At 32.4% G+C, this 57,671-nt stretch carries 51 protein-coding genes and 1 pseudogene (1 of these 52 running past the window's edge); 22 read left to right on the forward strand and 30 right to left on the reverse strand.

Translation table 11 applies throughout. The annotated features are described in order from the left end of the window. Positions 1-91 precede the first annotated feature (91 nt). From istB to istA, 4 genes and pseudogenes are all read right to left on the reverse strand, one after another. Complete coding sequence (gene istB, locus FOF46_RS14605) at positions 92-820, reverse strand: IS21-like element helper ATPase IstB (protein ID WP_143916971.1); 729 nt, start codon at positions 818-820, stop codon at positions 92-94. A 227-nt stretch (positions 821-1,047) separates the two neighbouring features. Beyond that, positions 1,048-1,395, reverse strand: coding sequence for a hypothetical protein (locus FOF46_RS14615; protein WP_143916973.1), 348 nt, complete (start codon positions 1,393-1,395; stop codon positions 1,048-1,050). A 21-nt stretch (positions 1,396-1,416) separates the two neighbouring features. Continuing rightward, a pseudogene (locus tag FOF46_RS33070) lies at positions 1,417-1,566 on the reverse strand (Mu transposase domain-containing protein); the annotation flags it as partial. Positions 1,567-1,576: 10 nt separating this feature from the next. Then, positions 1,577-2,812 carry an IS21 family transposase gene (gene istA / locus FOF46_RS14620; protein WP_244299625.1) on the reverse strand — a complete coding sequence of 412 codons (1,236 nt, stop codon included), beginning with the start codon at positions 2,810-2,812 and terminating at the stop codon, positions 1,577-1,579. Between the two features lie 136 nt (positions 2,813-2,948). Here istA and FOF46_RS14625 point away from each other — a divergent pair, with 136 nt between their 5' ends. The 5 genes from FOF46_RS14625 (at position 2,949) to FOF46_RS14645 (ending at position 8,055) form a co-directional block, all read left to right on the forward strand. Continuing rightward, positions 2,949-4,271, forward strand: coding sequence for a CHAT domain-containing protein (locus tag FOF46_RS14625; protein ID WP_143916974.1), 1,323 nt, complete (start codon positions 2,949-2,951; stop codon positions 4,269-4,271). A 291-nt stretch (positions 4,272-4,562) separates the two neighbouring features. Then, the gene (locus FOF46_RS14630) at positions 4,563-5,243 is read left to right on the forward strand and encodes a glycerophosphodiester phosphodiesterase (protein WP_143916975.1); all 681 of its coding nucleotides are present in this window, start codon (positions 4,563-4,565) and stop codon (positions 5,241-5,243) included. Continuing rightward, positions 5,240-6,454: a BaiN/RdsA family NAD(P)/FAD-dependent oxidoreductase gene (locus FOF46_RS14635; protein WP_143916976.1), complete on the forward strand. Its 1,215-nt coding sequence runs from the start codon at positions 5,240-5,242 to the stop codon at positions 6,452-6,454. The genes FOF46_RS14630 and FOF46_RS14635 overlap by 4 nt, the downstream gene beginning before the upstream one ends. Before the next feature lie 177 nt (positions 6,455-6,631). Beyond that, a complete protein-coding gene (locus tag FOF46_RS14640) occupies positions 6,632-7,189 on the forward strand; it encodes a DUF1697 domain-containing protein (protein WP_143916977.1) in 558 nt (185 codons plus the stop codon). Between the two features lie 77 nt (positions 7,190-7,266). After that, the gene (locus FOF46_RS14645; RefSeq protein ID WP_143916978.1) at positions 7,267-8,055 is read left to right on the forward strand and encodes a hypothetical protein; all 789 of its coding nucleotides are present in this window, start codon (positions 7,267-7,269) and stop codon (positions 8,053-8,055) included. A 189-nt stretch (positions 8,056-8,244) separates the two neighbouring features. Here FOF46_RS14645 and FOF46_RS14650 read toward each other — a convergent pair whose 3' ends face one another. Both FOF46_RS14650 and FOF46_RS14655 read right to left on the reverse strand, forming a co-directional pair. Next, entirely contained in the window at positions 8,245-8,814 is a 570-nt protein-coding gene (locus tag FOF46_RS14650) for a TetR/AcrR family transcriptional regulator (protein WP_109434196.1), read from the reverse strand. A gap of 25 nt (positions 8,815-8,839) precedes the next feature. Further along, on the reverse strand, positions 8,840-9,313 hold the full coding sequence (locus FOF46_RS14655; protein ID WP_109434195.1) for a TspO/MBR family protein: 474 nt from the start codon (positions 9,311-9,313) through the stop codon (positions 8,840-8,842). A 101-nt stretch (positions 9,314-9,414) separates the two neighbouring features. On the opposite strand from FOF46_RS14655, the gene mvaD reads away from it, so the two are divergent. From mvaD to FOF46_RS14670, 3 genes are all read left to right on the forward strand, one after another. After that, positions 9,415-10,500 carry a diphosphomevalonate decarboxylase gene (mvaD, locus tag FOF46_RS14660; protein ID WP_143916979.1) on the forward strand — a complete coding sequence of 362 codons (1,086 nt, stop codon included), beginning with the start codon at positions 9,415-9,417 and terminating at the stop codon, positions 10,498-10,500. 137 nt (positions 10,501-10,637) lie between these two features. Beyond that, the gene (locus FOF46_RS14665; RefSeq protein WP_109434193.1) at positions 10,638-11,573 is read left to right on the forward strand and encodes a mevalonate kinase family protein; all 936 of its coding nucleotides are present in this window, start codon (positions 10,638-10,640) and stop codon (positions 11,571-11,573) included. Between the two features lie 12 nt (positions 11,574-11,585). After that, positions 11,586-12,494: a geranylgeranylglycerol-phosphate geranylgeranyltransferase gene (locus tag FOF46_RS14670; RefSeq protein WP_109434192.1), complete on the forward strand. Its 909-nt coding sequence runs from the start codon at positions 11,586-11,588 to the stop codon at positions 12,492-12,494. Positions 12,495-12,549: 55 nt separating this feature from the next. Here the strand turns inward: FOF46_RS14670 and FOF46_RS14675 are convergent, their stop codons facing one another. Then, positions 12,550-12,894: a hypothetical protein gene (locus FOF46_RS14675; protein WP_109434191.1), complete on the reverse strand. Its 345-nt coding sequence runs from the start codon at positions 12,892-12,894 to the stop codon at positions 12,550-12,552. A 576-nt stretch (positions 12,895-13,470) separates the two neighbouring features. Between FOF46_RS14675 and FOF46_RS14680 the strand changes: the two genes are divergently transcribed. Beyond that, positions 13,471-14,427, forward strand: coding sequence for a carbon-nitrogen hydrolase family protein (locus FOF46_RS14680; RefSeq protein WP_109434190.1), 957 nt, complete (start codon positions 13,471-13,473; stop codon positions 14,425-14,427). 49 nt (positions 14,428-14,476) lie between these two features. Further along, a complete protein-coding gene (locus tag FOF46_RS14685; RefSeq protein ID WP_109434189.1) occupies positions 14,477-15,352 on the forward strand; it encodes a pseudouridine synthase in 876 nt (291 codons plus the stop codon). On the opposite strand, the gene FOF46_RS14690 is transcribed toward FOF46_RS14685, so the two are convergent. From FOF46_RS14690 to FOF46_RS14715, 6 genes are all read right to left on the reverse strand, one after another. Then, positions 15,333-16,730: an MptA/MptB family glycosyltransferase gene (locus FOF46_RS14690; RefSeq protein ID WP_143916980.1), complete on the reverse strand. Its 1,398-nt coding sequence runs from the start codon at positions 16,728-16,730 to the stop codon at positions 15,333-15,335. The two genes, FOF46_RS14685 and FOF46_RS14690, sit on opposite strands and share 20 nt — an antisense overlap. Further along, a complete protein-coding gene (locus FOF46_RS14695; RefSeq protein WP_109434187.1) occupies positions 16,730-18,202 on the reverse strand; it encodes a cellulose synthase family protein in 1,473 nt (490 codons plus the stop codon). The genes FOF46_RS14690 and FOF46_RS14695 overlap by 1 nt, the downstream gene beginning before the upstream one ends. Next, a complete protein-coding gene (locus FOF46_RS14700; RefSeq protein ID WP_109434186.1) occupies positions 18,202-18,894 on the reverse strand; it encodes a glycosyltransferase family 2 protein in 693 nt (230 codons plus the stop codon). Before FOF46_RS14700 ends, FOF46_RS14695 begins: the two co-directional genes overlap by 1 nt. Beyond that, positions 18,895-19,449 carry a toxin-antitoxin system YwqK family antitoxin gene (locus tag FOF46_RS14705; RefSeq protein ID WP_143916981.1) on the reverse strand — a complete coding sequence of 185 codons (555 nt, stop codon included), beginning with the start codon at positions 19,447-19,449 and terminating at the stop codon, positions 18,895-18,897. 155 nt (positions 19,450-19,604) lie between these two features. After that, positions 19,605-21,203, reverse strand: a complete 1,599-nt coding sequence (locus tag FOF46_RS14710) for a 4Fe-4S binding protein (protein WP_109434184.1) — start codon at positions 21,201-21,203, stop codon at positions 19,605-19,607. Between the two features lie 59 nt (positions 21,204-21,262). After that, the gene (locus FOF46_RS14715) at positions 21,263-22,564 is read right to left on the reverse strand and encodes an NAD(P)/FAD-dependent oxidoreductase (protein ID WP_109434183.1); all 1,302 of its coding nucleotides are present in this window, start codon (positions 22,562-22,564) and stop codon (positions 21,263-21,265) included. A 318-nt stretch (positions 22,565-22,882) separates the two neighbouring features. On the opposite strand from FOF46_RS14715, the gene FOF46_RS14720 reads away from it, so the two are divergent. The 7 genes from FOF46_RS14720 to FOF46_RS14750 all read left to right on the forward strand — a co-directional run bounded on the left by FOF46_RS14720 (position 22,883) and on the right by FOF46_RS14750 (position 30,889). Then, positions 22,883-23,593 (forward strand): DUF547 domain-containing protein, encoded by a 711-nt coding sequence (locus FOF46_RS14720; RefSeq protein ID WP_109434182.1) that lies wholly within the window; start codon positions 22,883-22,885, stop codon positions 23,591-23,593. A 108-nt stretch (positions 23,594-23,701) separates the two neighbouring features. Then, positions 23,702-24,577 carry a transporter family protein gene (locus tag FOF46_RS14725; protein WP_109434181.1) on the forward strand — a complete coding sequence of 292 codons (876 nt, stop codon included), beginning with the start codon at positions 23,702-23,704 and terminating at the stop codon, positions 24,575-24,577. A gap of 42 nt (positions 24,578-24,619) precedes the next feature. Next, on the forward strand, positions 24,620-25,615 hold the full coding sequence (locus FOF46_RS14730; RefSeq protein WP_143916982.1) for a glycoside hydrolase family 113: 996 nt from the start codon (positions 24,620-24,622) through the stop codon (positions 25,613-25,615). After that, positions 25,612-26,355 carry a hypothetical protein gene (locus FOF46_RS14735; RefSeq protein ID WP_143916983.1) on the forward strand — a complete coding sequence of 248 codons (744 nt, stop codon included), beginning with the start codon at positions 25,612-25,614 and terminating at the stop codon, positions 26,353-26,355. Before FOF46_RS14730 ends, FOF46_RS14735 begins: the two co-directional genes overlap by 4 nt. A 199-nt stretch (positions 26,356-26,554) precedes the next feature. Beyond that, on the forward strand, positions 26,555-27,814 hold the full coding sequence (locus FOF46_RS14740; RefSeq protein ID WP_143916984.1) for a POTRA domain-containing protein: 1,260 nt from the start codon (positions 26,555-26,557) through the stop codon (positions 27,812-27,814). Between the two features lie 204 nt (positions 27,815-28,018). Then, entirely contained in the window at positions 28,019-29,290 is a 1,272-nt protein-coding gene (locus FOF46_RS14745) for a POTRA domain-containing protein (RefSeq protein WP_109434177.1), read from the forward strand. A 618-nt stretch (positions 29,291-29,908) separates the two neighbouring features. Continuing rightward, entirely contained in the window at positions 29,909-30,889 is a 981-nt protein-coding gene (locus FOF46_RS14750) for an alpha/beta fold hydrolase (protein ID WP_244299626.1), read from the forward strand. 68 nt (positions 30,890-30,957) lie between these two features. On the opposite strand, the gene FOF46_RS14755 is transcribed toward FOF46_RS14750, so the two are convergent. The 16 genes from FOF46_RS14755 to FOF46_RS14830 all read right to left on the reverse strand — a co-directional run bounded on the left by FOF46_RS14755 (position 30,958) and on the right by FOF46_RS14830 (position 45,564). Further along, on the reverse strand, positions 30,958-31,722 hold the full coding sequence (locus FOF46_RS14755) for an outer membrane lipoprotein-sorting protein (RefSeq protein ID WP_143916985.1): 765 nt from the start codon (positions 31,720-31,722) through the stop codon (positions 30,958-30,960). A gap of 5 nt (positions 31,723-31,727) precedes the next feature. Further along, positions 31,728-32,597, reverse strand: a complete 870-nt coding sequence (locus FOF46_RS14760) for an NAD(P)-dependent oxidoreductase (RefSeq protein ID WP_143916986.1) — start codon at positions 32,595-32,597, stop codon at positions 31,728-31,730. 92 nt (positions 32,598-32,689) lie between these two features. After that, a complete protein-coding gene (locus FOF46_RS14765) occupies positions 32,690-33,556 on the reverse strand; it encodes a helix-turn-helix domain-containing protein (RefSeq protein ID WP_109434174.1) in 867 nt (288 codons plus the stop codon). Between the two features lie 124 nt (positions 33,557-33,680). Then, a complete protein-coding gene (locus tag FOF46_RS14770; RefSeq protein WP_143916987.1) occupies positions 33,681-34,391 on the reverse strand; it encodes a TIGR04283 family arsenosugar biosynthesis glycosyltransferase in 711 nt (236 codons plus the stop codon). 285 nt (positions 34,392-34,676) lie between these two features. Beyond that, positions 34,677-35,390, reverse strand: coding sequence for a DUF547 domain-containing protein (locus FOF46_RS14775; protein WP_109434172.1), 714 nt, complete (start codon positions 35,388-35,390; stop codon positions 34,677-34,679). Positions 35,391-35,726: 336 nt separating this feature from the next. After that, positions 35,727-36,629 (reverse strand): DUF547 domain-containing protein, encoded by a 903-nt coding sequence (locus tag FOF46_RS14780; protein WP_143916988.1) that lies wholly within the window; start codon positions 36,627-36,629, stop codon positions 35,727-35,729. A 141-nt stretch (positions 36,630-36,770) separates the two neighbouring features. Beyond that, positions 36,771-37,493, reverse strand: coding sequence for a DUF547 domain-containing protein (locus FOF46_RS14785; protein WP_109434462.1), 723 nt, complete (start codon positions 37,491-37,493; stop codon positions 36,771-36,773). 396 nt (positions 37,494-37,889) lie between these two features. Continuing rightward, complete coding sequence (locus FOF46_RS14790) at positions 37,890-38,642, reverse strand: DUF547 domain-containing protein (protein WP_143916989.1); 753 nt, start codon at positions 38,640-38,642, stop codon at positions 37,890-37,892. 254 nt (positions 38,643-38,896) lie between these two features. Beyond that, positions 38,897-40,015, reverse strand: a complete 1,119-nt coding sequence (locus FOF46_RS14795; protein WP_143916990.1) for a pyridoxal phosphate-dependent aminotransferase — start codon at positions 40,013-40,015, stop codon at positions 38,897-38,899. A 170-nt stretch (positions 40,016-40,185) separates the two neighbouring features. Next, positions 40,186-41,154 (reverse strand): arsenosugar biosynthesis arsenite methyltransferase ArsM, encoded by a 969-nt coding sequence (gene arsM, locus FOF46_RS14800; protein ID WP_109434168.1) that lies wholly within the window; start codon positions 41,152-41,154, stop codon positions 40,186-40,188. Between the two features lie 96 nt (positions 41,155-41,250). Further along, the gene (locus FOF46_RS14805; protein ID WP_109434167.1) at positions 41,251-42,063 is read right to left on the reverse strand and encodes a purine-nucleoside phosphorylase; all 813 of its coding nucleotides are present in this window, start codon (positions 42,061-42,063) and stop codon (positions 41,251-41,253) included. Continuing rightward, a complete protein-coding gene (locus tag FOF46_RS14810) occupies positions 42,063-42,668 on the reverse strand; it encodes a TIGR04282 family arsenosugar biosynthesis glycosyltransferase (protein WP_333968230.1) in 606 nt (201 codons plus the stop codon). Before FOF46_RS14810 ends, FOF46_RS14805 begins: the two co-directional genes overlap by 1 nt. Next, complete coding sequence (locus FOF46_RS14815; RefSeq protein ID WP_235010886.1) at positions 42,665-43,192, reverse strand: rhodanese-like domain-containing protein; 528 nt, start codon at positions 43,190-43,192, stop codon at positions 42,665-42,667. The genes FOF46_RS14810 and FOF46_RS14815 overlap by 4 nt, the downstream gene beginning before the upstream one ends. A 175-nt stretch (positions 43,193-43,367) precedes the next feature. After that, positions 43,368-44,051 (reverse strand): DUF2064 domain-containing protein, encoded by a 684-nt coding sequence (locus FOF46_RS14820; RefSeq protein WP_143916991.1) that lies wholly within the window; start codon positions 44,049-44,051, stop codon positions 43,368-43,370. Positions 44,052-44,064: 13 nt separating this feature from the next. Further along, positions 44,065-45,132, reverse strand: a complete 1,068-nt coding sequence (arsS, locus tag FOF46_RS14825; RefSeq protein WP_109434164.1) for an arsenosugar biosynthesis radical SAM (seleno)protein ArsS — start codon at positions 45,130-45,132, stop codon at positions 44,065-44,067. A 96-nt stretch (positions 45,133-45,228) separates the two neighbouring features. Further along, positions 45,229-45,564, reverse strand: coding sequence for an arsenosugar biosynthesis-associated peroxidase-like protein (locus FOF46_RS14830; protein ID WP_143916992.1), 336 nt, complete (start codon positions 45,562-45,564; stop codon positions 45,229-45,231). A 274-nt stretch (positions 45,565-45,838) separates the two neighbouring features. Between FOF46_RS14830 and FOF46_RS14835 the strand changes: the two genes are divergently transcribed. Next, the gene (locus tag FOF46_RS14835; protein ID WP_109434162.1) at positions 45,839-46,852 is read left to right on the forward strand and encodes a LacI family DNA-binding transcriptional regulator; all 1,014 of its coding nucleotides are present in this window, start codon (positions 45,839-45,841) and stop codon (positions 46,850-46,852) included. Between the two features lie 261 nt (positions 46,853-47,113). Here FOF46_RS14835 and FOF46_RS14840 read toward each other — a convergent pair whose 3' ends face one another. Then, a complete protein-coding gene (locus FOF46_RS14840; RefSeq protein ID WP_109434161.1) occupies positions 47,114-48,145 on the reverse strand; it encodes a LacI family DNA-binding transcriptional regulator in 1,032 nt (343 codons plus the stop codon). Positions 48,146-48,487: 342 nt separating this feature from the next. Between FOF46_RS14840 and FOF46_RS14845 the strand changes: the two genes are divergently transcribed. From FOF46_RS14845 to FOF46_RS14860, 4 genes are all read left to right on the forward strand, one after another. Further along, positions 48,488-50,155 (forward strand): glycoside hydrolase family 13 protein, encoded by a 1,668-nt coding sequence (locus FOF46_RS14845; protein ID WP_143916993.1) that lies wholly within the window; start codon positions 48,488-48,490, stop codon positions 50,153-50,155. A 309-nt stretch (positions 50,156-50,464) separates the two neighbouring features. After that, the gene (locus FOF46_RS14850) at positions 50,465-53,488 is read left to right on the forward strand and encodes a SusC/RagA family TonB-linked outer membrane protein (protein WP_143916994.1); all 3,024 of its coding nucleotides are present in this window, start codon (positions 50,465-50,467) and stop codon (positions 53,486-53,488) included. A gap of 19 nt (positions 53,489-53,507) precedes the next feature. Beyond that, positions 53,508-55,076, forward strand: a complete 1,569-nt coding sequence (locus tag FOF46_RS14855; RefSeq protein WP_167571850.1) for a RagB/SusD family nutrient uptake outer membrane protein — start codon at positions 53,508-53,510, stop codon at positions 55,074-55,076. A 186-nt stretch (positions 55,077-55,262) separates the two neighbouring features. Beyond that, positions 55,263-57,671: the 5' portion of a VCBS repeat-containing protein gene (locus FOF46_RS14860; protein WP_143916996.1), read on the forward strand. It continues 945 nt past the right edge of the window; 2,409 of the gene's 3,354 nt are visible here — the first part of the coding sequence; it begins with the start codon at positions 55,263-55,265; the stop codon falls past the right edge of the window.

Genomic DNA, 57,671 nt, shown 5'->3' on the forward strand with positions numbered 1-57,671 from the left:
TGGAGATTCCTATGAAATTGACCCGGGTATTCCTGTTTAAATAGAGCATAGCAAAACAGTTCCCAAAAGCGTGTTTATTTCAGTGTTAAAATTACGATTTTTTTCTTTTTCTTCTCATCGACTCTCCTTTAAGCTCAACTCTGTGAGCAGAGTGTACCAATCGATCTAAAATTGCATCTGCTATGGTTTGTTCTCCGATAATCTGATGCCAGCTTATTATAGGGAGTTGCGAAGCTATAATTGTTGATTTTTTTCCGTGTCTATCTTCAATAATTTCCATAAATGCTTGTCTTTTATTGTTATCAAGTTCTTGTAGGCCAAAGTCGTCTAAGATGAGTAAATCTTGTTTTTCTATTCGATCGACTTCTTTAAGGTAAGAACCGTCTGCTTTTGCTAGTTTTAGTTTAGCAAAGAGTTTATTGATATTATAATACTTCACTCTATATCCTTGAGAACAGGCTTGATATCCTATTGCAGAAGCGATAAAACTTTTACCAACTCCCGTACTTCCTGTAATCAATATATTTTCTTTATTCTTGATAAATTCACATTCGGTAAATCTGATAAACTGATTTTTATCGATAGCCCTGTTAGGATCATAAATGATCTCTTCTATGGCCGCTTGATATCTAAATTTAGCAGCTTTTGTGAGTCTTTCTATTCTTCTATTATGCTTATCATCCCATTCAGATTGTAATAGATAAGCGATTAATTCATCATTGGTATAATTCCCGTGATTAGCTTCAAGAGTTGTAGAAAAAGCCCTATGCATCCCATAAAGCCTTAACTGTTTCATTTGTAATAATGTTTGTGCATTCATATCTGCTTATTAATTTTAATTATTTGTAATAGTTTCCTCCTCTAATGTTAGTATGCTTAGGGATATTAGATTCTGTATTGGTATCTTCTTGTATAGCATCCAGTCCTTTTTCCAGTATACTTTTAACACTTTGGTAATTGATGCGTTCATAATCTNGCATCCCATAAAGCCTTAACTGTTTCATTTGTAATAATGTTTGTGCATTCATATCTGCTTATTAATTTTAATTATTTGTAATAGTTTCCTCCTCTAATGTTAGTATGCTTAGGGATATTAGATTCTGTATTGGTATCTTCTTGTATAGCATCCAGTCCTTTTTCCAGTATACTTTTAACACTTTGGTAATTGATGCGTTCATAATCTAGGGCTCTTTTACAAGCATTATCTAAACGATCTTTACCTACTTTTTTGGCTAATCCCAGTACGCCAGCACAAGATTTATAAGATTGTTCTGGATGTTGTCTTTTAGCAAGCAACAGAGTGATAAAAGTTTTACAATGGTCGCCTATGGCATCTGCCCAGTTTAAAAATTTCTCTGGATTCCAGTCTGCTACATACCGATGAGTTGAAGGCATATGGGAAGGATCTGTAGTATATCCATATCTTTTTAATCCTCTTTTATGCAGGGCTATCCGTTTTTGTTTTAAGTAAATCTCAACAGTATCCTTAGTGTAAATAATACGTACCTTTTTACCAATATAGTTGTAAGGAACACTGTAATGATGTTTATCTTTACTGATATAGATATGAGAAGTTTTATAAANAGTCTGCTACATACCGATGAGTTGAAGGCATATGGGAAGGATCTGTAGTATATCCATATCTTTTTAATCCTCTTTTATGCAGGGCTATCCGTTTTTGTTTTAAGTAAATCTCAACAGTATCCTTAGTGTAAATAATACGTACCTTTTTACCAATATAGTTGTAAGGAACACTGTAATGATGTTTATCTTTACTGATATAGATATGAGAAGTTTTATAAACAGTACCCATTACATATTGTCGTAATCTGTATGATTCTACTGGTAAGGCTGTTAATTCTTGTTTCTCTATAGATTCAAACAACTCTAAACGAGAATAATTTCTAGATTGAAAGTTAGTTTTGTTATGTACCACGGTATGTTCTAATATAGCAGTATTTAAAGCTCCTAATGTATAAAAATCAGTAGCCCCTAAAGGAGCAAATACCCGTGTGTAAACAATTTTTACAGCATTCTCTACTAATGCCTTATCTCTTGGTCGATAAGCTCTTGTAGGCAGAACTGTAGTGTTATAATGAGTAGCCATTGCTAATAAACTCTCATTAAGAATAGGCTCATATTTACTACTCTTAGTAACTGCTGACTTTAAATTATCCGTTACAATTGCCTTAGGAACACCTCCATAAAAATTTAAAGCATTGACCATACAGCCTATAAAATCTTCTCGTTTTTGTGAAGGACAGGCTTCTACATAAGTGTAACCACTAGCTCCTAAAACAGCAACAAAAACTTCTAGCTCTTTTACTTCTCCTGTCCCAGGATCGATAATTGAGAGTTTCTTACCCGTAAAGTCAACGAACATTTTATCTCCTGCCTTGTGATTAAATCGCATTACAGGGCTTTGATTACGACTCCAAGCTTTATAAAGATGACAAAATCTGGAATATGACACAAGATCAGGATACTTTTGAAGATAGCTCTCCCATACCAGATAACGAGTGACGCCAACTTTCTTAAGCTCTTTGTTTACTATTGGAAATAAATCAAATAGATAAGAATGACGTGTAGTAACATGAGTATGGTCGATATCCAAAAGAATACGGAGTTCCTCAAAGGTCAGTGCATCTACCTCTTCACTGGTCAGTTTACTCTTAATCAATAAATCAAGGTACTTGCGAACTGTATTACGGGAGATCCCTAACCGCTTACTGATTTTTCGCTTACTAACCCCTTGGGTATAGAAACGATATAACTGCTTTATTTTTCGCATATCTAAGTGTGTGTTTGCCATGGTTATTGTGATTACGTATAACCATACAAGTTATTTAATACACACACTTTTGGGGGTGGGTCAATTTAAACAAGAATAGGTGGGTCAGTTTAAATAGGATTTACTGGGTCAATATAATAGGAATAGGTGGGTCAGTTTGGCAAGAATTTCCACTACCTATGAAAACAATTTATTCGAGATCAATAGGCGGCAAGATTCACTAGCTACAGTCTTAGAAAAAAACTATCCCAAGTATTACCAACTTAAACATGATAATAGTATTGTATCGGTCGCTGATATTCAAAAGAAGTTAAATGAACGTACAACAGTAGTAGAGTTTTTTACTGCTGATAGTAGTACGTATGTGTTTACGGTTTCTAAAAATAAGATGGCGGTGCAGGAAGTATCCACTCCAGATCTTACAGGTCAGATAGAAAAATTAAGAGAGGCCATTACTTCGCGAGAGTTATCTCATTATAAAACAATAGCCCATGAATTGTATACTACACTTGTTCATCCGATCAAAGGTCAATTTATAGGGGATGAACTTATTGTCGTTCCCGATGGCCCACTATGGCATTGTAATTTTGAGTTGCTACTTACTCAAAAAGATGTTTCTAATAACCCTACAGCCCTATCGTATTTGCTTAAAGATTATGCGATCACCTATGCCAATGCTGCAAACCTGTTATTCGCCAAATCCAGAAGTGAAGACCCTATAGAAAAGAGGCAAGAATGCCTGGCATTTTCATTTTCAGAAGGAGATCAAGTAACATCAACAAACACCATGAGTATGGCAACGCTTAGAGATGCAGGTGGTGACTTACCGGGCACTCGTAAAGAGATCAAAGCCATCTCAGATATTATCGATGGGCAGTATTATTTTGGATCACAAGCCATAGAAGCTAATTTTAAGCAAAATGCAGGACAGTACACTATTCTTCACCTGGCTTTGCATGGTGAGGTAGACAATGAACGGCCAGAGAACTCTAAACTCTATTTTACCAAAAGCAAAGATACTATAGAAGATAATTTACTCTATAGCCATGAGCTTTTTGCCTTGGATATTCCTGCAGAGCTTACAGTTTTAAGTGCTTGTAATACAGGAACTGGTAAAATTGCCAAAGGCGAAGGGATTATGAGTTTGGGCAGTGCTTTTCAGTATGCAGGGACCAAAAGCCTGCTATTGACCCGTTGGGAGGTATCAGATCAAACCACTCCGAAGGTGATGAAATATTTTTATACCAATCTTAAACAAGGCATGAATAAAGCCAAGGCCTTGCAACAAGCCAAATTACAATATCTTGCTACAGCAGATATCAATCGTACACAGCCTTTTTATTGGGGAGCATTTTACCTGGTAGGAGATGCAGCACCCATGCATTTTGAGAGTACATCATTATGGTATTGGATTTTGGGATTAGGGATTGTGGGAGTATTGTTATGGATAGGATTTTGGTATAAAAGGAGAAGGATTTGAATTATAGACCTCACAGGTTTTTAAAACCTGTGAGGTCTGCTCATATCTAAATATTAAGAGTAGATCCCAGCCTATGCTGGGATGACAAGAAAAAAGAATAATATAGGAAATCGTAAAGAGAGAGACTGTCATTCCAGCGTAGGCTGGATTCCATAATAATATATTCAAAATTGGATTCCAGATCAAATCTGGAATGACAAATAGGATACGATAGGTTTGAGATGTATATTTCTGTATTTTTATGCCTTAAGCTTCGGTCATCAGACTTCTGGCATAAAAAAACAAGAACTCATGAAAATATTTGGGCATCGTGGTGCGGCTGGCTTAGTTGCCGAAAATACATTAGAATCTATCAAAGAAGCCTTAAAGCATAAAGTAGATGGTATTGAGATTGATGTACATCGTTGTAAAAGTGGGGAGCTAGTTGTAATACATGATGAAACCTTGCATAGAACCACTACCGGAAAAGGAAACGTATCTGACTATACTTTGCTAGAATTAGAACAATTTACTACCGAAGAAGGATTTATGATCCCTACACTAAGTCAGGTGTTAGATCTGATTGATGGACAATGCACGCTCAACGTAGAGTTAAAGGGAAAAAATACCGGAGTCATAGCGGTTACTTTGTTAGAAGCACATATCAGAACTTCAAAATGGGAATATGACGATTTTATCATTTCGAGTTTTGATCATACACAGTTATTTGAATTGAAAACGGTAACCTCAAAATTTAAACTAGGGGTACTTACCGAAGATACTATAACCAAAGCTTTGCCCGTTGCAAAAAAACTGAAAGCTTTTTCTGTACATCCTCCTATTTATTCACTAACTCAAGATGAGGTAAATATGGCTAAGGCAGAAGGATATATGGTGTATGTGTGGACTGTGAATACTACAGAACTTATCCAGCAATCAAAATCATGGAAAGTTGATGGTATCATCACAGATTTTCCGAATTTTGCGTCATGAACTATGATGTAATAATTGTTGGTGGAGGTGCGGCTGGTTTTTTTACAGCGATTAATCTGGCAGAACATACTCCAGAATTAAGAATTGCCATTTTAGAACGAGGCAAAGATGTCCTTTCTAAAGTACGCGTATCTGGTGGAGGGCGATGTAATGTGACCCATGCAGAATTTATTCCTAACGAACTTACCAAAAATTATCCCAGAGGTGAAAAGGAGCTCAAAGGGCCTTTTCATACATTTATGACTGGTGATACTATGGATTGGTTTGATCGTCGCGGAGTAGCCCTTAAAATAGAAGAAGATGGTAGGGTATTTCCAGTTTCAGATTCTTCAGAGACTATAATTAATTGCTTTTTATCAGAAACAAAACGATTAGGGATAAAAATTTTAACCGGTCATGCCGTTAAGCATTTTGATCAAATAGAAGAAGAGTGGACCATTGAAACGAGTCAGGGAACATTTACTGCTACTAAACTTATGATTGCAACAGGTAGTAATCCCAAAATATGGAAGATACTACAGGATTTAGGACATAAAACAATAGCAGCAGTTCCTTCATTATTTACCTTTAATATCAAAGATTCTAGAATTAAAGCCTTACCAGGAGTAGTGACAAATGCATCAGTGCAGGTTAAGAATTCAAAATTATCCAGTGAGGGGCCTTTACTGATTACTCATTGGGGGATGAGTGGCCCTGCAATTTTAAAACTTTCGGCATGGGGAGCAATCGAACTCAATAAAAATGAGTATAATTTTGAGATTATTGTCAATTGGCTTCAGCATTATACTCAGGAAGAAGTTTTAGAAATGCTTAAGGAATTAAAGAATCAATATCCAAAACAACAACTATATACTTATGCCCAATTTGATCTGCCAAAGAGGTTATGGCAGAGCCTGGTGTTAGCTTCAGGAATACAAAGTGACACTCGTTGGGCAGATGCAAATAAAGTACAGTTTAGAACACTTTCTGAACAATTGACCAGAGGAATTTTTAAAGTAAACGGAAAAAGTACATTTAAAGAAGAATTTGTAACCGCTGGTGGAATTGATCTTAAAGAAGTGAATTTTAAAACCTATGAAAGTAAGAAATATCAGAATTTGTATTTTGCAGGAGAAGTACTCAATATAGATGCGATAACAGGAGGGTTTAATTTTCAGAATGCATGGACCGGAGCTTTTATTGCTGCAAAAGCAATAGCTTCTAAAGAATAATTTCAATATTCTTTTCACTCTGAGGCTCTCGACAGAATCACACATGCTAATGGTTCATTGTTGATAATGAGATATAAACGCATGTCATCCTGAGCCCTTCGACAAGGCCCTCCTGAGCTTGTCGAAAGACTCAGTGTAAAACCTGTCGAAGGATAGAATTAAATATAAATAAGAACAATGAAAACATATATAGCATTACTTAGAGGAATAAATGTTAGCGGCCAGAAAAAAATTATAATGGCAGATCTTAAAATAATGTTTGAAGAATTAGGATGCACTTCGGTTAGTACCTATATTCAAAGTGGAAATATTGTTTTTCAACATAAAAAAGATATGTTGACATTGACCGATATCATCAAAAAAGAAATTTTAACTCAATTTGGTTTTGATGTCCCAGTATTAGTATTAACTCGGGAAATGTTAACCACTATTTATGATAATAACCCATTTTTGAAGCGACTTGAAGCTAAGGAAATTGAGGAAAAAAAAATGTATTTTACTTTGCTTTCCAGAATGCCGGATCATAAAGATATAGAAGATGTAGAATCTACCACTGCACGTTCAGGAAATGAAGAGTTTGTCATAGCAAAAGATGTGGTGTATTTTTATGCGGCTAATGGATATGGAAAAACCAAATTGAACAATAATTTCTTTGAGAAAAAACTGCAATCTACAGCGACTACCAGAAACCTGAAAACAGTAATCAAACTACTGGAATTAAGTAAATTAGATTAAAAAATTAAGTTATTTTGACTTGCGATTTTCCGTAATTTTTTGTAAATTAATAGGGTTTAACTAACACCTTGTTAACTATGAAAAAAATTACACTTACCCTTACCTTCATATTTTTATTCTGTGGTATTGACCACGGATATGCATTCAGCGAAAAAGATCCTATTAAAAAGCTATTGGTGGATTATATCAATAAGATGAATGCTTTAACGCAGGGAACTCAAAAAGAAGATGTTCTAAATTTATTCGATGATAAATATAGTGGAAATACAGTCTATGTAAATTTATCCGGAGCCTTAGTGAGAAAAAATTATGAAAAAGAAGATATCGCTTCTCAGTTAGATGATATTATTAATGATGATAATTATAGGTTTAAATTAACGGTAGAGAAAATTGTGTTTCAAAGCCAAAAAGAAAGAGCTGGCACTATCTCTGCGGTGATTAATTTTGAATCCTATATCGAAAAAAAAATTGCAGAAAAAGGAACCATGTTAATGGATGTAGTTGGTATACGAGTTAATGGCGGTTGGAAAATTGTTCAAAACAATATGGTTAGAGTTTCTGAAGCAAAAGATATTGGTGAATGTATTTGCTATGTATATGAAAAAGGGACTACAAAATTTGTTACAGAGGTCTATTTTCCATCCGGATTAGAATACAGCCAGGCTCTTGGAGCTTTTCAGGTCACGACCAAAAACAATAAACGGATTATCAAATCGGATAACAAAGAATTTTATTGGAACAAAGACACGGGAAAATTAACACTCAAAGGAGGACAAATTGGAAAAGCAAACAATCCCAGAAAAGCAGTAGAATTTGTACTAAAAGATTTATACAAAGAATCCTGTGTAAATATTGTATTTAACTAAGAAGTGAGACCTGTTTTGAAAATCCACCTTGGTGGGCTTTCAAAATGAGTGAGACAAGATAATCCCGCTCTTTGGCGGGATTATTATTGTAGTAGATATCATAATTCATTTGTGCCCTTCAACTTGTTTTAGTACGAAACATACCCATCAATAGTGCCAAAAAGTAGATATTCATATATTTTTAGCCTTCTAAATAATGGTCTGATCTTTTAGAAAACCTCTCCAGGAAATTTCGATAGCCTGATTAATGTGTTTTTCCTGAAGATTGACCTGCTCATTTTCATGGATTTTTACAAGAGATACAACATTACCAAAGAATAACTCTTCCATGACCAGAGTATTATACGATTTAAAAACCTTACGTTTTATACCCATTTTAAAATAACTTTCTATTTCATTATAATATTGTCTAGCTTTATCCTTCAAGGATTGAGGGATTTCTGGCGAACGTGCGATTTGTTCAGAAAATATAAAAGCAAGTGGATTATTGACAAAATAATAAAACAGATTAAGCCACATTACTGTAAATTGTTTTTTAATGTCATCCTCTGGGATATTTCTCATAACCACTGTGCCAAAATCTTGGGTAAGCATCAAATAAAGTTCTGTAATGATTTCTTCTTTATTCTTAAAATGATGATATACGGTTCCATTAGCCACGCCTGATTCTTTAATAATTTGAGAAAGAGAAGTGGCATTTATGCCTTGTTTAGTTATTAATTCTAGAGTAGTCTGTAGGACTATTGCTTTTTTACTCATAAAATGATATTCCTTATTCCTTAGTTTAATTTAGTTGCCATATGCCGAAATTTAATGCGGTCGCAAAAGCAACCCAAACAACGTAAGGGATAAGTAGGTAAGCGGCGGTAGAGTTTACTACTGTAAACCATTTAATGGTGAACAGCAATAGGATAAATAGGGCTATAATATCCAATAGTGCAATTAATGGGTTTTGTAGTCCAAAGAAAAAAATGGACCATGCAGCATTAAGTAACAATTGAAACCCAAAATGGTATAACGCAATTTTTACCCATTTATGATAAAAACCTTTGCTCCAAACAATTCCTGCTGAAATACCCATCATTATATAGAGTACAATCCACACGGGTCCAAAAATCCAATTTGGAGGAGTGAAAGAAGGTTTGTTTAATGCTGTATACCAAGTGTCAATTGAAGTTTGCGTAGCAATACTACTCAAAAATCCAATAAAAACACACAATAATACAGAAATACCAATACGAAATAACTTTTTTTTCATTGAAATAAGTTAGTGCAGTACTAAAATAGCAATTTATTTTCACTAGCAATACGGTTTAAATATACTATAGCACTTATCTTTGCTAAAATTTATTACATATCATGACAGATTATCCCGAGTTTGCGTCATCCAAAATTTCAGAATTACCAGAAGAAGGAACCATAAGTTGCACCTCACCCAGTAATATTGCTTTGGTAAAATATTGGGGTAAGCGTCCAGTTCAACTGCCAGAAAATGCATCCATTAGCTTTACATTGGATCATTGTAAAACAACGACAACCTTAAGATATAAGAAGCTAGATAGTGCTTCAGAATATTTTGATTTTGATTTATTTTTTGAAGGAAAACCAAAACCAGACTTTAAACCTAAAATTCAAAACTTTTTTGATAGAATTCAGAAATACCTTCTTTTTTTGAAAGAATATAAGTTTACGATAGAAACCAGTAATACATTTCCGCATAGTAGTGGTATTGCTTCTTCTGCTAGCGGAATGAGTGCTTTAGCATATTGCCTGATGCAATTAGAAAAAAAAATAAACCCAGATATTTCTGAAGCAGAACTTCTTCAAAAAGCTTCATTCTTGTCTCGTTTAGGTTCTGGTAGTGCTTGTCGAAGCATAGAAGGGCCAGTAACGGTTTGGGGAAAACACAATGATATTGAGGGAAGTAGCGATGCATTTGCAGTCCCTTTTCCTTATACTGTTCATCAAAACTTCGATACATATCAGGATACAATTTTATTAATAGATAAAGGAGAGAAACAAGTAAGTAGTACTGTTGGTCATGATTTGATGCACGGCCACCCTTTTGCTACAAAAAGATTCGAACAAGCTTCGGGTAATATTTCAAAGTTGAAGGAGATATTAATTTCTGGTGATATCGATACTTTTATTGAAGTTGTAGAAAGCGAAGCCTTTACATTACATGCAATGATGATGACTTCTCTGCCTTATTTTATATTAATGAAACCTAATACGTTATCTGTAATTCAGAAAATTTGGGAATATCGAAAAACAACAGGGTCTAAGGTTTGTTTTACATTGGATGCCGGTGCAAATGTTCATGTTTTATATCCAAATTCTGAGAAAAATGAAGTTTTAGATTTCATAACCAGCGAGTTAGTTGCTTATTGTCAGAATGGTCAGTATATTTGTGACAAAATAGGATGGGGAGCAAAAATAGTGTAACTTTATCCTAATAGGGGAGACAAATTTAGATAGAACTCATATACAAATCATCTATTGAGTCAGTATTGTTGAGTAAATCTCAACAAAACGTAGTAATGATAGAATTTATGAGAAATGATAAACAATAAAAAGAACAGATGAAAGGACCATTATTTTATTCTAAAATACTTTTGTTTGGAGAGTATGGTATTATTAAGGATTCCAAAGGTCTTTCTATACCATATAATTTCTTTAAAGGAGCACTAAAAGTATCCGATACACCAGATCAGGAAGCTATCGAATCCAATGCTCATCTTAAAAATTTTGCTACCTATCTTGAAGGAGTTCAAGATCAAGGGGTAGTAAAGTTTGATTTTGAAAAACTATATACAGATATTAATTCTGGGATGTATTTTGATAGCAGTATTCCGCAAGGATACGGTGTGGGAAGTAGTGGAGCATTAGTGGCTGCGATTTATGATAAGTATGCAGAAGATAAAATAACAGTTTTAGAGAATCTTACTCGTGATAAATTATTAAAGCTTAAGGCTGTTTTTGGACTTATGGAGTCTTTCTTTCATGGTAAAAGCTCTGGTTTAGATCCGCTTAATAGTTATTTAAGTTTACCAATCCTTATTCATTCTAAGGATGATATAGAACCAGCAGGAATTCCTTCGCAAAGTACTGTAGATAAAAAGGGAGCGGTTTTCTTGTTAGATAGTGGTATTGTAGGAGAAACAGCTCCTATGGTAAGCATCTTTATGGAGAGTATGAAACAAGAAGGTTTTCGCAATATGCTAAAAACTCAGTTTGTTAAGTATACAGATGCTTGTGTAGACGATTTCCTTAAAGGAGATGTTAAGTCTTTATTCTCGAATATAAAAGAACTTTCACATGTGGTTTTGCATAATTTTAAACCAATGATTCCTAAGCAATTCCATAAGTTATGGCAGCATGGGATAGAAACTAATGATTATTACCTCAAATTATGCGGTTCAGGAGGAGGAGGTTATATTTTAGGCTTTACCCAGGATTTTGATAAAGCACAAGCTTCACTTAAGGATTATAAACTAGAGGTAGTTTACAATTTTTAATAAGCATTACCTATGCTTACCAGAAAAAACAAACTCATTCTTCTTAAATTATTGAGTTTATTTTCTATTGTTAGAGGGTACAATATCCTTATCATTGTTCTTGCACAATATCTTACTTCAATTTTTATTCTGGCTCCACATATTAGAATTCGGGATGTTATTCTGGATCCAAATCTATTTGTTATTGTTTTAGCTTCTGCAGGAGTAATTGCAGCTGGATATATTATTAATAATTTTTATGATAAAGAAAAAGATCTCATCAATAGACCACAAAAAACGATGTTAGACAGGTTGGTGAGTCAGCGTACAAGACTCACAGGGTATTTTGTACTTAATTTTCTCTCTGTGGTTTGTGCTAGCTATGTTTCGTTTCGAGCTGTAATCTTTTTTTCGTTGTATATTTTTGGAATCTGGTTTTACTCTCATAAGCTCAAGAAATTTCCTATCATAGGTAATATTATAGCATCTTTATTGGCGATAACTCCATTTTTTGCAGTATTTATCTATTATAAAAACTTTGATGAAGTTATTTTTGTTCATGCCACGTTTTTATTTCTAATGTTAATCATGAGAGAAATGATCAAAGATCTGGGGAATTTAAGAGGAGATTTTGCGAATAATTATAAAACAATACCCATTGTATATGGAGAATTAATCTCTAAAAGGATATTAAGTGTTTTAATTTTGGCTTCCTGGCTTCCTATTTATTTACTACTCACTCGATATGAAGTTGGATACATGTATCTTTATTTTTATGCATGTATAATACTCCTTTTTGCTTTTCTTTTAGGACTGTGGAGATCAAAAGGGAGAACACATTATGTTTGGCTACATAATATCTTAAAGCTAATTATTGTCTCGGGAACATTCAGCATTATATTAATTGATGTGAATATAATTTTAGATAAGATTTTATGGTAAAAAAAAAGCAGCTGCAATAAATACAACTGCTTTGCATGATCATAAGAGGTTAAATTTATGCTCGGGGCTTTAAGATTTTTAAAGAAATTCTAAATATTTTACTACCGATATTTGCAATTTCTGAATCTATTTTTTTGTAATTCAATCTTGATTTTACGTAGTTTTTTACCGTACTTTCTTTTGTATCTACAGATAATACTACGATCTCACCTTCACCATTTAAAGTGAATTCGATTTTAGCGTTAAGTGTATCATTTTCTACAAGAATCTCTGGACTTTCTAAAAGGACAGCGATTTGATTTCTTAACTGTTGCTCAGAGTTGATAGGATTATCATTAGAAGCAAAAATTTGCGTCGACCCTAATACGAATACTGCGAATAAAATTGTTAACTTTTTCATTTTTGTTGTTTTTTAGATTTGAGTATTTAAATATGTTTTTTTCTAATTTTATATGACAAATGTAGTATCGAATATTCATGTGTTTGAGCATTTTACTTTACCATAACGTATTCCAATCATTACGATTAGGTAAAAAAGAGTATGTTTTAACGTAAATTAAACTTTGAGGAATAAATAGTTTTTATATGTTTACTTTTTAGGAATGGATATGAAACTTAAGATTGGATATGACATCCTTAATATTTACAGTAGAATACTATCAATATCTTGTTTTTTGGAGGTGTTCTAATGTTAGGTTAATGTTAAGTTGAGGTTTTGCAGTAATGCTAATGAATTGAATTAATGCGTTGTAAATCAGTTTTTTACATATTAATAATTTGTTAACCTTAGACGAGATTTCCTGAGAAATTTGAAATAAATAACTTAGAAATATATAGGAATGCTATATAATTCTTGGAAATAATAAATTTTAACTAATGAAACCGACACGATTAAAATAATCTTTAAGAATTACAAAAATGATTATTTTTAATCGTCAAAGATTCCATCTGACCTCTAAAACAATAAAATAAACTGATGAAAGACCAATTATTAACGGTTGCACTTGCTCAAATCTCCCCTGTCTGGTTAGATAAGGGAGCTACAATTAAAAAGATTGAAAACTCAATAGTAGAAGCTGCTTCTAAAAAAGCAGAACTAGTCATTTTTGGTGAATCTTTGCTACCGGGATATCCATTTTGGGTATCACTAACGGATGGAGCGCAATTTAATAGTACAGTTCAAAAAGAAATTCATGCACATTATGCTCAGAATTCTATTGTGATAGAAAATGGAGATTTAGACTCTATTTGTGATCTTGCAGAGGAGCATAATATTGCTATTTATTTAGGAATTATAGAACGACCTTTGGATAGAGGAGGCCATAGTTTGTATGCTTCTTTGGTATATATTGACCAAAAGGGGGAAATTAAATCGGTACATCGCAAATTACAACCGACTTATGAAGAGCGTTTGACCTGGTCTCCGGGCGATGGTAACGGACTTTTGGTACATCCATTAAAGGAATTTACTGTGGGAGGATTAAATTGTTGGGAAAATTGGATGCCCTTACCTAGAGTAGCATTATATGGTCAAGGAGAAAATCTGCATATTGCCGTATGGCCAGGTAGTGATTATAATACAAAAGATATTACCCGTTTTATAGCAAGAGAATCACGTTCATATGTGATTTCTGTTTCTAGTCTGATGCGAAAAGAAGATTTCCCATCAACAACACCACATTTGGATGAAATATTAAAGAAAGCTCCCGAAATTTTGGGTAATGGAGGTTCGTGTATAGCTGGGCCAGATGGAGAGTGGGTGTTAGAACCCGTTATCAATAAGGAAGGTCTTTTGATTGAAACCTTGGATTTTAACAGAGTATTACAGGAGCGTCAGAATTTTGATCCAGTAGGTCATTATTCTAGACCCGATGTTACTCAATTACACGTGAATAGAGAACGACAAAGTACAGTTCGTTTCAACAAGGAATAATTGTTAAACCTATGCTTTAAAGAATTATCTTTGCACAAAATTTTAAGATATGAGTGGCGAAGGTAATTCTCGAGGAAGGAAGAGTAGTGGAAAAAGAGATGGGAAAGCAAGAAAAGATGCAAGTGAACGATCTACATCTAATTTTAAGAATAAATCATTCTCAAAAGGTAAGGCATTTGTAAAGAAAGATAATACAGGGCCTAAAAAGATTAATGATTCTGATGAAATAAGACTGAATAGATTTGTAGCGAATTCTGGTGTTTGTTCTAGAAGAGAAGCTGATTTATACATTCAGACAGGAAGTGTATGGGTTAATGGAAAACCTATTACCGAAATGGGATATAAAGTAAAGCTTACCGATGAGGTTAAGTTTGATGGACGTTTAATTACTCCGCACAAGAAAGAATATGTACTACTTAATAAACCCAAAGGTTTTGTAACCAGTACTAATCCAGAAAAAACCAGAACGGTTATGGATTTGGTATCTAATGCGTCTAAGTCTGTATTAAAACCAGTGGGTAGATTAGAAAGAAATACAACAGGGTTGCTTTTGTTTACCAATGATGTGGATTTAGAAAAGAAATTAACGCATCATAAAAGCGGTACACGTAAAATATTTCATGTAGAATTAGAACGTAATCTTAAATTTGAAGATCTTCAAAAAATAGAGAAGGGAATTAAATTAGAAGAAGGTTTCATTAATGTAGATGAAATCTCATACATAGAAGGGGCTCCTAAAAATGAAATAGGAATTCAATTACAATCTTCAAAGAACGGAATCATTCATAAACTTTTTGAACACCTTAATTATAGTGTAGTAAAATTGGATAGAGTGATTTTTGCGGGATTAACCAAAAAAGATTTACCTCGAGGTCATTGGAGAATACTTACTGAACAAGAAGTAATTAATTTGAAGATGTCATAACGTCTAACTTAGGAGATTTAAATCTTTGATAGATTTCCCAAATTAAAACAGAAAATACTAAAAAGTATTCTAGCCCGACCATCCATAGATTTTCTTTAAAATCAGGATGGATATAAGCAGTATAGCTAAAAATAATTGCAAAAGACCAAACTATAGCAAATCGATAGTTAGTAAATACGCAAAGTGATAGTGGAACAGCAATATACCAGGGGTGTACTGTGGTGGATAAAAAATAATAAGAACAAATACCTAGTAGCATTGCTGTGATAAGCTGTGGGGTATTTCTATTGGTTCTAATGAATGTAATTGCCAAAAGAACAATAACGGCTACCAGTGGTAAGATCTTACCAGCAGTCTCTATGACATTCCATCCTACGATTTGATATCCTATCCAGCGAATGATAAAATAAATACTGGCATTAAATTCGAAATTCTGAAACCATAAACTAATTGTTTTACTAAAATTGGCCAGGAATTCTCCAGATAAGAACGGTGCAAAAGTTAGAAAGACTACGGTAATAACAATACTGTAAAACCCTATCAATTTTGGTAATCCTGATATCAGGCTGAGCTTGTTGAAGCTTTTCTGTTCTCCTAAAACAAATTTCTGAAAAAATACAGGCAAGAAAAGTAGTGGAATTAGTTTTACCGAAACAGATAATGCCAGGATTATTGCAGCCCAATACCAATACCCTTTGTGCAAAAGGTATAAAGACCAGATAATAAAAAAGACCATTACCGCTTCAAAATGAAGATTTCCTGTAAGTTCGATAATGATAAAAGGATTAAGAATATACCAAAAAATCCTTTTTTCAGGGAGATGTAAAGATTGTAGTAGTTTTTTTCCGAAAAAGAATGTACCTATATCTGCTAGAATAATAAGTAGTCTCAATATAATTGCAGAGCCCCAAATACTTTTGCTGGCAAATAAAGCTGCAATAAAATAACAAAACTGACTTACGGGAGGATAGTTTGTATAATGACTGCCATTAAGTTCTCCCATCCCATTATATAATTCCTGTGCTTGAGCAATAGGAGCATTACCTTGCGCTACCAAGACTTCGGGTAAAGATAAGTATGGATTAAATCCTTCTAAAAGCATTCTTCCATCCCAAATGAACCGATAAAAATCCTGTGATAAATTGGGGATAGCTAGTATAAATACAACTCTAAATAACAGTCCTGCGGTAGCTAGTAATTTCCAATTGTTTGGGTTGAGCTGAATAAGTTTATATGAAATGATGAATACTCCTACCCAAAGGCTAATCATTTTGGTAAAATCGGTTCGAATAAGTTGATAAGCAAAACTCCAATAAAAGAGAATGCCAATAAGAATAAGAAGTAAGGAAAATCTATGATATTTCCATTGTTGCAGCATTACAACTTAGAGGTTACAGATTTAAAAAATACAAACCCAAAGCCAAGGAATAACATAATATGAAATAGAAACAATCCAAAATCCTGAAGTTCGAAAGCACTATATAAGGCAAATCCAAAATATCCCATTAATAAGGCTTCTATGATAGTATTTCCTGAAATGTTTTTACTTACATATTTATTTCCTTTCCATGAATCCTTCAAAGTATTGATATTGAATTTTGGAGTACGAACAAATTCACTTTTCTTCCCAAAATGTCCTTCTAAAACAGCCATAGAGTTATGTACTGAGAATCCCATAGCGATCGAGAAAAAAGTGAAGAACATTTTTATGTATTCCATAAAATTCCAGAACCCTTTACCATGTATTTTTTTAAATGTATGCCAATAACAAAAGAAAAATATAACTGTACTTAAGGCAAAAAATGCAATTACATTAAAATACCAGCTAAATAATGGATTATTGTTTTTGATGTACATAACAGGTACACTAAGAATAGCAACTAGCAATACTAGTAAAAACATACTACTATTTAACAAGTGAAAGAAACTATGAAATTTTGTTTTAAGAGGTACGGTTTTATCTTTAAGCATTTTCCAGTATAATTTCTGAAAATTTTCTGCGGCACCTTTATTCCATCTAAATTGTTGTGAACGAGCAGCACTTATTACAACGGGTAATTCTGCTGGTGTCTCTACCTCTTCAAGATATTTAAACTTCCATTTTTTTAACTGTGCTCTATAACTTAAATCCAGATCTTCTGTTAGTGTATCTCCTTGCCAGTTTCCGGCATCTTCGATACAAGTTTTTCGCCAAACTCCAGCAGTACCATTAAAATTAATGAAATGATTCTTATAATTACGGCCAACCTGTTCCATTGTGAAATGAAAATCCAATGCAAAAGCCTGAATTTTGGTAAGCATAGAATAATCTCTATTAATATGTCCCCATCGAGTTTGCACAACACCAATGTTTTGATCTTTAAAATATGGGATGGTTTGTAATAACCATTTTTTTCCAGGAAGAAAATCAGCATCAAAAATGGCAATAAATTCTCCTTTGGCGATCTTAAGTCCTTCTTTTAAAGCCCCGGCTTTAAATCCGGTTCTGTCTTCACGGCATATATGCTTAATGTCTAAGCCAGTCTCTTGTAATTTCTTAATTCTATTTGCGGTAGTAACTACAGACTCATCTGTTGAGTCATCTAAGACTTGTATCTCTAATTTATCTTTAGGATAGTCAAGTTCAGCAATATTGTCCAATAGACGGTCCATAACATATAATTCATTGAATACAGGTAATTGAACAGTAACATTTGGAATCTCCTTATCCTTAGAGAAGTCAAAAGTAGGAGAGTTATCAGATTGCTTTCGGGATTTAAGATAATTAAAAAGCAAATTTAGCTGTGCCAGACTATACATAAATATGATTAGCAAAGCAATTGTGTAGGTTATGATGATAGCAATATCCATTACGCAAAGCTATATTTAAAAATCCAACTTAAAATCTTAACGCCTGCAAATATAGCACCTTTTATGGTTCCAGAAACTTTTGAGACACCAATTCTCTTTTTGTAATGCACAGGCACTTCGGTATAGGTATAACGTTTTTTTAATACTTTTAGTTGCATCTCTACAGTCCATCCATAGGTTTTATCTATCATTTCTAATGCTAGAAGCGTGTCATATTTTATAGCTCTAAATGGACCAAGATCTGTAAATTTTGCTCCAAAAAAAAGTTTCATTAACCCTGTAGCCAGCCAATTTCCAAATATTTGAGGAAATGTCATAGAACCAGATTCCCTAAGTTGTTTTACTCGAGATCCAATAACCATATCAATATCTTGCTCCAAAATTGGAGCAATAATTTTAGTGAGTTCTGCTGGGTAATCACTATAATCACCGTCTAAAAAAACAATGATATCAGGTTTGCTTTCTTTTGATGCGATATATTCCATACCTTTTAAACAGGCATATCCATATCCTTTTTGTTCTTCTTTTACTACAGTAGCGCCAGCATTTTTTGCAACACTTTCTGTACGGTCTGTAGAATTATTACTCACAACAATGACCTCGGATACTACATCGGGAATCTCTTTGATTACATGTCCGATAGAATCTTCTTCATTAAAAGCGGGTATGATAACGTTTATGATGGGAGTCATTTATAGAGAAGCGTTTGGATTGTCCCTTTTAAAACTAAAAATATCGGTCCATTCACCAGTCTTGTTGTTATCGATATAACGCTCAGCTTTAAAAAGTTTGTTGTTTTTATACAATAGACAGTATCCTTCTTTTTTATTATTCTTATATTGGTACTTTCTGGTTATTCCGGCTGCAATATCGTAAATAATCCACCATTTCTCAGCTTTATCATCTACAAAATGCCCTTCTTTAAGTAATTTGTTAGTTTCAGAATAAAAATACCAGTATCCGGTTTTTTTATCATTTTTATAATGTCCTTCTCTTAGCCTTTTTCCAATTTTTGAGTAAAAATACCAGAATCCTTCTCTTTTGTTTTTCTTAAAATGTCCTTCATGAGAAACTTTTCCGTTAGGGTAATAGAAATACCAAAAATCGACTTTAATATCTCCAGATTTCCACCCTTCAGCTTTTATACTACCATTACTGTAATATTCGTAATGATATTCTTTCTTGTTCGTTGTTGCATTTCCTAAAAAGGAAACCAAAAATAAAAGAATGAAAAGCTTTTGAAACATAATTATTGGCTTGTTAGATGCTTTAGACGAGAACCAATAGTAATACTAACATTTTTTAAAAACTATTTTTAGTAAAAATGCCATATCCAAAATTTTAGTTTAGATATGGCATTTATCATGAGGTATGATATTCCAATTTTTACCTAATCAAAGGTTTATTTTTTATTTACATAATCCATTAAGTCAACATCATTACCTAATAAGATTTCATTAGAGTTAATACGACCATCAAGTTTGTCATTTTCTAACTTAAGCACTCCTCGAGGGCATACTGCAGAACAAACTCCACAACCTACACAACTGGATCGTACTATGTTTTCACCTTTTTGTGCATAAGAGCGTACATCAATCCCCATTTCACAATAGGTAGAGCAGTTTCCACATGAAATGCACTGTCCACCATTGGTTGTAATTCTAAACTTAGAGAATAATCGTTGTTGAAACCCTAGAATCGCAGCCATCGGACAACCAAATCTACACCATGCTCGGTTACCTAAAATTGGATAAAATCCTGTACCAATAACTCCAGAGAATATCGAACCAATATATAACCCATATGCAGATCTTAAACCTCCTGCTTTTAAAAAGAAGACTTCAGAAGTTGTTCCTGTATAATGCATACCAATTAAGGCTACAATGACAACAAAGAAACCAATCGCTCCATATTTAGCATCTTTTCCAAGTTCTTTACCCTTGAAAAATAGAACTCCGGCAAAAACAAGAGTTAGAAACCCAGCTACGCTTAACAGGAATACATCTTTTGTTAACCAATATTTGTTTGGATCATATCCTAAATATGTATGTATAACGGCAGTAGTCATTACTACAGAAAATACCAAAACCGCATGAATTAACCAACGCTCAAGTTTCCATGCACTCATCTTTTTACTAGATAATTGTCTAAAAGAATCTCCTGCTGTCTCTGCTAATCCACCACAACCACAAACCCAGGAGCAGTACCACCTTTTTCCAAATTTATAGGTAAGAAAAGGAGAGATTACGAATATAGATACAATCCCAAAAATTAATAAACCTAATCCAATAGTTTCGGCTTTAATAAATGAATCGATTCGATACTGATCAAAATTATAATAGTTTAACGGCCACATGTTTTTAAGATCATAATAGGGTAAACTAAATGACTCTGAATTTAATCTGGCCATAAATTCTGGAATCAAGAATGCAAATCCTAATTGGAAAAACATTACAGAAACTGTACGAATTTGCTGGTAGCGATTATGTCTATATTTTAAAATGAATTTATATCCGAAGGCAATAATTGCAATAGTATATAGAGTTCCGTAAACAAACCATTGACTAGCAGGATTACCGCTTAATATTCTACTTAAAGGATCAAATAAGCCTATTAATCCAGTATTGGCGGCACCATCAGTACCCATTCCTAGAAGGTCGGGGTAAAAATAGAGGACAATATAGAATGCAGTTAATCCAACACCGGTGAGCCAACCAAGCACCCCTCTAGAAGAAATAGATTTAAACCAGACACCATCATTTTTAATTCCTTCTAATTTGGTTAAATAGGCTTCATTAGCAAATAAAATTGTTCCTGCTGTAATTAGTCCAAGTGACAGTGTTAGAAATACTCCCTGATTAGGGAAGTTTGTATTTAAAAGGGCAAGAGCCAAAATTAAAAGCCCTATTAAGCCAATAGCTAAAGCTATTTTTTGTTTTGTGGAAATCCCTTTTGTATCAGGATTTGCAAGCGACATGCTATGATCTAATTTATTACTCATCGTATGTTTTTTTAATCAAACCTCTCAAGTTTTAATATGAGTAAGGTCTATATTTTGTTTTATGCAGTTTGAAGTTGTGATTTTTTATATGCTGAAAGTATCTCTGACTCGTATGTAGAATAGAATTCTGGATCAAAATTAGCCTCAGGAAGATGTTGCATAACATAGTCAACATCTCTTTTTTCTGTTAGCCATTGATCAAAAACTTCATGACGCATTCTAATACCAAATGTATTAATGCCTAAGAATTCTGAGGTTTCTTTATGGTATGATACAGTAATACACTTTGTGTCATCTTCATGTATCCAATGAAATTGTTGTTCATATTCTTTTGGATTACCAAATACCCAACCATAGGTTTGATATTCAATATCTAGAAATTTGGCACTATTAAACCAATGTCCAGGTTTATATTCTGTTTTGTTACCACATATGGTCTGCGCCAGGGTTTCTCCCATCATTCGTCCAGTATACCAAACCGCTTCAATTGGTCTACGATTTCCTATGGCTTCGTGTTGTTCTGCACAATCCCCGATAGCATATATATTAGGGATATTGGTCTCTAGAAATCGATTTACTTTTATACCACGCCCTAATTCAATTCCAGAATCTTTTAAGAAATCTATATTTGGAGATACTCCAGGAGTAAGCCCTACAACATTACAATCAATTACTTCTCCGGTTTCCTGAACAACAACACCTTTTACTTTTCCGTTCTCATCTGCTATAATTTCTTTAAGGTTTGTTCCTAATCTAAGATCTATATGATGATTTTGGATATGTCGATTAATCATCCCACTTTCACCAGCAGGTAGTACTGCATCCCAAAAGCTTTTTTCCCGAACTAAGAAAGTAACGGGAATATTACGAGAATTCAACATTTCTGCTAATTCTATACCTATTAATCCACCTCCAACAATCACAGCTCGTTTACAGACCTGATTATTTGGAGCATGTTTTTCGAGATTTTCAAGGTCTTGTTTGTGATACATACCCATTACACCATCAAGATCCTGACCAGGCCATCCAAATTTGTTAGGCTTGGAACCTACTGCAAGAATAAGCTTATCATACCCAAGGGTTTCTCCATTTGAAAATATAAGTTCGTTTGCCTGATGATCTATCTTAGAAACAAAGCCATTTTTAAGTTCAATCCTGTTTTTTTTCCAAAACCAATTTTCATAAGGTTGTGTATGTTCAAATTTCATATGCCCCATATAAATATACATAAGTGCAGTACGAGAAAAGAAATAATCTGTTTCGGCAGAAACTATAGTGATCCTTTTGTCAGACATTTTACGTATATGTCTTGCAGCAGTAACCCCTGAAATTCCATTTCCGATAATCACAATGTGTTCCATAAAGAATAGTTATTGGTTGTCAATATTTAACTAAGAAGTGAAGACTTCGATCAATCAGTCGAATATAAATATAAGAACTTATGTTGTTGAATTAATTTAGAATCAGTCTAAAAACCACTTTGATTGTAAGGAATTTTTGAATTCGGCGTACGGATTAATTTTTAAAAAATTCAAAAAGAAATAATGAAGAAAATTCTATTTTGTTTGTAAGTTGCTGTTTGACCGTTCGACTGAATGCCCATTACCGAGGTAAATTTTAACATTTTATAATATAATAAATTCAATTTTTTAAATATAGGACTGATAAAAAGGTAAAAGATGAAAAAGATAACAATTCTAATATTCCTTCTCTCTATTCAATTTGGGTTTTCTCAAAGTACAGCAGATTTTTTTGCTAAAGCAGATTCTTTTTTTAAGACTCATGTAACCAATGGGAGAGTGAATTATAAAAATATTAAAAAAGACCCGGCATTACTCAATGAGTTGTTAGATATGGCATCAGGAATTAGTGTTTCTAAAAGCAAACCTAAGACCTATCAGGCCTTTTATATTAATGCTTATAATTTGGCGGTAATAAAAGGAATAGTTGCGAAGTATCCAGTAAAATCACCAACGAGTATCAGAGGATTTTTTGATAAGACTACTTATACTTTAGGAGGGAAGAAAACAACACTTAATGATTTAGAGAATAAGATTTTGCGTAAAAATTTCCCTAATGAAGCACGTTTTCACTTTGTGTTAGTTTGTGCAGGTTTGGGTTGTCCTCCTATTATTTCTTCGGCTTATAAGCCATCAAGTTTAGAATCTCAATTACAACGACAAGCAGTAAAAGCATTGAATAACCCAAGTTTTATTAAAGTTAAAGGAAAAAAAGTACAATTATCTCAAATTTTTGAATGGTATAAAGGAGACTTTACCCGTAATGGATCAGAAATCGATTATGTAAATAAATTCAGAAAAGAAAAAATTCCTTCGGATGCTAAAATATCTTATTACCCATATAACTGGAGTTTAAATCATATTAAATAATCTCAAATTTTATAATAATAATTAACAATCAAAGTAAGAATTTTTATCAAAGTTTTATAACACAAAACAAACTTTGATAGAGGGCTTCTACACGTAAAAATCACAAAAATGAAAACGAAAAAAATAGTATTAACAGCAATTAGTTTTTTTGTTCTGGCCATTGGTTTAGCTCAAGATGAAGAAGAACAACAAGGATCTGTAATCCAAACATTAACGCCTTCTAAATTAATAGGAAAAGGTCAGTTTGATATTAAATGGTTTAATAATTTGTATACACAAACAGAAAGTACTTTTAGTGATGGAGATGAACCCAGACAAACCTTTTTTACTTCTACGATAGAAGCATATACTGGAGTTGGAAATAATAAACGATGGAATGTTGGATTAATACTAGAATTTAGATCAAATGTTGTTGGTGATCGAGATGCTCTTGACGTTTTTAAATTTGATGGAAATAGTAGTACGGCAAGATCAGGATTTACATCTATCGCACCTTCTGTAAAATTTGTTCCTTTTGAGAATGTAAATAATTTCTCCATACAAAGTTCATTCTTTATTCCATTGGTAGATAACGAAACCGAAAATGGAGTTTTTCTAGATCAAAATGGATTCATTTGGCAGAACAGATTCTTTTATGATTATACATTTCCTGGAAATAAATTTCAAATTTTTGGAGAATTGAATTCTGAATTAAATTTTGGAGAAGAAGAAGATAGTTTTGCAAACAACAGTCTTAGACTAACACCAGGAGTATTTTTTAGTTATTTCCCAAGTTCTAAATTTACGGTTTTAGCATTGGCGCAACATTCAGAACTTATTGATCTTGGTAATGATTTTGATCAAAGTTTTACAGCCTTAGGTGGAGGTGCAAAATATCAGTTGACAAAACAATTAAATATAGAAGCATTATATACCAACTTTGTAGATGGTAGTAATACTGGGTTAGGAGAAACTTTTAATTTAGGATTAAGAGCTGTATTCTAGGCGAGATTATAAATAAATTGTATTTTCAGCAGTAAAAAAAGAATGAGAACTATTTTTTTACTGCTGTTATGTTTTGGTTTCTGTACCTGTTCTGGGCAAAAACCAAAGATTAACGGAGTAAGCTTTGTTGGATCTCCTGATGAGATAACTTCAAAAGCTGTTGATCCCATTATAAAAGTTAATGCAGATTGGGCAGCCGTAATGCCTTTTGGTTTTGTAAAAAGCCTAACAACTCCATCTGTAGTTTTTAATATAGAAAGACAATGGTGGGGAGAACGAAGAGATGGAGCCAAAGGAACAATAGAATTGCTTAATGATCAAGGAATCAAAGTAATGCTAAAACCTCAGATTTGGGTTTGGAGAGGAGAATTTACCGGTAATATCAATATGCAATCTGAAGAAGATTGGAAGGCCTTCGAAAAATCATATGAAAGTTTTATAATGCTTTATGCAGAATTAGCTGAAGAAATGAAAGTGCCTATACTATGCATTGGAACAGAACTACATACATTTGTCCAAAAAAGACCAGGGTTTTGGAATAGATTAATTACTAAAACCAGAACTGTATATCAAGGAGAATTAACGTATGCAGAAAATTGGGATCAATTTGATAAGGCTCCGTTTTGGGATCAAGTTGACTACATAGGGATTGATGCTTATTTTCCAATTTCTAAAAGCCAAACTCCAAATGTAGAAGAATTGAAGCAAGGATGGCAAAAACATAAGAACAATATTACAGCGTTGCAATCCAGGTTTAATAAACCAGTTCTATTCACCGAATATGGATATCGTAGTGTTCATTATACCGGTAAAGAACCTTGGGATTCTAGCAGATCAAATGGAAATGTTGATTTTATAGCCCAGAATAATGCATTAACTGCTTTATATGAAGAGTTTTGGCAAGAACCTTGGTTTGCAGGTGGATTTCTTTGGAAATGGTACCATAACCATGAGGAATCAGGGGGGAAAGATAATAATAGATTCACTATACAAAATAAACCTGCAGAAGATGTGGTAAGATCGTTTTATAAAAAGTGATTAAAAGAATACAACATATCAATATTATAACTGGATTGTTTTTAGGGATTTTGTCTTGTAAAAATGATGATAATTTGGCAATAGCTGATGATTCTCTGGCTTCTTTGATAAAAGATAATACCTTTAATGTGGATAATGTAATTGCATGCGCATCAGGATCTGCTAACGCTACTGAAATTATTGCATATGTTTATCCAAGACCTGGTGCTACAGATATTAGATATTATGAAACAGTAAGTGTTGACGATGATAAAAATGACTACCAAAAATATAGTCAGGTATCCATAGAATCTACTGATTTTTTTAATGGGTATCTTAAGAAATTCACAAGAACTACTGCCGAAGAAAAATGGGTAATTATTACCTTTTTTGAAAATAATGAATTGCATTTATCTAATCCGATTCGATTAAAACACCTCACTAAACCAACTGAATTTTCTAATAATGTTATGGTAAATTCTATGGAAGAAGGAATGCCTGTTTTCACCTGGGGAAATGGTGTTTTTGAAGATAATAAAATTTATTTTCAAATCATTTCAGATATCAGTAACGAATTGCTTTCGGGAACATATACATTCGAAAAACAATTTCAATATTATAAACTAGATAATGTTGTTCTTAATATTACACAAGAACCTCCTCCAGAATTAGACGCAATGAATCAATATGATTTTACTCTTATGGGAGTTAGCGAAGATAACTGGGTAAATCTCTTCATTGAAAAAAGCTTTACACCTTAGTCTTAATAAAATATTAAATTATGTGTAAGAAGAGTTTTGTTTTCTCGTCTACACCAACGTATTGTCTCGTACAACGAAATTGTTATGAAATAAGCTACTATAATAAGGTTTATATTCCAACCAAAAATCAGTATTGTCGATTCTATACTTATGCTTTACAGAGTTGAAGTATCACCTTTAAAAACAAAATTATAAACAGATGAAAAACATCCTGCTATCTTTAATTTTTCTGGGATGTTGTAGTGTGTTTTCGCAAGAATCCAGAATATCAGAATTACAGATTGAAGGGTTAAAAAGAACTAAGGAATCTTTTATACGAAGATTGATAAAAGTAAAGCCTCAATCTATTTATGATTCTTTACGTATAGTAACAGATATTGAGCGCCTTAAACGACTACCTGGTATAGCAAATGCTGAAGCAATTATTACAAATAATACTAATCAAGATTATAATATAACCTATAAAATTGAAGAGAATTTTACAATTATTCCTGGATTTAGCATAGCTACAGATAATAATGATGAATTTGCATATAGAGTTTCACTTTTTGAATTTAACTTGCTAGGTAGGAATCAAATACTAGGTGGGTTTTATCAAAGAGATGTTTTTGATTCTTATGGAGGATATTGGGAAGCTCCTTATCTTTTTACTAACAAGTTGGGTTTTGGGATTAATTATAAAAATCTAGTTTCACAAGAGCCAATCTTTTTTGAAGATAATACTGTAAATTATAAATTTGATAGTAAAGCGTTTGAAATCAATTTATTGTACGAATTTAATTTTCATAATAGAGCAGAAATTGGTTTAAATATTGCTAAGGAATCTTATAATTTTATTGATGGAGATTTACCTATAGGAATTCCCTCTAGGCTTGATGCAGATAAATTAATATATAGAGGAGAATATGAGTATAATACGATAGATCTCGAGTATCAGTACGTATCTGGGTTTAGGAGTTTATTAGATGTTAGATTTGTTACGGGAGGTGAAGGATTATTAAATGATTTTTTTATTGGTAGAAATGATTTTGAATACTTTAGAAGAATCGGTAAAAATGGAAATTGGGCAAACCGATTGAGATTTGGATATGCATCTAATGATAGTACTCCTTTTGCTCCTTTTGCGGTGGATAATCAATTAAATATTCGTGGTACTGGAAATACAATAGACAGAGGTACGGCTTCGTTAGTGCTTAATACAGAATATAGACATACCTGGTATGAAAAAGGATGGTTTGTGATCCAGAGTAATGTTTTTGTAGATACTGGAACGTGGAGAAACCCAGGAGGTGATTTAGAAGAATTGGTGGATGGAAGTACTTTAAGATTTTATCCTGGTGCTGGAATTAGATTTATCCATAAACGAATTTTTAATGCGGTGTTTAGATTAGATTACGGATATGGAGTAGGAAATGATGCTACTAATGGGATAACCTTTGGGATTGGTCAGTTTTTCTAAAATGATTATGAGAAGGCTGATACATATAGATTTTGTCGTAATCAGGGTATTTTAGTTTTATAAAAAATAAAAACGTTAATCTGGTACTCAATAAAAATAGGGTTGATTTGGATTTGGTTGTTATATATAAAAAGAAATCGAAAAATATTTAACAATGATAAATTCTGTCATAAAATTAACCGTAATTTTGATATTTTAACATAGATGAAACAACTACTTCAAAAAGAGATACTCTCTGTTCTTCTATTACTATTTTTCTTTTATGGGCGTGCTCAAGAAGGAAAAGTTTTAGATATCATAATACAAGGAAATAATAAAACTAAGACTTCAGCAATATTAAAACATATTTATACAGAACAAGGAAATGTATTAGATTCATTAGCATTAGAACGAGATGTTAAAAGACTTAAAAGATTACCAGCCATTGCACATGCTTATTACCAAGTTCATAATAAAGAAGGAGGCTATGAAATCGTTTATGGAGTCGAAGAGAATTTTACGATAATACCTTCAGCTAACATTTATACTACTAATGATGATGAATTTGCTTTTAGGGTTGGATTGTATGAGTTTAATTTATTGGGTCAAAACATAACATTTGGTGGTATATATCAGAATGATATTTATAGCTCTTTCGGAGCAAATCTAAGAGCTCCATATTTATTTGGTAAGCGATTAGGGTTAGCACTTAATTATAGTAACCTGACTACAGAAGAACCTGTGTTTTTAGAAAACGGTATTGCAGATTATAAATATAATAATACATCATATGAGATTTTAGGGTTATACCAGTTTAATTTTCAAAATAGAATCGAATTAGGAGTTAATTATTTTAATGAGGATTATGAATATAAACGAGGTGTTACCGCTGAAGGAATTCCGCAAGATTTTGATGTGAATAAACTGTTGTTTAAGCTTATTTATGAATATGATAATCTAAATTATGATTATCAATATGTTTCTGGTTTTAAAAGTACATTTAACTTGCAATATGTAATTAGTACAGAAAATGTTTTACCCGATTTTGTTATAGGGTGGAATGATTTTCTATATTATCATAGAATTGGAAAAAAAGGGAATTGGGCTTCGAGATTACGCATGGGACTAGCAACCAATGATGACTCTCCTTTTGCTCCATTCGCAGTTGACAATAATCTAAATATTCGCGGAGTTGGAAATACAATCGACAGAGGTACCGGAGTTATAGTACTTAATACAGAATACAGACAAACCTTGTATGAAAAAGATTGGTTTGTGTTGCAAAGTAACGTTTTTGTCGATGGAGGAAGTTGGCGTAATCCAGGAGGAGATTTTGATGACTTTGGAGATTCTCAAAATTTCAGAATATACCCAGGTATAGGTTTACGTTTTATGCACAAAAAGATTTTTAATGCTATTTTTCGTATTGACTATGGATATGGTGTCACAGATGATGCGACCAATGGATTTGTTTTCGGAATCGGACAGTATTTTTAGACACGGATTTAAGTTATACGAAGAGATATAGAAATAGGTTCTACTTAGCTAAGTAGAACCTATTTCTCTTCTCATCTAAAGACTATTTAAACACAAATGCGTGTTTACCGACCCCATACAGCATCCGTTGGGTCGAGGACCACCACCACAAAATAAGCAATCTTCTGGGGGATAGGTTGGGCAATTAGATGTTCTACCCTCATGAATTGATTTTTGTTGGCTTTTACTCAAAGTCTGAGCATTTCTTAAATTCAAAATGTTTTTTAACATAACTAAAGTTTTAAAAGTATAGTTTGCCCGAACATTTATAGAAACTCAGGATTATGTTTTTAAATATCTTGTGAGTTTATTTGTTTGATGATTTTAAAAATAAGTAATTATTTCTAATTGTCTTTCTGTACCCAGTCGTACAAGGTTGTGAAGAATTAATGTGTTAAAGATTAGTTAATTAATTACCGAACGTTTGGTAAAAAACTATAATCAGTTATATTTGTACCATAATAAGAGCTCAAAAGTAATAGAGTAGTCATTAATACAAGATCTGATTGATATTTTTTAAAATCAAAATTTACCGAACGTTTGGTAATTAAAATAAATACACAAATAAATTTAAAAATTATGAGAACACTAAAAACCACATTAAGCCTTATATTGCTTACAATGATGATAGGAATAAACTATTCCTTTACAAGAATAACAGAGAAGATAGACGGTCATCCTACAAAATCAGTGTATGGATCAACAACCTATAAAACCATAGAAGTAAATGGATTAGATATATTTTATAGAGAAGCAGGATCAAAAAATAAACCGACTATTTTACTATTACATGGATATCCAACATCGTCACATATGTTTAGAAATCTAATAGTACAATTATCTAATGATTATCATGTTTTAGCTCCAGATTATCCTGGTTATGGAAGATCAGAACAGCCATTGATGTCAGAGTTTGACTATACTTTTGATAATATGGCGATTATTGTTGAAGGCTTTTTGGAAGCACTAAAAGTTAAAAAATTTAGTGTATACCTTATGGATTATGGAGCTCCGGTTGGGTTTAGAATTGCATCAAAATATCCTGATAGAATAGAGTCATTACTTATTCAAAATGGTAATGCGTATGAAGAAGGAATTACTGATTTTTGGAACCCACTTAAAAAATATTGGAATGATTACTCTGTAGAGAACGGAAAAGCTTTGGAAGGGTTTCATAATATTGATGGCTTAAAATGGCAATATACTAATGGAGTTAAAGACGTTAGCAAGATTAGTCCTGATAATTGGCAAATAGATCTACAACACCTAACTCGTAAAGAGAATAACGAGATTCAATTAGCGATGTTTTATGATTATAGGACCAATATACAGTTATATCCAAAATGGCAAAAATATCTAAGAGATCATCAACCTCCTACACTAATTGTTTGGGGTAAAAATGATAATATTTTTCCTGCAGAAGGGGCGCATCCTTATAAAAGAGATTTAAAAAACATAGAGTTTCATTTGTTAGATACAGGTCACTTTGCTTTAGAGGACAAAGGAGATGAAATTGCTAACTATATTCTTAACTTTTTGAAAAAGAATAATATAAAATAATACAGGATTTAATTCAACAAAAAACTCTGAGTAGTATATTGCTCAGAGTTTTTTGTTGAATATTTACGTTATTGTTTCATGAAAATTGATGTATCAATATCGGTTTTAAACTTAATATTCGTCCAATTTGTAGTTGTGTATTGTTTTCCAATAATTTCACCATTCCAATTTGCTTCGATATATTTTCTTTTTGTAGCAATCTTGATTCCGTCTATAGTTTCATATTCAAAAGTCATAAGACTAGGTTCTTTTATACCAAAGCCTTCTACCGTAAATAAAAATTGATCTACTAATTTGGTGGCTTTGTTTATATAAAGTACGTATGTATCCTTTACATCTCCTATATTATTTCCAAAGGTCATTTTAATGAGATGATAATCCTGTCCATTTACTTTTTTACTTCCCATCAATTCATGATGTACTCCTTCATCTAAAAGTTTAAAAAACATAGCAAACCAATAGTAGTTGGTTTTACGCAGAAATCTTGCTATACCATTGGCTTTCTCATCAGTGGATAGTATACCATTAATACTGACCCATGCGTTTTGTCCATCAAATCCTTCGATTACTTTACCGGCATCTCCTAAAAGACTATGTTCTGAATATTTGGCATAGGATAACTCTTTATCAAAAACATATGTCTCCTTACTTTTAAGATGAATTTTGGCAGTCTGATTTATGTATTCATAATCATAAGAAACATTTCCTTTTGCATAGAAATTTTGTTTTCCTCCTAAAGTGTTCATCATTTCTGTGATAAGTTGCTTTGCATCCTGACCATAGTTTAAAACAGTAAAGATCAATGCAAAAATTGTTATTACATTTTTTTTCATAGTTTTTAGTTTTTAAGATTTAAATATTGATATACAGCAGTAAAATCGAGATCTCCTAATCCATACTGTTTTGCCTGAGCAAAAATTTCTTTGGTGGTATTGAGACTCGGAGATGCTATGTCGTTTTCATAAGCAGAAATACTGGAAAGGTGCAAATCCTTTAGTATTAATTTTAAAGGGAAATTAGTTTCATAATCTTCATTTTCTAGTTTGGGACGAATAGAAGATATTACTGGAGAAACTACTGGAGTGTTTAACAGGATATTAAAAAGAGTTTCTTTTTCTAACCCCATTGCTTCTCCCATGACCAAAGCTTCTGCAAATGCAACTATAGATTGACCCAAAAGCTGATTGATAAGTATTTTTATGGCAGCTGCTTTACCCACTTCACCCAGATATATTGTCTTTTTGCCCATGATATCAAAAAGAGGAGAACTTTCTTCTATGTCTTTTTTATCGCCACCTACAAGAAATAATAATTCTCCTTTTTCTGCTGGACCAGTTGTGCCTGCTACGGGAGCATCTATATAACGAATCTTATATTTTTTTGATTGTTGGGCCATGTCTCTGGTGAAAGATGGATGTACAGTGCTACAATTAATCCAAATACTGTTTTTTGCCATACCATTAAATAAACCGTTTTTTTCTGTAGCAATTTCTTTTACAACTTCAGGAGTAGAAAGCATAGTGATAACAAAGTGAGATTTTTCTCCTACTTCTTTTGCAGAATTGGCCCAAACTGCTCCATTTTTAATTAAAGTATCAGCTTTTTCTTTTGTTCTATTATAAACGATAAGTTCATAACCTTCTTTTTGTAAGTTAGTCGCCATACGACTTCCCATAATTCCTAAGCCGATAAAACCTATTTTTTTCATTTTTGTATATTTTAAATTATATACAAATGTCCTTAGTAATGAATAAAATAAGTTTTCAGAAAAGCAAAAACTAGTGTTTTTCGGTCAAAACATTAGATCAACATATCTTTTCTATGATTGATCTGAAATTGCTTGGGAGAGATATGAAATTCTTTATGGAAAGCTTTGATAAAATGTGAAGTATTTTCGTAGCCCACTTGTAAAGCAATGCTGGTTACAGAATCACTTTTTTCTTTAAGAAGAAAAGAAGCTTTTTTTAACCTTTTTTTGATCAACCATTTCTTAGGTGAGATATCGAATTTAGATTTAAAATCTCTCCTAAATGTTGAAATACTTCTACCTGTAAGATAAGCATAATCTTCTATGTCAAGGGGCTTATCAAAATTCTCTTCCATAAAGAGTTTGATATTTTTTTTACCTCTTTTTTTTAAACACTGTAGTTTGCCTATAAATTGATCCCCTTTCTCAGAAAGACTAATAAGATGTAGTAATTCTAGTAGTTTTGGTTTTGTAAACTGATATAGACTTTTACCTCTATATAAGGTAATCAAAGTGTCAGTAAATAACCTTAAGTTTTGATCATAATTAAAAATTAGTGTTTTAGGAAGGTTTTCTAACGCATATAAATCAAAACCAGCTAAAAATTCATCGCATATTTCTTTATCAAAAAAGAAGACCACAGCTTCAAAAGATTCGTTTTTTGGGATAATGTCAGAAATCATATATAACCCTTTAGGTAATAAAATGATTTGATTTTTATTAATAATACTAATTTCTCCTTCAGGAGTTTCTATTTGTAGAGCTCCATTAAGAACAATGGTTAATGCGTGAGCAGCAACATAACGTTGGTTCTGTAGATCGCTATGCTCTACTTTTTTAAGTATAACACAAGAAAGTCCATCGACAAGGATGTTTTCTATTTTGGGATGTTGATAAAATGCTTGTGGTACAACTTTCATGATATACAAAAATCAATAAAATAGCTAGGACTAAATATCGTTTTTTGTTAAAAGTAGTGTTTTTCGGTCAAAATATATTGGATTAAAAGAGGTATACATAGCCGCTTTAAAAACCTTTTAGATGTTAACTAACTACTTTTTCTTTATAATAACGATATAGGTCTTCAGAAGAAGCACCCATCCATCGTCTCATATGAATATTCAAGAAATGATATTGTAATCGCCAGACTCCAACTTCACGATATCGTCTGGCTGATGTTACTACATATTTAGGAATAATTACAAATTGATCAATAGCAAAAAGACGATCAACGAGATCATTATCTTCATAAACAATAAATGACTCATCATACCCTTTAATTTGTTGAAAAAGTAATGCAGTAATGAATTGACTTTGATCCCCTCCTCGACAACGTTTACTCTCAAATTGGGTTAACCAGCCCAAAAAACGTAACCACCAGTGATTAGAATCAAATTTCATACGAAAACATCCGGCTTTGTTTCCTTTTTTGACTTCTTCTATAATGCTATGATCATAATGTTTAGGAGGAAAAGAATCTGCATGAAGAAAATATAAGATTTCACCTTTGGCATTTGCAGCTCCCATATTTAGTTGTCTTGCTCTACCTTTTTTTGATGGAACAAGCTTAACCATGACTTTTTCATTTTTTGAAATCGTATTAACAATTTCCTGTGACCCATCTGTACTTCCTCCATCAACAACGATAATTTCCTCTATGTTTCCTTTATTTCTAATGGATCTAATGAGATGAGAAACTAAAACCTGAATAGTTTCGGCTTCATTAAGAATGGGAATAACAATAGATATTTTCAACTTTAGCGCTTATTTAATATTTAGTACGTTTTACTAATAATAACATTACACAACTAAAAATTAATAAATTTCTGACAATTCTGTTTTTAAAATAGACTTTTTCTTTGTTTTCGAAGGGTGTGCCTAGTTATTTTTATACAATTAATCTCATTGTAAAATAATTTATTAGTAATAAAAGACATCAATTTAAGAATGCTATTGTATTAATCAACAAAAACTATATCATGATATTTAAACGATACTAATTTTAAACCAAAGGTACGTATAAATGTCAAAAATGTTTAATTACTCATTAAGACTCCAATCATAATCTTTATATCCCTTTTTAGGTTGTTTTCCTATTTTTACCGAAGCATATCTATTGATAAAATCTTTTACATCACCTCCGTTAACTTTAAAATCCTTTTTGTACCAGGTAAATATTTTTGATACATTAACTTCTTCATCGGTGATAGTATTTCGGGTAGGGTCATTTATAAATTTCTTGGTTTGTTGATCCAAAGCTTCATTAACATTCTCTGCGGTATATGCTCTATTCCAAACAATTGGACAAGAAAAAGAAGCGCAATTAATTGCAAAATGAATTCTGGGGTCTCCAAACTTTCTAAGGATTTTATGTTCTAATTCCCCTAAGCTATACCATTCACCATTAATTTTAAAGAATTTTTTACCCCATGGATTATCCAAATCTTTAATGCTTTTAAGCGGATAGCTATCAATGATAAGTTTTATGGTATACGCATTATAAGCATTAATCCAATAGGCTAACTTTTCTTCTCTAGTCCAATCTTCTTTTGGTGGATTCGCTGATAGCTGCGAAAAATATTGATAAAGTTGAGAGCTATCTCTCATAAAACCATTATAATTTACTTTTCCTTCTTCGCTTACATTTAATAATAATGCTTGGTCCCAGATACTATGATCAAAAGTATTTTGGGCTTGTGTTTGATTTATAAATATTACAGTTAGCAGAGCTAATATAAATTTTGGAGCTTTCATTTTTTTACTTTTTTTGAAGGGTTAATCGATATTCATATGGATTTTTCATTTACGTTCGCGATAACATTTTTATCCATAATATGAAACATTAGTAGAAAATTAAGAAATGAACTTACAGGAAGAATTTAATTTCTTATAATTTTGAAATTATTGAGACAATACAGGAAGTGAAGAATTATGGAGTGTTTTGCAGATCCTAAAATAAAGATAAACATTTGATTATTAAGAACTTGTGTTGTTTTTGTTTAGCCGGAATAGATGAGTGATTTCCTATAGTATTACTTTAGAAAAGAAAAAATATTGATTTTAAATAGTTAAAATAAGTATACTGTTATTTTAGGATTCGTTCAAATTCCAGTCATAAACTCTATAACTTTTTTTGGCCTTCTCATTGATTTTAGTTTTAGAATAGACATTCAAAAACTGAATCAAAGTTCCCTTTGTTTTAAAATCTTTACCAAACCACAGAAATATTTTCGAAAGTTTAATAGTGTTTGCACTTATTGTATTGTGTTTGGTGTCATTAATAAAAGAAGTTGTGAGTTTTTCTAGTTCTTGATCAACATTTTGTGCTGTAAATGATTTATTTGATAAACGAGGACATGATAATGATGCACAATTAATACCAAAATGAATTCTGGGATCTTTCATTTTTCTTAGAATTCTATGTTCTATGTCATTAAGTGTATACCATTTTGCTCCTAGTTTGATGAATCTAAGTTCCCAGGGGTTTTCAATGTCTTTGATACTTTTTAAAGGATAATTATCGATAATTAATTTCACCGTAAATGCATTATAAGCATTTATCCAGTATGCTAATTTATCTGATTTATTCCAGTTCTCCTTAGGCATGTTTTCACTTAATATATTGAGATATGTCCTAAGCTTTGACTTATCTTGTTTAAATCCCTTGTAGTCTACTATTCCCTTGGCAGAAACATGCTTTTGTAGTAAATAATTCCATATTTTATGATCAAAAGCTTCGTTACTTTTTTTTGATTCTATAGTAACTACGGGTGTTTTTTGTAGAGGTTTTTCAGTTTCTGGAGCTTTTTCTTCTATTGGGGTAATGATTTTTGGAAGATTTACTTTTTTCTCATCTTCTAATATAGAATCGTCTTGTACTACTTTTTCCTCTGGTTCCTGTATTTTGGTTGGAGTTGTATTTTGTGCTATAGTTTTACTTCCACTACAGGAAAAAAATAAACATATTGATAAAGTAAAAAGTATATTCTTCATTCTAGACATAGCTTTTTTGTTTAAACAGTTTCTATTTTATTAGATGAAATCTCTAATAAAAAGTAAATCATCTATGATGTTTAATGTGAAAACAAAATTCACGCCATACTCTTTATCAGAATATAACCTGTGTTCATGTTACTATTGCTCATTTAGTGCCCAATCATATTCTTTATATCCGTTTTTAGGTATTTTTTGAATTTTTACGTCAGAATAAAGGTTGATAAATTCGGTAACATTGCCATTATTAAAGTCATCCTTGTACCACTCAAATATTTGGGATAAACTAACTTGATCTTCTGTAATTATATTTTTTGTAGGATCATTAATAAAATCTTTAGTACATTTTTCTAAGGCTTCATTGATATTTTTGGCAGTGTATGCCATGTTCATTAGTTTGGGAGAAGAACTAGAAGCGCAATTGATTATAAAATGAATTCTGGGTTCATTAAACTTTCTCAAGATCTTATGTTCTATATCATCTAGACTATAACGTTTATCTTTTATTCTAAAGAACTTTTGATTCCATGGATCATGAAGCTCATTGATATTTTTTACAGGATAATTATCTATAATCATTTTTACGGCAATAGAATTATATGCATTAACCCAATAGGCTAGTTTTTCTTCTCTGGTCCATTCTTCTGTTGGAGGATTGTTTGATAATGACCTAAAATATTGATAGAATAGAGGGCTGTCTTTCATAACTCCTTCATAATTTACTTTTCCATCTTCTGAGACATTAAGAATAAGAATTTGATCCCAGACCGAATGGTCTGCCTTGTCTTGAGCTTTAGCTTTAAAACAAAATAGAACAACGACAAGGGCTAGCAGTGTTATACTATGTTTTTTACTTGTTTTCATTTGAAGTTTAAAATTATAAGGTTCTAACAATTAGTTTAAGAGTCTTATTCTCCATAAAAGTACTGAAATAATCGATAAAATGCAATTTTAGGAGTTTTATTGTATTCTTTGAGTTAATTTTGTCTTAAAATATTTACTTGTTTATTTTTAGACATCCATATGACATTTAATTACAGTTTTGATAAAGAGAATACAATTGCGATATTACTTTTTGATTACCAAAAAGCAACTTTAGATTTCTCTTTTGCAGAATTAAAAACTACAACATGATCATTGTAGAGGACTTTTCTATGGAGACCTATAAAATCTAGTATTTGTTGATAATATATAGTACGTAAAACCTCGAATTCGAGGTCTTCAAATTCGAGGCTTTTAAATTTTAAAAAGCTATAAAGTTTAGTTGTTATTTGTACTTGTTATAGGAGTAACTTTATCTTTTTTATTTAAACTCCAGTCATATGTAATATAACTATCTTTTGATATTTTATTAATTTTTACTGTTGAATATTGATTTATAAAATCAATTACATCGATATTATTATTATCAAAATCTTCTTTATACCATTCAAATACTTGTGAAATTTTAACAGTACTTGAGGTGATTTGATTTCTCTGAGGATCATTAATAAATTCTCTAGTTCGTTCATCAAGAGCTTCACTTATATTAGCACTTGTATAAGCTCTGTTCCATAATCTGGGAGATGACATAGATCCACAGTTAAGTAAAAAATGAATCCTGGGATCACCAAATTTTCTTAAAATATCATGCTCTATATCATCCAGGCTATATCGGACACCTTCTGATTTAAAAGTTTTTCGTTTCCAAGGGTTTTCAAGGTCATTTATTGATTCTACCGGATAATCGTCGATTATCATTTTCATTGCTGTAGCATTATAAACATTGAGCCAGTAGGCCAATTTCTCTTGGTTGCTCCAACTTTCTTTTGGAGAAATCTTGCAGAGGTATCTAAAATAGTCATAAAACACAGCAACATCTTTGGTCACTCCATTATAGTCTACCATTCCGTCAGCTTGTACATTGAGAATTAAAATTCGATCCCAGGCAGAATGATCAACTTTTTCTTGAGCATAAATATTATTAAATAGTAAGAGTAATAAAATAAAGTAGGTGGTTTTAAGAGGCTTCATTTTGTTAGTTTTTATTGAGGTTAGTATTTATTTCAGGGGTAGATAACCTGTAAGGTACAAAAAAAATGGATATAATACATGTTTCCAGTGGTTTAAGTAGGAAAATACTTCGTAAAAAAGATGTAATTAGGTTATGTTAACCACTATTTGATGGGAATAATAAAGTAGAATGTTTTGCTTAAGGGTTTACTGTATTTTATTTGTATTTATGATCGATAATTGTATGAATTCATAAAAACTATTGTTAAGAAACTCTATTGATAAATATTAGATAAGACTTTTGTAAATAAAGTAACCTCTTCTGTAGTTCCTGTACTAATTCTACACCAATTAAAAAAGGGAGGAAAAGGTCGACCGATTAATACTCCTTTATCCATCATCTCTTTATGTAGTGTTCTTATATCTTTGCCTGTTTTAAAGAAAATGAAGTTTGTATTTGATTTTACATATGGTAACTCAAAAGTATCTAGTGTTTTGTATATCATTTCTTTTGCTTCACGAGTTTTTTGCAAACTAAATTCATAAAACTCCTTGTCATTTAAAGCGGTTTTGGCTGCGGCGATCGCAGGAACATTACTATAAGCAACCATGTTTTTTCTAAGTTTTTGAGTCAGAGCTGGTTTGGCGATAAGATAACCAATGCGCATACCTGCCATGCCATACACTTTTGAGAATGTTCTGGAGACGATTACATTCTTGTCTTTTTTCACTAACTCAACCATCGATGGATAATTAGGTTCGTCTATATAATCATAATAGGCTTCATCGCTAAAAAGAATAGTTTTATTACTTATTGTATCACAAAAATCCATCAGTTTTTGGGATGGAAGAATCGTAGAAGTTGGATTATTGGGATTACATAAAAAAACTAGTTTTGTTTTTGAAGAAATCCTCTTTTCGATTTCACTCATGTCGTACCCTTTATCTTCTCCAACTGGCGCCCAATTAATAGTAGCACCCCATTGTTTTGCATACGTCATCATTGCCAAAAATGTAGGTTTTCCTGCAATAATTTCTCCTCCGTTAGATGCAAAAGTAAGGCCAGTAATTTTTAACCCTTCTGTAGAACCTCCGCATATGATGATATGATCTTTGGTTACTCCTTCTTTTTTAGCAAGAATTTCTGCTAATTCATCGGCATAAGCGTATGGATATCGACAGCTATGATCAAAAGATGATATAATAGCTTCTCTTACTTTTTTTGATGGGCCATATGGATTTTCATTAGAACTTAATCGAATCAGCTTTGAAAATGATCTTGGGTTAAATTTTATTGTTTCTTCTAATGTTAATGCGTTAGCGATATGCATTCCTCCAAATAATGCTAGGCTACCTCCTAACGAAGTAGATTTCAGCCATTGTCTTCTGTTCATGATATTCTATCTTTAAAATGATTTGCCTTCTAAAGATAGTAATTTATTGATTTTGAAAAGATAAGAGTTAAGTAAATAATGGTTAGAAGATATGTGAAAAGATAAAAAAAGAAGCCGAAAATACATACATTATTTCCGACTTCCACATTATAGTTAGTTAGCCATCGCTTTTAACAGCATCCACCACCATCATAATGATAAGTAGATTCGCTAATAAATATATCATCTCTGCCGAGATCAGCTAAAGCTCCAGCAGTTTTGTCGCATATAGCAATAGGTTGATTTTTTAGGAGTACGTGACCTTTCTTGTCATCAAAATAATCTTCATCTCCATAATAAATTGCAGCCTTTCCAGTAAAAATACAAGGTCCATCTTCTGGCATTGGATCTTTAATTGCAGCCACTTCAATTGATTCGATGTAAATTAACTCATCGGTATCATAGTTTTTTGGATCTAGAATCCTATAAGGTTTACGAGCTCTAATTTCTATAGTTCCAAAGCCAACATCTGTTAATGCTTTTACATATTCTGCAATGGGTAAACTTCCGCTCAAACATAAAGCTCTTAACCGCTCATCATTACGAAGATTATCATTCATGGGTTGTTCACAAGTTGGATCACTCATTACTAATCTTCCATGAGGTTTTAATACTCTATACATTTCTTCAATAGCTTTTTTTAAATCATCTGCTTTAAAAATGTTAAACAGACAATTTTGTGCAGCTACGTCTATACTATTGTCTTCAACAGGTAAATTTAATGCATCACCATATCTAAGATCAACAAATTCGCTTTTAAACCAATCGTTTTGGGCTTCAGCTTCTTTAAAATTTTTGCGAGAAGCCTCTAGCATTTCTTCAACAACATCGACACCAATAACACCACTTTTTTGACGAGAAAAATAAGAGAATTGTAATAATTCCATTCCACCACCAACACCTACATATAAGGTTTTTGGATTATTCGTTAAGTCACGTGCATTTACTGTACTACCACATCCGTAATTCATTTCTTGCATGATTTTCGGAATTTTAAGGCCTGGTAGTTCCCAAATAGGGTTTGTAGTACAACATAAACCTACATCTGGTGTTAATGCCGCTTCTTTATATACATCGTGTGTGGTTTCTAAATAGCTCATAAACTGATTTTTGTTTTCCTTTGAGGTTATCTCAGGTTATAAATAATTTTGTCGAAAAGGATAGATATACCTTTCTGAAATTATAGAATTTTTAATTTATAAAGATTTGATTAATTCTTTGAACAACAGTATCATTTCTGGTTCTGCTTTACCTGCCATTGCAATGATTTCATCTATATTAATGGGTTTAAGATTGTCTGGATCACATTCATCTGTTAAAACAGATACCGCTGCAACCGGAAGATCCAAGTGATTAGCCACAATAACCTCGGGAACGGTGCTCATTCCTACAGCATCTGCACCGATAATTTTTAAGTAACGATATTCTGCTCTGGTTTCTAATTGAGGTCCCATAACAGACACATATACTCCTTTATGGAGATTGATATTGTTATCTTTGGCAATGGTTTCTAATTTTGAATTTATACTAAGGTCGTAAGGAGCACTCATATCTGTAAAGCGACTTCCTAATTGCTCAACTCCTTTAAATGCTAAGGGAGAACCTCCTTGTAAATTAATATGATCATCAATAAGCATTAATTCCCCCTTTTTGAAGTTTAAATTAATTGCTCCAGAAGCGTTAGATACTAATAGTGTTTTTATTCCTAATTTATGCATGACTCTAACAGGGTAGGTTACGTCCTGGAGCGAATAGCCCTCATAGAGATGAAAACGACCTTGCATAACTACAACAGTCTTACCTTCAATTTTTCCATAAATTAATTTTCCTTTATGAAATTCTACAGTAGCTGTAGGGAAATTTGGGATATGATTATAACTTATCTCCTGAATGATTTCTATTTCATTAATCAATTGTCCTAATCCAGTACCTAGTATAATACCTATTTCTGGATTTTCGAAACCCCTTCCTTGAAGGAATTCTGTTGTTTCTTCAATGTATTTTGTCATTAGTCTATAAATTTTTGAAAAGCCGAAATGTCTTTGATATCATCATAATAGTCAATGTCGTTACGAACTTCTAATAGTTTTATATTATTTTCTTTTAAATCTTCTAGTGTATCCTGAAGAACAGTATCTGTACCCCAGTTTTTATTTTTAAAAACCTGTGAATTTAAGGATTTCATTCCAAATAAATAATATCCTCCATCTTCTGCAGGTCCTAGGACATAATCATGTGTTTCTAGTTCCAGAAAAGCAAGTTCCAGATCTTTTTGACTTAAATCATACATATCACTTCCTATGATAACAACACGCTCAAAACCTTCTCCAAAGCATTCTGCAAAAGCATGTTCCATACGAATACCTAAATCGTAACCTGTTTGTTGTTTTTTATTGTAAACCGAATCATCCCAGAGATCATTTTCTCTAACTTTTACAGAATAATGAACTTCTTTGGTAACATCAAGATTTTTGGTGATATTAACCGTATGTTGTAATAAAAAAGTATAAATATCCAGGGCAGCTTGATCGCCAATAGTTGCTGCAAGTCGTGTTTTACATTTACCCAATTCTGGATTTCGGGTAAAAATCAATAATGCGTTTTTTTCTTTCAATTTGAATATATTTTTTCCCCTTTAGTTAACCATTTTCCCCATTCTTCAGAAAAGGCATGCACTTCTTCAGTAGTTTCTTCATTGGAGTTCATAACAGGAAAGTTTTTGTTTTTCCATTCAAAAATTCCTCCATAAAGATTATAAACATTTGTGTATCCTGCTTTTTTTAGTTTTTCTGATATGTCTTCAGAACGCACTCCCAAACTACAATACACTACAATTTTTGTGTCTTTTGGAATATCTTGTACTGTGACTGTATTCATTTTAAAATGCGTATAACCCACAAATTTTGCATGTTTGATGTGACTTACTTCATATTCTTTTTTCTCGCGAGCGTCTAACAATAGTACTTGATCCTGGATATCTTTTAATGCTTCAACAGAGATATACGGGACACTCTCGTTGTTGTATTGATCTAACAATTCTTCTAATGAATTTTGAGCACTCATTTTGGGTAAAAACAAGATCATTAATACCCCTATGATATAAGCAACGTTATGTGCCAGAATATTTTTTTTATTCATTTTTTGTTGGAAATGAGATTTTAGAATGTTTTGAAAAATGATTACAATGATCAATATAATTTTGTATACCATGTCTTACTAATTAAAATGATCCATCACTTAGTGGACTTAATTTTAAATATTTGACATTATATGTTTTTTAATGGATGAAACACAAAAAAACAAACAAAGTAGTTTAAGAGAATAAAGTAGAAGGAGATCCTTTATTAAAAAAACGATAGGTGTATATAGTAGTAATACCTGGTACTATAAAATCTGCTATATCTATTTTATATAGAAGTAAGCTTTGTATAATCTTTTTAAGTTTTCCAGAAAGCTTTTTGAAAAAACGAGATATTGATTTAATGTCGTTAATATCGTCAATATCTATCAAAACTTCTAGAGTTACCATTTTGATTTTGGTAGTTTCTATAAGTCTAGAGATACATGTGGATAGTTTTTTGGATTGCCAGGGTAGTTTTAAAAATAAATCAACATTAAATTGAGATTTGTGTAATCCCATAAGATAAAACCCTCCATCCAATGATGGCCCTAAAACAAATGTGTTATTTTCAAGTTGTTTGGCACTTTCAATTAAATGATATTTACTAAGGTGTGGAGTATCATTGCCAATAGTAATAAGATTGTCATAATCCTTATTATAAACATCTTGTATGGCATTGACAAAACGCTCTCCAAAAGTAACTCCTCGCTGTTCTTTTTCTGTATAGATAAAAAACGGGAGTCCGGTCTGTTTTACAGTAGTAATTGTTTTTCGGGTAAGCTCGGAAAATAAAATTTTACCACCAGTGATATATTTATTTCGCAATTCTTCATGAATCGAATTTGCAAAGATTAATATGGCGGTTTTTTGATTCATTTTGATTTTAGAGTTATGCTACAGTTCCTTGACAACTACTTCCTGCTCCAGCAGTACATCCATAACAGTGTTGTGAGATAATAATATTTCTATTCTGAAGTAATTCCTCGTTGTATTCACTAATATGTTTTACTTTACTCGCTACTTTAAGATCGAGCATCTGATTAAAATCGCAATCATATAACCAACCATCCCAACTTATAGAAATAGTATTAGTACACATCACATTAGCCACAGCCGATGGATTATAGGCTTCTACTAATGCATACATATAATCTTCATAGTTTTCTGAAGCAATCAGATAATCTAAGAATCTACTAATTGGTAAATTAGTAATAGCGAATAAATTATGAAAATGAATACCAAAATCTTCTAATAATGCCTTTTTAAAATCCTTTTCCATGGCTTCTTGATCACCAGGCAAAAACGCTCCAGAAGGATTATATACCAAATCCAATCTTAAACTACTATCAGGCATACCATATCCTCTTTCATTGAGTTCTTGCAAAGCTTTGATAGATTTGTCAAAAACACCATCTCCACGCTGCTTATCAGTTTTTCCTCTGGTCCAATGTGGCATTGAAGAAACTACATGTACATTATGTTTTTTGAAAAAATCAGGAAGATCATAATACTTTTTGTTGGCTCTAATGATGGTGAGATTACTTCTAACAATAAAATCTTTAATTCCAGCTTTACTTGCTTCCTCTACAAACCATCTAAAATTTGGATTCATTTCAGGCGCTCCACCTGTCAAATCCAAAGTGTGGGCTCCTGTCTTTTTAATGACTTCGAGACACTGCTGCATCGTTTCTTTGGTCATGATCTCTTTACGATCAGGTCCCGCGTCTACATGGCAATGTTCACAAACCTGATTGCACATATACCCTACATTGATCTGGAGGATCTCAAGTTTATTAGGACGTAAAGGGAAACGATCAATTTCTGCAATTTTATCTGCAAATTTTGGTAATTCACCATTGGCAAAAATACCGTTATTTAAAATCTCTAGTTGTCTATTAGAATTGGCTAACTGATCATTACGTTTGTGTAGAGATTGTTTTTTTTTGACTTCTGACATCTTCTGTTCTTAAATTATATTTTTAATCGACGAAATCCTTGCCAATATATAGTATAAATGGTTTATGAGCATATAAGGGTAAAACTGATGCTTGTTTTACATAGATAACTTCTCATACTTATTCATCATTTGTACTCCATGCACTAAAGTTGCACCACTTTCTATAGCTGCTCCGGTATGCACTGCTTCCATCATTTCTTCTTTTGTAATTCCTTTCTGCAAGCCATCTTTTGTATAAGCATCAATACAATAAGGGCATTTTACTACATGAGAAACCGCAAGTGCAATAAGAGATTTTTCTCGTGCACTCAAAGCGCCTTCTTCAAAAACTTTGCCGTAGTAATCAAAAAATTTAGTACCTAATTCTTCACTCCATTCTGTGATTTTTCCAAATTTTCTTAAGTCAGAAGGATCATAATATGTTTTAGACATGCTGTATTATTTTTTTAGTTACAGACATAATTTAGTATATGTCGAGGATATAGTATCATTACTTACAATAAAATTTGATAAAATTAAAAAGTAGGTAAGTGTTTAAAAGTTTAGTAAGATAAAAAACACAAATTAATAAACTGACAATTTTTTTACTGAAAATATATAAATAACAATACAAAGTACCGGTCTTATTAATACTACATTAAGAAAAAAGCTTAATTTAGGCTCGAAATCCTTGCTATAAGGACAAAAAATTCCAAAATCGGAGGTCATGAGGAAAAAAGTTACGCTCAAACAACTTGCTAAAGAATTAAATCTGTCTATTTCTACGGTTTCAAAGTCATTGAAAAATGATCCTGAGATTAGTGAAAAAACAATTAACAGAGTGCATGAACTGGCGAACTTTTATAATTACAAACCAAATGCTCTGGCAGTTAGTTTAAAAAGTAATAAGACCAAAACTATAGGGGTTATATTGCCAGAGATTCTTAATCATTTTTATGCTAAAGCATTGTTTGGAATAGAACAGGCAGCCTCAAAGAATGGGTATAAGATTGTGACCTGTATTACTAATGAATCTCATAAAAAAGAGATAGAATATGTAGAAATGCTAAACTATAGTAGTGTTGATGGGTTTATCGTGGCTTTGAGTCAGGAAACACAAATGGTTAATGAACTTGATCATTTTAAGGTTTTAAAGAGAGATAATGTTCCAATCGTAATGTTTGATAGGGTAAGTGATGAAATAGAATGTGATAAAGTAATTGTAGATGATAAGATTGCTTCTAAAAATGCTATTCAATATCTAATTAATACAGGTTGCACAAAAATTGCTGTAATAACAACAATAAGTAGTGATTTAAGTGTTGCAAAATTAAGATTAGAAGGGGCAAGAGAAATTACAGATAAAAATGATAATGTGTCATTAATAGAGTTACCTGTAAAGGATAATAATAATGTTGAAGATGAAATAGAGAAATTTCTTAAAGATAATAATCTTGATGCTGTTCTTGGTTTAGATGAGACTGCCGCGGCTGTAACTATAAATATGTCGCTAAAATTAGGATATAAAATTCCAAAAGATATTTCGGTAATAGGATTTACTGATGGGTTGTTATCCAGACATTCTTACCCAAAACTTACTACAGTTTCTCAACATGCTGAAGATTTAGGAGCAAAAGCAGCACAGATATTAGTAAATCAATTAGATAATTTTTCTGAAAATTATAAAGTAAAGACAGAAGTTGTAAAAACGTCTTTAATTCTTAGAAATTCTACAAATTAAAGCTATTTAATTATATATGTTTTTTGTTGGAAGCCAACTCTAATTATGGTAAGTCTTTTTCCAAAGTTTTTGTGATAGGATAGTAAATCATTCTAAGGAATAAGCAGATTAAAAATTACTAACCGTTCGTTTTCGATCTGAAAGTTGTTAAAATCTTGAGTAGAATAATGTACAATGATTGAAGCAAACCTATACTGTTCTCCTATCTTTACCTTTTTATCAAAGGATAATCATTGATCATTTTCAAACACCTTTTATGTATTAAGTGCTATCCCTTAAAATCAACTCGGTTTTGAGTTTCAATACTTTTTTACGATGATTTACATCATTGGGTTCATTAAATTGGTTAATCAATAATTCTGCAGCTTTTTCTCCCATTTCAAAACTGGGTTGTGCAATACATGTCATAGAAGGCACAAAAATTTCTCCTAGTCCAAGATCTCCAAATCCAATGACAGAGATTTGCTCTGGGATTTTATATCCCATTTTAAGTAATGTCTTCATGGTGAGTAAACCATAGTTATCTGTGCATGTAAAAACAGCATCGGGAATTGCGCTTATGTTATTAAAAAAATCCTGGATTTCAGTGTCTTCATTTTCCCTATCAAGGGATTCACAATGAAGTATTAATTCTTCATAGATAGGAATGTTATGCTTGGTCATAGCTTTTTTATAACCATCATAACGATCCTGAAAGACCTTTTTTTCTTTAATCCCTCCAATAAATGCAATTCGTTTCCTTCCTTTTTTAATTAGAAATTCGACCGCAGAAAATGAAGCTTTATCATCTTCTATTAATACATGGTCAGCACCCGAAACCTCTTCCCTTATATTATCAAATAATACAACAGGAATACCTTTATTGATTATACTTTTAATATGCACAAATGTTTCTGTCTCATGAGTTGGTGACAAAATAATTCCATCAACAAGTCCTCTTTCAAATGAAATGAGATTTTCACGCTCAAACTCAAATGAATTTCTAGAAGAGCTAATCAGGATTTTATAATTATGTTTTCTAACATATCGATCAATACCTCTACACACTTCTATAAAAAAAGATTCATCATATCTGGGGATAATAACTCCAATAAGATTGGTCTTACCAGAACTAAGACTTTTTGCAATTTGATTTGGCATATAGCCCATCATTTTTGCAGTTTTAAAAACTTTTTCGCGGGTACTAAGCTTTACTCGAGGGTTTTCATCCAAAGCTCTGGAAACTGTAGCTATAGAAATGTTTAATTTTCTAGCAATATCTTCAAGTTTAACCCTCTTTTTTTTCAAAGTCATCAAAAAATCGTTAAAAAATTATTATTAAAACATCATTTTCACTAGAAATATAATAATACAAACGTTTGCATTTTTTTAAACTAAAAGATTGCTTTACAATTCTGTGAATAGTTCAGTAATTTGTAATAGTCATAAAGGATTTTTGAACATCTAATAAAAAGTTTGTTAAAAAAATCTTACAAAAATGTCCTCCCCAAAAGACATCTCTATTCAAGAGACACAATGACTACGCTAAGTTAGGATAAATAATGTGTACTAAAAATACAAACATTATTTAAAATGCGGTAAGGAGATTAAATAAGTAGAAGATATCAATTTTTTAAAATTTTAAAACCGAATTGCATGGAGCTTTCTTGGTTCAAAAAAGGAACTATTTATCAAATATACCCACGTAGCTTCAACGATAGTAATGATGATGGTATTGGTGATTTGAGAGGGATTATAGACAAACTGGATTATTTACAGAGTCTACATGTAGATATATTATGGTTAAGTCCCATTTTTAGTTCACCAAATGATGATAATGGATATGATATTAGCGATTACTGCTCTATTATGCCAGAATTTGGAAGTATGGAAGATTTTGACGAATTGCTTCAGAAAACCCATGATAAAGGAATGAGGTTAATTCTTGATTTGGTTGCTAATCATTGTTCTGATGAACATAATTGGTTTAAAGAGGCGAAGAAATCAAAGGATAATCCATATAGAGATTATTTTCATTGGAAAAAACCTGAAGATGATGGTGGCCCGCCAAATAATTGGAAATCTTTTTTTGGAGGAAGTGCTTGGGAATATGATACCAAATCAGAGGAATATTATCTACACCTTTTTACTAAGAAACAACCTGATTTGAATTGGGAAAACCCCAAAGTGAGGGAAGAAATTTATAATGCAATGAGGTTTTGGCTAGATAAAGGAGTTGATGGATTTAGAATGGATGTTATTCCCTTGATTTCTAAACGAGAAGGGTATCCTGATGCTCCAGATGTAGGGTTTAGAAAAATCATCGAAGATGTATATGCAAATGGGCCTAGATTACATGAGTATCTTAAAGAAATGAATGAGAAAGTAGTTCGTCATTATGATGCATTTTCTTTGGCAGAAGGAGTCGGGATTAATCATGAAAATGCCGGTTTGTATATTGATTATGATCGTAGAGAACTTGATATGCTGTATCACTTTGATATTCTTGAATGTACTATTGTTAATGGTAAATTCGAAGAAACATCACCCTTCGATTTAGTAAACATGAAAAGTATTTTTAAGAAATGGAGAGATGCGGTTCATGAAAAAGGATGGCTCGCTAATGCAATGGGAAATCATGACTTTGCACGAATGACATCAAGATTTGGAGATGACAAGCAATATTGGGCAGAATCAGCAAAAATGTTGTTTATAATGCAATCTACACAAAATGGAACTTTGAATATTTATCAAGGTGATGAGATAGGGATGACAAACATTGTCCTAGAATCTGTAGATGAAGTTAGAGATGTACAATCTTTAAATTTTTATAATGAAAATTCAAAGACTAAGAAATTATCACAAGAGTCAGCATTAGAAATGATTAATAGAGAAGGACGGGATAATGCAAGAACTCCTGTACAATGGAATGATGAAATTAATGGTGGATTTTCTTTGGGAGAACCATGGTTAAAAACGAATCCGAATTATGTAAATATTAATGTTAGAAAACAAAACAATGATCCTGATTCGATCTTAAACTTTTATAGGAACTTATTGCAAATAAGAAAAGAAAATGATGTGTTTGTATATGGTGATTTTAAAGAGTTAGGGTTTAATAACTCGAGTATATATGTATATAAAAAAGTGTTGAAAAAAGAACAGATCATAGTGATTTTAAATTTTGAAGGCACCGAAGGTTATTTCGAGATAAAAGAAAATTTAACAGAAGCCATTGTCTTAATAAATAATTATAACAAGTATAAAATAGAGGGTGATATCATTCATCTCGAACCCTATCAAGGACTGATTTTTAAAGTTTAATAAAGTAGTTCGTAAAATTTAAGAAACAAATGTAATTAGAGTAGAAAGCGAAATTAATTTTTGTTTGTTAGCAGAGAAGTTTATGTGATGAAACTTCTCGTAGATGTAACAGATGGGGCATCCATTTTTTTTGTAACTTATTGTGTTTAAAGTAGGAATATTATTTTATATAGTTGCAGAATTAGTCAGATATAGTAGAAAAGACTTGGATGTCCCATTGTTACTAAGGTTATAATTACTTTTTATTTATAAGACAAGGGTAAAATTTAAAACAAAGAAACAATTCAAATTTAAATCAAACGCTATATTATGAAAAGTAGGATACTTAAAAAACTCATTTTCCTTCTGGTATTTTTATCAGGGAGTATGATGTTTGCACAAATCACAGTTTCAGGTGTGATTTCAGACACTGGGGGACCGATTCCCGGAGTGAATGTTCTTGTACGAGGAACAACTAACGGGGCAGTTTCTGATTTTGATGGAAACTATACGTTGGATAACGTTGCAGAGGACGCTATATTAGTCTTTAGTTTTGTTGGGTTTAAATCCCAGGAAATTAATGTCAACGGACAGTCAACAATAAATATTACTATGCAAGAAGATGCTGCTGAATTAGAGCAAGTTGTTGTTGTAGGGTATGGTACAGTAAGAAAGAAAGATTTAACAGGATCTGTAGCCTCAGTAAAACCTGAAGATTTTAATCAAGGAGTGCAGACTTCTCCAGATCAATTAATTCAAGGTCGAGTGGCAGGAGTGCAAGTTACAGCCGCAAGTGGTGAGCCGGGAGCGAGTAACAATATTCGTATTCGAGGTACATCTTCTATTCGAGGAGGTAATAATCCTTTGATCGTTGTAGACGGAGTTCCTTTAGATGGAGGCGATACTAGTGCAGGATCTGATGTAGGAGCAGGTAGATCATCTGCTAGAAATCCGTTAAACTTTATCAACCCAAACGATATTGCAAGTATTGATGTGCTTAAAGATGCTTCTGCTACTGCAATTTATGGATCAAGAGGATCTAATGGTGTGGTTATTATTACTACCAAAAAAGGGAAATCAGGGAAACCTCAGTTAGATTTTTCATCTTCAGTAAGTATTTCCAGTATTGCCAATGAGTATGATTTATTAGGTGCTTCAGAATTTGCTAGCGCTGCTAATGCAATAGGAAATCCAGGGCTGGATTTTGGGCAAAATGTAGATGCTTTAGATGAAATACTAAGAACAGCAATAACTCAAAACTATAACGTTAGTTATGGTGGTGGATCAGATACTGGACGATATAGGTTTTCTTTGTCATTACAAGATCAGGAAGGAATTATAAAGAATACAGGTCAGGAAAAATATACAGGAAGCCTTAACTTAACCGAAAAGTTTTTTAACGAGAAGTTACAGATAGATACCAAATTAATTACATCTTTTATAAAAGATGAGGCAACTGCATTATCAGATAACGTTGGAGCTGAAGGGGATTTGATTATTTCAGCTTTACGTTGGAATCCTACGAGATCTTTATTTAATGATGATGGAACTTTTCTTCAGTTTAATGACAATCCTCGTAATCCATTAGCATTTTTAGAATATTATACAGATTTGGCAGAGTCAACCAATATTTTAGGGAATCTTTCTGCAACATATAGTTTTACAGATGAATTAAAATATAAATTTAATTTTGGTGTTGGGCGTACAGAATCTACAAGAAGAGTAGGAGTTTCGAGATTAATGCAAGCTAATTTTGTAAATAATGGTATAGCAGATATTCAAAGTATCTTTACCTCTAATTTATTATTCGAGCATACCCTTAGCTACAATAAACAATTAAGCGATGCTGTATATTTAAGTGCAGTAGGAGGATATTCATATCAGCAATTCGAACGTAAAGGGGATAATATTAGAGTGCAGAACTTTTCAATAGATGATCAGAATTTATATATTAATAATATCAACTTTGGGTCAGATAGACCTGCACCTACACTTAATCCAGATAATACACTTACCGGAGGTAATACATCATTTTTTAATCCTACCACAGAGTTACAATCTTATTTTGGAAGAGCTAACGTAACTTTATATGATAAGTATCTAATCACTGCAACTTTAAGGGCAGATGGATCCAGTCGTTTTGGAGAAGATAATCAATATGGATACTTTCCATCGGCAGCATTGGCATGGAGATTATCTGAAGAAGATTTTGTGCCAGAGACTTTTAGTGATCTTAAGCTAAGACTTGGATATGGTATAACAGGTAATCAAGAATTTCCTTCGGGTTCTTCTCAAACTCAGTTTACACCTGATGGATCTGGAGGTATTGTGCAATCTACAGTTGGAAACCCAGAACTACAATGGGAGAGTACAAAGCAGATTAATGCAGGGATAGATTTTGGCTTTTTTGACAATCGCTTATCAGGATCGATAGATTACTATAGTAGAAAGACCGAAGATCTTTTGTTTAGAACTCGTGTAGCTCAACAAGCACCAAACATTTTTGTATGGAGGAATTTGGATGGAGTTGAAGTAGAAAATTCAGGAATTGATATTGCTATAAATGGAGTTATCATCCAAAATGAAGATATGACTTGGGAGGTTGGTGTTAATGCTAGTTTCTTAAATAATGAAATTAATAATGTATCAACTATTTTTCCGGCAGGAATTCTAACCGGAGATTTAAATGGTCAGGGATTGACTGGACAACGAGGGCAGTTATTATTTGATGGACAACCCATAAATGCATTTTACTTACCAGTTTGGGAAGGTTTTGATGAAAATGGAGTTTCTCAATATGCAGATTTAGATGGAGATGGCGTGGATACTTCGAGTGGTATAACTGCACCTGGACAAGGTGATAGAACCTTTGTTGGAGATCCAAATCCAGATTTTACTGTTGGTATTTCATCATCATTTAAGTATAAAAAATTAGACGTAAGTGTATTCTTTAATGGAGCGTATGGACATCAAATTTATGACAATACTTCAAATGCTATTTTCACAGCGTCGGCTCTCAATTCTGGAGGTAATGTAACTCAAGAAGTGATTTCCTCTGGAGAAGCAATTCAAACACCAAAACCATCTACTCAATATTTAAAAAGTGGAGATTTTTTAAGACTTAATAATTTGACTGTTGGATATACAATAGACGATGGTAAAATAGGGAACTGGATTGAATCATTACGATTCTATGTAACCGGACAAAACTTATTTGTAATTACACCATATGATGGTTTTGATCCAGAAGTGAATACGAATAAACAGGTTGATGGAGTACCATCCTTTGGTATAGATTATTCTGCTTACCCAAGAGCAAGAACATTTTCTGTAGGATTTAATGCTAGATTTTAAAAAAATTAAAATGAAAAAAATGAAAAACATAATCATTGGTTTGATCGCAGCATTCCTTGTTTTTGGATGTACCGATCTGGATGAAGAGTTAAATGATAGTATTAACTCATCTGATTCGAGCGTTAGCGCATCAGATTTGTTAATTGGAGCATACTCTTCTTTACGAGAACTTCAACACGAGCAGGATTTATTACCCGCCTATGTACATTCTTCAGATGAATTAATACCACCTACAAGAGGAGGAGATTGGGATGACGCAGGGTTGTGGAGAGATCATCATTTACATGGTTGGACAAATACTCATGCCCATATTGATAAAACCTGGAGAGATCTTAATAGTAGAGCTTTTAATGCGCAACAAGTACTTTGTAATGGAGATGGTAGTGCAAGTGAAATCGCGCAAGCTACTTTCTTACGAACATTTCTGGACTTTTTTACAATGGATTTGTTTGGTGTAGTGCCAAGAAGAGCATGTGGTGAAGATTTATTATTACCACCCACAGAGCAATTACAAAGGATAGAAGCAGTGGATGTGTTTATTTCAGAATTAGAAGCTGTTTTTAATGATTTACCTTCTTCTGGAACTCCTGATGTTGCCACTCAAAATGCAGCAAGAATGCTTTTGGCTAAATTATATTTAAATAGAGCAGTATATAAGGCTACCGGGGCTGACGGAGGGGCGTTAGAAGGACCTTATTCTTTTGAAGCGGCAGATATGACTGCTGTTATAAATAATGTTAATGACTTAGCTGGATATACACTGGAAGATGAATATTTTAGTAGTTTTATTTCTGCAAATAGTGAAACATCATCAGAAATTATATTTGTATCGCAAAATGAACTTGGTGGAGCAACAGGTAGAATAAATAATAGATGGCATATGAGTATGCATTATAATCAACAACCAAGTGGATGGAACGGTTTTGTAGCTACCGTAGAATTGTATAACCTTTTTGAAGATAGTGATGTAAGAAAAAGTAGCGCAGTTCCTGGTATTTCTGATCAATTTGGATATAATGCAGGGTTTTTGATCGGACAACAAAGTGGTCCAGTTGATGGAGGACTTGTATTTGAAGATCTAAAAGATAGACAACAAGGGCCTTTGGTTTTTACTGAGGATGTAAATTTGTTCAATTCTAATGAAACAAGAGGTATTAGAGTTGTGAAATATACACCAAACCCAACGTTCACAGTAGAAAATAATTCTTTACAATTTGCAAATGATAATGCTCCGGGTAATGATTATGTGTTTTTTAGGTATGCAGATGCTCGCTTAATGAAAGCCGAAGCAATTCTAAGAGGAGGAACGGATACAGGAGGAGAAACCGCATTAGATATTGTTAATGAATTAAGAATGATGAGAAATGCTACGGCATTGCCTGCGGTTACCGAATCAGATATCTTAGACGAAAGATCTCGAGAATTGTATTGGGAAGGCTGGAGAAGAAATGACCAAATTCGTTTTGGCACATTTTTAGGAACCTGGCAAGAAAAAGGAAGTGCTTCTACAGCGAAGTCTTTGTTAATGCCTATTCCGGCAGAAGCAATTTCTACAAACCCTAATTTAATTCAAAATCCCGGGTATTAATAAAAATTTTGAATATTTGGATAATAAATGCAAAGTCCTTCTTCCTTTCGAAGGGCTTTGCTACTTTAGTAAAGCATATTTAGAAACTCAATTTTTAGTGGTTTCGAAATGAGGTTAAATTGTTTTTTTAAAAATACTTGATTTTTAACCATGAGTTTAATCATTGATCATTCACAAAGCAGAACCATGATACGCAAAACTTTTTTGCACTTATTTATAATAGGGTTACTAATTTCTTGTGGCCAGAAAAATGAACAACCCGTAACAAACGTAAATCAAACAAGTACACCTGCATTATTTACTAAGCTAGAGTCAGAAAAAACAGGTATTGATTTTATAAATCAAGTTACCAATCAAAAAGATTTTAACATCTTTAAGTATCGAAACTTCTATAACGGAGGTGGAGTGGCTATTGGGGATATCAATAATGATGGCCTTTCTGATATATACCTGACTTCTAATATGGGTAAAAACAAATTGTATCTGAATAAAGGAAATTTTGTGTTCGAAGATATTTCAGAATCTTCTGGAGTTAATGGGAATAGATCTTGGTCTACGGGGGTAGTTTTGGTAGATATAAATGCAGATGGTTTACTGGATATTTATGTATGTAATGCAGGAAATGTAAAAGGTGATGATCAAAAGAATGAGCTTTTTATTAATAATGGTCCTTCGACAAGCTCTGGAACCATAACTTTTACAGAAAAAGCTTCAGAATATAATCTCGCTGATAGCGGATTTACCACACATACTGCTTTTTTTGATTATGACTTAGATGGAGATTTAGACGCTTATATACTTAATAATAGTTTTATTCCTGTAAATAGTTTAGGATACTCTAATAAAAGAGAGATAAGAAGTGAAGATTGGGATCTTCCCGATATGTTTAAAGGAGGTGGAGATAAGCTATTACGTAATGATGATGGGAAATTTATAGATGTAAGCGCAAGTGCCGGAATTTATGGAAGTTTAATAGGTTTTGGTTTGGGAGTTACTGTGGGAGATATTAATGAAGATCTATTTCCTGATATCTATGTTTCTAACGATTTCTATGAGCGTGATTATTTATATATTAATAATGGTGATGGTACATTTACAGAAGATATAAAAAATAAAATGCCTCATATAAGTTTGGCATCCATGGGCGCTGATATGGCTGACCTTAATAATGATGGTAAACCAGAGGTTTTTATTACAGATATGCTTCCAGAAGACGATGAGAGACTTAAAAATACCAGTGATTTTGAACGATATGATGTTTACAAGCTAAAACAACGTAAAGATTTCTATCACCAATACATGCAAAATACGTTACATCTTAATAACGGAGATGATACGTTTTCTGAAGTTGCATTTTACAGTGGAGTGGGTAATACAGATTGGTCATGGGGAGCATTATTATTTGATATGGATAATGATGGTTATCGAGATATTTATGTATGTAATGGAATCTATCACGATCTGACAAATCAAGATTTTATGGACTTTTTTGCAGCAGAGATTTATCAAAAAATGGCAATTTCTGGAAAGCAAACCTCTCAGGATTCTATTATCAATAATATGCCAAGTGTTCCTATTCTTAATTATGCATTCAGGAATAATCAAGATCTTACCTTTTCTAATGCCACTACAGACTTTGGATTTACTGAGCCTAGTTTTTCTAATGGAGCAGCATATGGTGACTTAGATAACGATGGTGATTTAGATTTGGTAGTAAATAATGTAAACATGCCATTATTTGTGTATCAAAATAATTCAGAAAATAATTATTTGAAAGTTGAGTTAAAAGGGGCGGATAAAAATACCTTTGGTATCGGGAGTATTGTAGAAGTATATAGAGATGATGAAATATTAAGACAAGAATTGGTTCCGTCAAGAGGATTTCAATCGTCAATAGATTATAAAATGACTTTTGGGTTGGGTAAAGCGGAAAAAGTAGATTCTATAAGAGTAGTTTGGCCAGATGGGAAAACTCAAAAACTTAATACAATTAATGCAAATCAAACTATTCAATTGGATATTGTTGATGCTTCTAAAGGCATCAAAAAAACAACGAATACAGAAAATGGTTATTTTTCTGAAATAAAAACCAATATACTTAGGCATAAAGAAGACCCATATGTAGATTTTGATTATGAAGGTTTAATTCCAAAAATGTTATCTAAAGAGGGGCCAGCAATTGCAGTGGGAGATGTGAACGGAGATAAAAGAGATGATGTTTATGTTGGTGGAGCGGCAAATCAACCAGGGAATTTATATATTCAAACAAAAGATAATCAATTCTTTAAGTCTGCACAGAAAACAGTTCCATGGAAAGACAAAGAAGAAATCTCATATGAAGATACAGCGGCTTATTTTATAGACATTGACAATGATCAGGATTTAGATTTGGTTATTGGATCCGGAGGAAATTTTGCGCAAGCCAAAACTACTCAATTTAGTACAAGAATATACCTTAATGATGGTAAAGGAAATTTTTCTAAAGGACAAACGATTTTTAACGATACCAACACTTCGGTTATTGCTCCTCATGATTTTGATGGAGATGGGGATGTTGATATTTTTATTGGAAGTATTAGTGTACCCGGGATTTAT

The organism is Aquimarina algiphila (assembly GCF_007489275.1).
GTDB lineage: Bacteria > Bacteroidota > Bacteroidia > Flavobacteriales > Flavobacteriaceae > Aquimarina > Aquimarina algiphila.

What these genes read in the sequence shown, in the direction of transcription:
- FOF46_RS14840 (WP_109434161.1), bottom strand. Translation starts at nt 48,145, where the DNA reads ATGACTTTGAAAAAAAAGAGGGTTAAACTTGAAGATATTGCTAGAAAA.
- FOF46_RS14680 (WP_109434190.1), top strand. Translation starts at nt 13,471, where the DNA reads ATGAAAGACCAATTATTAACGGTTGCACTTGCTCAAATCTCCCCTGTC.
- FOF46_RS14650 (WP_109434196.1), bottom strand. Translation starts at nt 8,814, where the DNA reads ATGAGTAAAAAAGCAATAGTCCTACAGACTACTCTAGAATTAATAACT.
- FOF46_RS14835 (WP_109434162.1), top strand. Translation starts at nt 45,839, where the DNA reads ATGAGGAAAAAAGTTACGCTCAAACAACTTGCTAAAGAATTAAATCTG.
- FOF46_RS14765 (WP_109434174.1), bottom strand. Translation starts at nt 33,556, where the DNA reads ATGAAAGTTGTACCACAAGCATTTTATCAACATCCCAAAATAGAAAAC.
- FOF46_RS14710 (WP_109434184.1), bottom strand. Translation starts at nt 21,203, where the DNA reads ATGAGTAATAAATTAGATCATAGCATGTCGCTTGCAAATCCTGATACA.
- istB (WP_143916971.1), bottom strand. Translation starts at nt 820, where the DNA reads ATGAATGCACAAACATTATTACAAATGAAACAGTTAAGGCTTTATGGG.
- arsM (WP_109434168.1), bottom strand. Translation starts at nt 41,154, where the DNA reads ATGAGCTATTTAGAAACCACACACGATGTATATAAAGAAGCGGCATTA.
- FOF46_RS14700 (WP_109434186.1), bottom strand. Translation starts at nt 18,894, where the DNA reads ATGACTCCCATCATAAACGTTATCATACCCGCTTTTAATGAAGAAGAT.
- FOF46_RS14705 (WP_143916981.1), bottom strand. Translation starts at nt 19,449, where the DNA reads ATGTTTCAAAAGCTTTTCATTCTTTTATTTTTGGTTTCCTTTTTAGGA.
- FOF46_RS14655 (WP_109434195.1), bottom strand. Translation starts at nt 9,313, where the DNA reads ATGAAAAAAAAGTTATTTCGTATTGGTATTTCTGTATTATTGTGTGTT.
- FOF46_RS14815 (WP_235010886.1), bottom strand. Translation starts at nt 43,192, where the DNA reads ATGAATAAAAAAAATATTCTGGCACATAACGTTGCTTATATCATAGGG.
- FOF46_RS14830 (WP_143916992.1), bottom strand. Translation starts at nt 45,564, where the DNA reads ATGTCTAAAACATATTATGATCCTTCTGACTTAAGAAAATTTGGAAAA.
- FOF46_RS14630 (WP_143916975.1), top strand. Translation starts at nt 4,563, where the DNA reads ATGAAAATATTTGGGCATCGTGGTGCGGCTGGCTTAGTTGCCGAAAAT.
- FOF46_RS14725 (WP_109434181.1), top strand. Translation starts at nt 23,702, where the DNA reads ATGAAAACGAAAAAAATAGTATTAACAGCAATTAGTTTTTTTGTTCTG.
- FOF46_RS14645 (WP_143916978.1), top strand. Translation starts at nt 7,267, where the DNA reads ATGAAAAAAATTACACTTACCCTTACCTTCATATTTTTATTCTGTGGT.
- FOF46_RS14715 (WP_109434183.1), bottom strand. Translation starts at nt 22,564, where the DNA reads ATGGAACACATTGTGATTATCGGAAATGGAATTTCAGGGGTTACTGCT.
- FOF46_RS14635 (WP_143916976.1), top strand. Translation starts at nt 5,240, where the DNA reads ATGAACTATGATGTAATAATTGTTGGTGGAGGTGCGGCTGGTTTTTTT.
- FOF46_RS14740 (WP_143916984.1), top strand. Translation starts at nt 26,555, where the DNA reads ATGAAAAACATCCTGCTATCTTTAATTTTTCTGGGATGTTGTAGTGTG.
- FOF46_RS14670 (WP_109434192.1), top strand. Translation starts at nt 11,586, where the DNA reads ATGCTTACCAGAAAAAACAAACTCATTCTTCTTAAATTATTGAGTTTA.
- FOF46_RS14805 (WP_109434167.1), bottom strand. Translation starts at nt 42,063, where the DNA reads ATGACAAAATACATTGAAGAAACAACAGAATTCCTTCAAGGAAGGGGT.
- mvaD (WP_143916979.1), top strand. Translation starts at nt 9,415, where the DNA reads ATGACAGATTATCCCGAGTTTGCGTCATCCAAAATTTCAGAATTACCA.
- FOF46_RS14615 (WP_143916973.1), bottom strand. Translation starts at nt 1,395, where the DNA reads ATGCCTTCAACTCATCGGTATGTAGCAGACTGGAATCCAGAGAAATTT.
- FOF46_RS14745 (WP_109434177.1), top strand. Translation starts at nt 28,019, where the DNA reads ATGAAACAACTACTTCAAAAAGAGATACTCTCTGTTCTTCTATTACTA.
- FOF46_RS14685 (WP_109434189.1), top strand. Translation starts at nt 14,477, where the DNA reads ATGAGTGGCGAAGGTAATTCTCGAGGAAGGAAGAGTAGTGGAAAAAGA.
- FOF46_RS14795 (WP_143916990.1), bottom strand. Translation starts at nt 40,015, where the DNA reads ATGAACAGAAGACAATGGCTGAAATCTACTTCGTTAGGAGGTAGCCTA.
- FOF46_RS14720 (WP_109434182.1), top strand. Translation starts at nt 22,883, where the DNA reads ATGAAAAAGATAACAATTCTAATATTCCTTCTCTCTATTCAATTTGGG.
- FOF46_RS14850 (WP_143916994.1), top strand. Translation starts at nt 50,465, where the DNA reads ATGAAAAGTAGGATACTTAAAAAACTCATTTTCCTTCTGGTATTTTTA.
- FOF46_RS14690 (WP_143916980.1), bottom strand. Translation starts at nt 16,730, where the DNA reads ATGCTGCAACAATGGAAATATCATAGATTTTCCTTACTTCTTATTCTT.
- FOF46_RS14640 (WP_143916977.1), top strand. Translation starts at nt 6,632, where the DNA reads ATGAAAACATATATAGCATTACTTAGAGGAATAAATGTTAGCGGCCAG.
- arsS (WP_109434164.1), bottom strand. Translation starts at nt 45,132, where the DNA reads ATGTCAGAAGTCAAAAAAAAACAATCTCTACACAAACGTAATGATCAG.
- FOF46_RS14855 (WP_167571850.1), top strand. Translation starts at nt 53,508, where the DNA reads ATGAAAAACATAATCATTGGTTTGATCGCAGCATTCCTTGTTTTTGGA.
- FOF46_RS14790 (WP_143916989.1), bottom strand. Translation starts at nt 38,642, where the DNA reads ATGAAGCCTCTTAAAACCACCTACTTTATTTTATTACTCTTACTATTT.
- FOF46_RS14750 (WP_244299626.1), top strand. Translation starts at nt 29,909, where the DNA reads ATGAGAACACTAAAAACCACATTAAGCCTTATATTGCTTACAATGATG.
- FOF46_RS14775 (WP_109434172.1), bottom strand. Translation starts at nt 35,390, where the DNA reads ATGAAAGCTCCAAAATTTATATTAGCTCTGCTAACTGTAATATTTATA.
- FOF46_RS14675 (WP_109434191.1), bottom strand. Translation starts at nt 12,894, where the DNA reads ATGAAAAAGTTAACAATTTTATTCGCAGTATTCGTATTAGGGTCGACG.
- FOF46_RS14845 (WP_143916993.1), top strand. Translation starts at nt 48,488, where the DNA reads ATGGAGCTTTCTTGGTTCAAAAAAGGAACTATTTATCAAATATACCCA.
- FOF46_RS14755 (WP_143916985.1), bottom strand. Translation starts at nt 31,722, where the DNA reads ATGAAAAAAAATGTAATAACAATTTTTGCATTGATCTTTACTGTTTTA.
- FOF46_RS14695 (WP_109434187.1), bottom strand. Translation starts at nt 18,202, where the DNA reads ATGGATATTGCTATCATCATAACCTACACAATTGCTTTGCTAATCATA.
- FOF46_RS14760 (WP_143916986.1), bottom strand. Translation starts at nt 32,597, where the DNA reads ATGAAAAAAATAGGTTTTATCGGCTTAGGAATTATGGGAAGTCGTATG.
- FOF46_RS14780 (WP_143916988.1), bottom strand. Translation starts at nt 36,629, where the DNA reads ATGAAGAATATACTTTTTACTTTATCAATATGTTTATTTTTTTCCTGT.
- FOF46_RS14665 (WP_109434193.1), top strand. Translation starts at nt 10,638, where the DNA reads ATGAAAGGACCATTATTTTATTCTAAAATACTTTTGTTTGGAGAGTAT.
- FOF46_RS14820 (WP_143916991.1), bottom strand. Translation starts at nt 44,051, where the DNA reads ATGAATCAAAAAACCGCCATATTAATCTTTGCAAATTCGATTCATGAA.
- FOF46_RS14785 (WP_109434462.1), bottom strand. Translation starts at nt 37,493, where the DNA reads ATGAAAACAAGTAAAAAACATAGTATAACACTGCTAGCCCTTGTCGTT.
- FOF46_RS14730 (WP_143916982.1), top strand. Translation starts at nt 24,620, where the DNA reads ATGAGAACTATTTTTTTACTGCTGTTATGTTTTGGTTTCTGTACCTGT.